Origin of the sequence: Clostridium kluyveri (genome assembly GCF_001902295.1) — a bacterium.
GTDB lineage: Bacteria > Bacillota > Clostridia > Clostridiales > Clostridiaceae > Clostridium_B > Clostridium_B kluyveri_B.
Map to the genome: position 1 here is coordinate 3,344,946 of NZ_CP018335.1, position 57,178 is coordinate 3,402,123.

A 57,178-nucleotide genomic window follows, 5' to 3' on the forward strand; every position below is an offset into this window, starting at 1 on the left:
TCCTATTATAAGGAGAAATTTACTGCTTTCATTTAAAAAAACTTTTTTTATTTCTTCATCCCTATTTTTTTTAATTTCCCTTAGATGTTTTGATAAAGGCATTTCCTCTATTATCTCCTCTGCAGTAGGCATTTTTTTAATAAATTTCATACTCATATTCTTTACTTTCCTTTCTTAAAGTATCTTAATTGGAATTATAATTTCTATTTTAAAGTATAAACTTTTATATATATGAGTCAACAAAAACATTATTTATGCAAAGCTTTAGCCGCAGCCTTTATATCACTTTTGCCTAAGATGGCAGATACAATAGAAATACCATTAATTCCTGTAGACAATACTTCCCTAAAATTATTCTCATTAATCCCTCCAATTGCAACTGCAGGTATATTTATGCTATTATATACACTTCTTAGCCCCTTTATTCCTATGGGAATGTCTATATCCTTCTTAGTACCTGTAAAAAATATCGCTCCTATTCCAACATAATCTGCACCATTTTTCTCTGCTTCCAAAGCTTCCTCTACATTGCCTACAGATATTCCTATTATTTTATTTTTACCCAATATGTTTCTAGCTTCAATTAAGGGCATATCACTTTGTCCAAGATGTACTCCTTCTGCATCTACCGCTTGTGCTATATCTAATCTGTCATTTATTATCAAAGGAACATTATAAGTTTCAGTTATTTTTTTTAATTCTAATGCCTGCTTATAGAATTCTCTTGTAGAAACATCTTTTTCTCTTAACTGCACCAGGGTAACCCCACCTAAAATGGCTTGTTCCACAGCCTCATAAAGAGATTTCCCCTTTAAAATATTTCTATCTGTAACTAGATATAAACTATAATCTAATTCCATATTATTTTACCTCCCTTTTTCAATTTTTCTTCACTTAATTCATATATACAATCTATAAGCTTTACTCTGAAGCTTCCTGGGGCTTTAGCCTCCTTATAGGCTTCTTCACCTGCTATATTCATGGAAAGTATGGCCCCCACAGCAGCCATAAACTTGTCTTCAAAAGCTCCGCAGGCAGCAGCACAAAGCGCTCCAAGCATACATCCTGCTCCTGTTATGTTAGTTAGCATTTCTGTTCCATTTTCAATTATTGCACTATTTTTTCCCTGTACTATAAAATCTTTTTTTCCTGTAGCTGCAACTACACAATTATATTTTTCAGACAAAATCCGAGAACACTCCAAAGCCCCTTCTCCATCCTCTAAAGAATCTACTCCTTTTACATTTGAAGTTTCTCCTGCCAAAAATTTAATTTCTCCTATATTTCCCTTTATCACATCAACTCTTCCAACTTTGAATAGTTTATCTATAAACTGAATCTTCTTTGGTATGGCAGCACAAGCCACCGGATCCAATACTACTGGAATATTGTGTATTTTTGCAGACATAGCTGCCAAAATTGCAGAAGACTCCTGTTCTCTAGTAAAAGTTCCTATATTTATATATAAAGCAGACGATATTTTGACAAAATCAAAAACTTCATCATAGGCTTCGCACATGGCAGGTGAAGCACCATAAGACAGTAAAATATTAGCACAATCATTTATGGTTACATAATTGGTAATGCAGTGTACAAGAGGCACACTTTTCCTAACTTCTTTCAATACCTTTGAAACCTTATCCAATCTTAAATCATTCATTTCTTATTATCCTCCCTCATATTTAAAGATCAAGTATTAATCGATACTGTATTTTATTTTTAATATTTAAAAATCTATACCCGCTTTTTTATAAATTTCAATAAAATGTCCCACAGGACCAACCCCTCTTCCTAAATCAAATGAATTCTCTATAGCTTTGGTTATATACTCTTTTGAAAGAAGTACAGACTTATCAATGCTGTAACCCTTAGCAAGATAAGATGCTATAGCAGAAGATAAAGTGCATCCCGTACCATGAGTATTTTTAGTATTTATTCTATTCCCATTCAATTTTAATATGGTATTATCACAAAATAAGATATCATCTGCATCATTACACCTATGCCCGCCTTTCACAAGTACACTTTTTGCTCCTAATTCCTTTATTCTAAAAGCTGCCCTTTCCATATCTTTTCTACTTTCTATTTTAAGTCCAGTAAGTACTTCCGCTTCTGGAATATTTGGAGTCACAACATCTGCAATTTTCACTATATCTTTTATAGCTTCTGTGGCTTCCTGCTTTAAAAGAAAGTATCCGCTTTTTGATACCATTACAGGATCCAATACTACGTTTTCAGCCTTATATTCCACCAAGAGTTTTTGTATTATAGATACAGTGCGGCTATTTGAAACCATACCAATTTTTACTGCATCTACTTCTATATCATCAAATACAGCTCTTATCTGAGCCTCTACTATTTCCGGATTCACATCCATAACAGCTTGTACCCTAATGGTATTTTGTGCCGTAACAGCAGTAATTACACTCATGCCATATACTCCAAGAGCACTCATAGTTTTTAAATCCGCCTGTATACCAGCCCCTCCTGAACTATCAGAACCTGCAATTGTCAATACCTTTTTCATTTAAAACACCTCCATTTGTAAATTACTCATCCCCATTTTGAAGAAGCTGGGAGTATTATCTGATTCCAGCCTTCAAATAAAAATAAAAAGTGTATGCAGAAAAACATACACTTAAAAATCCTATAAGACTATACAATATTGTTTCCCTCCGCCAGCTTTACCTGGATCAGGTTCAAAGGGTTAGAAATACTTCTTCTCAGCTCTTACAAGCACCCCCACAAAACTATTATATTTTACTTTCATTTTACTACAGTAATAAAAATTTGCAACCTAAATTTTTATATACAAATTTTTCACACTCACCCTTCTATTAGTATTTTACTTTTATCTATTTCGTCTGAAAATATTTCACACAAAATCCTTACTAATATTTTTACGCATTTATTTACATATTATTACAATTAAGGTACAATGATCATATATGCCATTAACTGAATCAAAGGAGGGATTGTTATTAAATCTGTATTAAAAATGGGGGCTATTGTAGCTATAACTTTAACTTTTTCATCATGCTCTTTAATCTCATTTAACCATAATGCTATAAAAGTCAATGAAAGTAATAAGCAGCTAGTACAGGTACAGGCACCTGCAAAAATTCCAACAACTAAAGAAATAGTTGATACTTTAGCTTCAAATGAGTTCGAAGGGAGGTTTATTGGTTCAAAAGGTAATGAGAAAGCGGGACAATATATCTCAAAAATTTTTAAAGATATGGAATTAAAACCTTTGTTTGGAGATACTTATTATGATGGATATTTACAAGAAATTTCGAAACAGTATGGAGATGGACAATTTGAATCTTTTGAGGCCTATAAAGAGAATACTAGAGTTAGCACAGTTAATAATGTCATCGGAGTTATAAAAGGCAAAGATAGTAAAAAAGCTGTTATAGTATCGGCACATTTTGACCATTTAGGCGATGTAGACGGGAAAATTATAAGAGGGGCTTTAGACAATGCCTCTGGTGTATCTGCTTTAATAAAAATAGCTAATACTTTACAGGAGAAGTCTACAGAAAAATCTTTTGATGAAGACATAATTTTTTGTGCCTTTAATGGAGAAGAAGAAGCTTTAGCTGGAAGTCGTGCCTTTGTTGATGAGATTAAATCCAAAAAGTTATATGACAGTATATACAATATTAATATAGACTCTATAGGAGCTAAAGATGGGGGAAATCTTGCTTTGAAGAATATGAGTAAGGTATCCAATAAACTATACGACGCTGTAAAAACTACTTTAAAAAATGATAATATTGGATTTGCAGATACCAGAGTTAAAGGCGCAGGTGACCATCTTAGTTTTGAAAATGCAGGTATATCCAACGTTTTTTTTGTACAAGAAGGTATAGAAAAGTTAGTTCACAAGCCTACGGACACTCCAGATATTTTAGATTATAACCAAATAGATAAAATTGCGAACTCTATAAGTAATTTTATACAAGAAAATAATGGAGTAGTATTTAATGATTAGTTATTAATTCATTTTTTAAACATTATACAATATAATATTCAGAAAAGCACCCTTATTCTAAACCTAAAACTATTATAAAAGATTTTCTGCTAAGTTTTGAAATTCTAGTTGACAAATACCTTAGCACCTGTTATTATTTTATATGTTAACTACAGGAATTAATAGACATTAAAAGTAAATCAAACTGGTTTATATCATGCCGAAGTGGTGGAATTGGCAGACGCAACGGACTCAAAATCCGTCGCTGGCAACAGCATGCGGGTTCAAGTCCCGCCTTCGGCACCAAATATAATATAGGGGTATAGCTCAACTGGTAGAGTAGCGGTCTCCAAAACCGTTGGTTGTGGGTTCGATTCCTACTGCCCCTGCCAAAGAAAAGTCAGTAGAATCAACGGTTCTACTGACTTACAATTTTAGGATGAACATTTTCTTTCAATAACATAGTAGCATGAGAATGTCTAAGGTCATGGAATCTTATTTTCTTAAAATTATGCTTTTTTACTAATTGAGCAAACCTTTTACTTATATAAAGTGGATTAATAGGATTCCCATTTGATGTAGTACAAATATATCCACTTTCTATGTATGCTTTGCCATACAATAATTTATTAAGACGCTGCTGCTGTTTTTGTTTCTTTAAATTTTTAATTGTATTATCAAATAAATTAATTACTCTGAGAGAACTTTTAGTTTTAGTCTTTTTATCACTTAAACTCTTCTTTAAAGCATCATATCCATAATTGCGTTTTACTGTAAGTAGTTTTTTATTTATGTCTATATCCTCCCATTTAAGACCTGTGATTTCCGATTGTCTTAACCCAGTTTCAAATGCTAGAAGTACAGGTAAATATATTAATTCCTCTTTTATTTTATCTATAAAAGAATAAAAGGTTGAATTATCCCATACCTTTGTTTCCGTTTTTTCTACACTGCCATATTTTATATTGGATATAACAGTTCTATCTATAGTTCCATCACGTACAGCATCAGTAAGGGCTTTATGTAGCATCCTATGCACCTTTAGTATAGTCGATCTACTAAGCCCCTTTTTAAAATTTGAATATACTTGAGGTTGTTCAAGATTCTTATAAAATTCTTTTATTTGTAAGCCTGTAAGTTTGCTGATAGGAATTTCTCCAAGATGATTACTTATATGAACACAAAATTCATTATAACGCTTTTGTGTGGAGGGAGAAAGTGAAGAACCTTCGGTTTTAAGCCATCTTTTTAAATAATCTTTCAATAAAATTTTATCCCCCGAAAAATTATGCCCATTTGATGATTTCATAATTACATCTGCAATATACAATTGAGCTTCTTTTTTACTCTTGAAACCTCTTTTCCTTAGTTGATTCCTTGAGCCATCTGGTTTTCTTGGCAAATCAACTATAATATCATACACTGTTTTGCCATTTTTTAATTTCCTACTCTTAATTGAGCCTTCCATTTTAAAACCTCCGTACTACATAAAAATTATTATTTAAGCATGTTTAATAATAAACATACTTAAATAATTTAAAATATTTTAATCAATGGATTTAAGTTTTAATAGTTCTTCAACCGATTTTCCTAAAATAAAACTCTTCAAAGATATTACGGGTATTAATATCTTCTTTCCAACTCTTGTAACTGGTTTGATTTTATCTTGTCTAACTAATTCATATACCTTTGCTGGAGAACATTTTAAAATATTTGAAACTTCTTTCACAGTATATAATGATAGTTCCATTTATAAACTACCTCCTCATTTTTATAATATATAAATAATTTAAATTACTTTATCAAATTTAGAAGCTAATTATTTAACATCCTTCACCAATGTAGATACTTTATCTTTAATTTTTATATTATAATTTAAGTTATAATTCTTAAAAATTTTTCTCATTTTAGTTGCTTTGTAATTGGGTCTATCCTGACGATCTCCCTCTTGCATCCCATAAGCAGCAGTAGTTAAAATCTTAAACTCTTTCTCAAAAGAATCAAGTTCATCATCTAATAATGGAATACCACAGTATTTATCTAAAAAATTTATAAAATTAGCTTTATTTTTATCAGGATCTACATAATTAATATATGAACTAGGATTATATGTTTCCTTTAGCCCTATCCAAGAAAGCTGTTCTAAAATAAAGGCTTCCTTATCTCCTCCATTTAAGCTATCTATAATCCTTTCAAGAAAGGATTTATTATTACATAGTTTTTTTTCTGCCAATTCATTCAGACAAAGTTTTTGGCATTTATTAAAATAAAATAATCCTTTATAGATATCATTGTTAGTGAAATTTTTATTTAAAAATGATACAGGATTAGAATTAAATCCATTTATAAATCCACATTGTTTTTTTATTATTGATAATTTTGCATTTATCTCTTCTACTTTTCCTCTATACAAATAAAGATTAATTTTTTCATCATCTGTTATTCTCTTTCTACCCAACATTTGTAAAAATTCAGTTTTATCATATGAAAAAATAATAATATTTTTTAAAAGAGGATCTTTTAAATTAATTCCATTGTCTAAAACACTTGTACAAACTAATATTTGGGAATTAAATTTTTTCTCATTTACAATTTCAGTATAAATTTTTCCATCAGTATCTTGGGAATCTTTAGATTCAGCAGTAATAAAAACAGCATTATTAGAGCCAATTCTCTCTAGTATTTTCTTTCCGCTAATCTTAGAATTTATAAATATTATAGACTTATATTCTGACCCATCTTTTTTTATTAAATCCAATATTTCTTCCTTTGAATTGAAGTATCTTGTACAAATATAACTGTAATCACGCTTAAAATTGTAATACAAAATTTTTTTGAAATATTGATAAGAGTTAATATTTTGGTATAAGGCATATTCAAGAGTATACATAAGTTTTTTCTCTTCCTCTAAAATCAAAGAAAAAATTTCATCTGGCGTAGATGTCATGTATATTCTTAATGAATTTTGAAAAGTATCTATACTTTTTTTAAATATTTCATTAGTTTTATTATTAAATAAAGCATCACTTATAAAAAAGTGGCATTCATCGAAGACTACTATAGAATACTCATTGGCAGAAAAAGTACTAAGGCTGTTACCTAGCTTTTGGTATGTCATTATGCGAATATTTCCAAATAGTTCAATTTTATCTAATCCTTTAGGTGTATAATCTTCTAAATATACTTCACACCCTGTTACTTTGGCTATTCGTTCTTTTTGCTGACGATTGGATGCAACTCTGTTGCTAATAATCAAAATTCTATAATTATTTTGCAGGGCATCTTCTATAAGAACATTTTCAACAAAGGTATTTTTTCCCATACCGGTTTGTGCTGAGATAAATACTGGATTTCTGGATGTCCAGTATTTAAAATTTTGTCCGATCCCATCAGTAACATACTTTGAGTCTGGTTCAATTATTTCCACCATATCATCATCAAGTGGGTTGTAAGACTTTTTACATAATCTAACTTTTATTTCTTGGTTCATAAAATCATATCTCCTTTAGCATAATTTATTAAAAACAGTTTTATTTTTGGTATAATCAATTTAACACAAGCGTAGAAATAAGTAATTATTTTAACATTTAATGTAAAAAATTGACTATTAATATTATTTTTAATATAATGAAGGGTTGTGAAAATTTATATGAAATTTTATGATATGATTTTAGAAGACATTTATAAGGAATTTAATAACTTTCCATCAGATATCATGGACGAAATTGACAAACATAAATTTAAACTAAAAAATATTAATAATAACTACTTTTTAGATGAAATCTGGAAAATAACTATAGATATATGCAAAAAATATATTGAAGCTGAATGGATTAAAAATTTAGGAATAAAAAAGAGTTTGTTGACTGAAGACATTAAATTCCATAGTATTTTAAATATTTATCTATCTATTATAAATAAAGATTTAAAAGGATGGTCTTTAGATGAATGCGCAGATGATTACTACACAAATATATGCTGCTCTGATAAATACTCTTCTAAAGATCTTGACGATATTATTAAGAATCTTAAGATGAAATTTCCTATGTGGTTTCAGTGTAATAAAAATTGTTCTAATAATTATTCTGATTTCTATAGATGCTTTTACGAAGATATTTTAGAAAAGAATAGAAAAAAGGATACTATTTTGATATATATTTACCCAGAAATTTTTTATACAGTAATAGATCTATGGAGGACATGCCCTTATAATCCTAAAAAGTTACATAAAATAAATTTAAAACAATTAAGTAGCTTTCATGAAAAACTACATATAATAATAACAAAAACAAATAATGAATTTGATAAAATTATCAAATCATATATAATAGAACGTCTTTTTAATATTTCATATATACATACCTTATATGAATATATGATTAAATTATATAAACAAGAAGTTAATGAACTTAATGATTATATCAAGAAGCAAAAAGATGAAATGACAAACTTTTATAAAAAACATTAAAAAACATACTCAAAGAAGAAGAGAAAAAATTAGAGGAAAAATTAAAAGAAACGAATGAAATTAATTTATCCTATAAATTAGAAATATTATCTAATATATCATCTATTCCTATGGTATTTAGTAGAAGTAACTACCTAGATATAATTTATAAAAAGTATAAGGAAATCAACGAAAAGAATAGTAATGATTATTATATAAGTATTAATAAATTAAATTGCAGTTTTATTTATTTGAGACACTATCTTATCCCTTTATTGACAAAAGTATATTACTATCTAATAATTTATTTTTTAGAAGAATGTACTTATAATAATGATAAAGACACATTTACTTATATAAGTACTCTTTTTAAAAAATACATAGAAATAAATCACGAAAAATATGACTATACACAGCTAGTGATAAATAATAAATACGATAAATATAGCGGATTAACCCCCTCGTTTTGGACAGAATCTAATAAATTCTTCATTTCTTTTAAATTTAGACCCTTATTTGAATATTTGTTAGGTTTTCTCCAAAATAAAGGTTATAAAATTCATGTGGAGCCATAAATCTTAAACTTGAATGTAATCTCCTATTATTGTAGAATTCGAGAACGTACCTAGATTTGTGTAAATCAAATCTAGGTACGTTCTTTTTATGTATGTAGAACTGGTAATAGTGGTAATAATAAGTATAAATAATTTTTGAAAGGAGATTAAATATGAATATACTAGAAGTACCAGACATTGATTTAAAAAAGGAATTAAAGAAGTGTAATAGTATGGAAGATTTAGTAGGGAAAAATGGACTTATGCAAAGGCTATTTGGAGGTATAATACAGCAGTTTTTAGAAGCAGAAATGGAAGAACATCTTGGAAGAGAAAAATATGCAAGGCTCTCTGATGAGGATAAAGACTATAGAAATGGATACAGTTCTAAAAACATTAGAACCAGTTTTGGCCCGGTTAAAGTAGACGTACCAAGGGATAGAAAGTCTGAGTTCGAACCTAAGATAGTCAAGAAATATGAAACTGTCTGTAATGAACTTGATAAGAAAGTTATAGGTTTATATGCACGTGGTATGTCTGTAGATGATATAAAATCAGAGATAGATGAACTTTACGGGGTAGATATATCCCCTGCAATGATATCCAAAATTACAGATAAGGTCATGGATACAGCTCTAGCATGGCAAAATAGAGCCCTTGATCCAATGTATCCTATAGTATATATGGATGCTCTATATTTTAAAGTCAGAGATGAACATAGAATTGTAAATAAGGCTGCCTATGTCTGCATGGCACTTGATGTAAAAGGCCATAAAGACATTTTGGGAATATGGGTTGGCGAACAAGAAGGAGCAAAATACTGGTTATCTGTATGCAATGATCTTAAAAACAGGGGTGTTAAAGATATTTTAATAGCCTGTATGGACGGTCTTAAAGGACTTCCAGATGCAATTAAAGTAGTTTTTCCTGAAATTAACATACAAAATTGTATAATACACCAGATAAGGAATTCTATAAAATATATACCATCAAAGAATGTTAAGACTTTTATGAAGGATTTAAAAGAAGTATATAAGGCAGTTAATGAAACAATGGCAAGTAAGTCATTACAATCACTGAATGATAAATGGGGAGATAAGTATCCTATAGTTGTACAGTCGTGGCAAAATAACTGGGAAAATCTATCTACATATTTTGATTTTCCTCAAGATATAAGAAAAATAATATATACAACTAACGCCCTGGAAGGTTTCAACAGGCAGCTTAGGAAATTCACTAAGATAAGGACTGTATTTCCTACAGACGATTCCCTTCTAAAAGCCCTATACCTGGCAACCGAGCAGATAATGCTGAAATGGACGGCACCTTCTCCAAACTGGGCAAATACGCTGGCCCAATTAACCATAATGTTTAAAGATAGAATAGAGCCATATATATAAAGATAAAGCCTGTACTATTTTATATAAAGATGAATAATAATAGTATTATTGCTAACAATACTATTATTAGAAAGCTAAACCACACTATTATTAGTTATTTCCTAAAAAATAAAAATTACTACAGGAATTTAATCCTATAGTAATTTCCAAATAAATTTTATCCCGTCTATTCTATTTACACAAACCTATGGACGTTCCCTAGAATTCCATAAATTCATTTACTATTTTGTATGCTTCCGCATAGCTTTGAAATTCATTAATTTTTAAACACTCATCCTCAAGTATTCTGTGAAATGATTCCACATGTGCGTTTTTATTTGGCGTCTTCACTGGTATTCTCTCATGTTCAGTTTTAAGTCCTTCACAGCATTCATCAAATTTATGACTTATAAACTGAGGCCCGTTGTCTGTTCTTATTACTGGCTTTTTAGAGCCTTCCTCAAACAAGTTTCTTCTTATTAAGCACTTTCTCAGTAGTGCTGTAGCATCTTTAGCCTCACAGTGTAAACCCATGTGGTAATCTATAATGCTCCTATCAAAGATATCAATTAAATTTAGTAAGTAGAAGAACTTATCTTCACCTTCTATGTAGCCATATTTTATATCCATTTCCCATAGTTGATTTGAGCCTGTTATAGTTCTGTTAACTGCAATATTTCTCTTTATTTTAGCTTTAATTATTCTCTGGTCTTTAAGTATTCTGAGCTCTTTGCAAAGCCGATAAACCTTCTTGTGATTAATCACAAGATTATAATATTTTCTTAGATGGTAAGTTATTTTTCTATATCCATAGTTAATAGCATCCCCATCAATGGCCTCCAAAATAAATTCCTTAATCTGATCATCGCATACTTTCTCACCATCTACGTTTATACTGTATCCTTTTGGCTTTCCACCTTTAGGTCTAGCCTTTTCTTTGCCTTCTACGCTTAAATTATAGTAATATGTTGATCTTCCGAGTTTAACTACTTTAAGTACAAATACTGCATTGTATCCTTGATCTATATATTTTTTAGCTATTTCTACTTTTTCTTTAATTGAGGGTTTGATTTTTTTATTAAGTCTCTAAGAATTGCTACTTCTAAATCTTTTTCTCCTAACAATTTTTTTAGATGATCATTCTCTTTTGTTACTTCTGTTAACTCATTTTCAAGTTCTTTTTATCCCTCAACCAAAGCTTTTCTACCAGGCTTAACTTTAATCTCATCCTTAGAATTCTTTATCCACGTAAATATAGTTGATTTTGAGATCCCATGCCTTCTTGATACCAGTGAAACATTTCCTACTTCTTTCACTTCTCTTAATACCTCTTCTTTTAATTCTTTTGTATAACTTTTTCCTTTCATAGTTTGCCTCCAATCACTTTCTACATTATAATAAATATAGATATAATTGTCCAAGTTTATTTAGGGGCTTAAGAGATAGTATACATACTATAAATGAAGCTCTTCAAGTTAACATAATTGAAATGGTTTATAATTATCCTTACTATAATATAAAAAAATGTAAAAGATATAAAGAATATAAAAGATGTAACGAATGTGAAGAATATATAACATGTAAAGATATAAAACAATGTAAAAAAAATAAATATAAATATATTCTTAGAGAGCTAGAAGAATTATACGAAAAAAATATGTTTAAATCATATTCTTCTAACTTTGATGATTATCATAAATATAATTTAAAATTCCCTATTAACGACATATATATTAATTACATACGACAAAAGAATAATATGGATCCTGACATATTGTAAGAATATATTTATTTATGTAAATAAGTTGGTTATATAATTAAACATTTGTAGTATGGGATGGGGGTCTTAGGGGGAAGGGACAAATCGGAAAATCTATAAGATTTTCCGATTCTCTTGTCCCTTCCCCCTAAAAAAGTAAAGGCTACGCCTTTACTTAATATTAAGTATTTATCTATATGTTAATATTGTAAAAAATAAATAATGAATTTTTATTAAATATAATTATAGATACCTATAAACCAGATAGAGTTCATTTTTCTTATATAGCATCATGACAATTCAATTTGTCATGACAAATAAAAAAGCAAAAACTTACTTTATTCTAATATATATTATTCTATTAATACTCCAAATTCTACACAATATTTTAAAAACTTTAATTTTACCAGCATTTAATGTCTTATAAATTAAACTTCTGCTAGTTGCTAATACGTCACAAAACTTTTATAGGCTTAAAATATGCTCGTATAGTAATTATCATTAAATTATAATTATATATTATATATTTGATAGCTATTGCGAATGCATCGCAATTACCTATATAGGGTTATAGAAAATTTTGATTTATATAAATATTCGGAATAGACAAAAAATAAAAGATAGAGTTACTCTCTATCTTTTATTTTTACTTTGAATAAATAGTATTTATCATGATTTGTGGATCAACACTTTGTGTATCCTTTTCACAATCTCCTATATATACCTTGTTGTATTTATACGATGCTGAAATTTGTATATTATAAGTACTACCTTTTCTAGTTCCCTTTACACTTATTAAATAATTGAGGTTTTCAGTATTTTCAGACATATAGCTGTAAGTTGTAGTATCAAAATAACTATCAAATTTATTTCCTATAGTTACATCAGAACCTTGAAGCATACTATTTTTTATGGCATTTATTTTTCCATCTTGTGTATTTGTTGGGCCATCCATATACAAATCTCCATGAGTTGCAACATTTATATCTTGTAGAATATTAGTATCATTACTATCATTTGTAGATTGCAGCGATTCTTCACCTAAAGACTCATAATCTGAACCATTTTTGTTATAATTTATTTCACTTGAAAAATGTGTTTTATAGGCTTCAATAAATTCTTCTTCTGTCATATGGCTAGATCTAATAGATTCAAAATCTTCATCAGTAAAATCAGAACCAGTTAATTCATTAAATTTACTGACACTTAAGGTTCCATCACATATTTTATCATATAGTGCTTTTGCAAATTTACTATTTTCCATCATGGATTCATAATAGTCTTGGTCAATATTTTGCCTGTCAAAATCATCATATATAATCAACAAAAGTTTAAATGCATTTTGTAATTTTTCCATATCTTTCTCTATACTATCAGGATATGGTTTCCCCGTAGTTATGTAATAATCATTCCAAAATACTATGAATGCATAATCTCTATTTACCAATTTTTTATCTTTGTATATCTGAATATAGTTAGCGGGATCTTTTACAAATATTTTTCCGTTTTTTTCATGCATATAAAATTTTATGATTGTTGGCACATTATCAAAAGTTCCTATAAATGAAACTAAGTATTTATCTCCTGATATTTTAGATTGTGCTATTTTTACATCAGGAATAGTTTCTTTAAACAAATCTACAAAATTTAATCCATAAAGTTTCTTTTGCTTTAAATATGTAATAAATCTAGTATTTTCTATAGCTTTTTTTCATAATATCTTTTCTGTGCAATATAAACTCCCCCTAATATAAGCACTAATAATATTAATGCTATAATTGAATAAAATATTTTTTTGTTTTTTTTCATTTATGAACTCCCCTTTTATTATCTTTAGAAAGAAAGCATTATATAAATGCCTTGCCACATTACTTATGTAAAATAAATTTGATTTAATTCCATCTAAACTTATCATCCTAATTTACCCATTAGCTTTGATATGATCCATACAGGAATAACAATCCATCCTAAAAATAGAGCAATAACCAGTTTACTAAAGAAATAATTATTAAATGTACCAAAATAAAAGATACCTAATTTATTCTGTAAAGATGTGAGACAACAATATGCAACAATTATATATGCCAATATGATCATTTATATATCCTCCTTGTGTATTAAATTTAAACATTAATTTTTAGCTATTATCTATATTTAAGGAATAATACTTATTTTTTATATTTACTACTAGGTGTACCAGAGAGAGTATCATTATTATCCTCAAAATCACCAACTACAGACTCATCAAAATGTTTTCCGTATTCATCATAAAGCGTATCTAAAAATGCTTTTGTTGCATAGGCATCCATTCCATAGGAACTTACGGAAGAAGGATCTATAGAAGTACCAGAATCGGTTTTTAAAAATACAATATTAAAAGTATTATCTTTTTCAACAGCAAATTGAATTTTTGCTGTCCTAGTTCTGCCACTGCTAGTATCCTTTAGTATAACTTCAACTATGTTTTTGCCTTTAGATTCAAATGAATCCCATGTAGATTCAGTGAAACTTTTTTCTAATACTTGTCCTATTGAAACTGATTTATAGTTTCCAATGTAACCTGTTTTTACTACATCAACCAAATCAGCCTTTGAAGTATCTGAAGAATCTAAAGCACTTATAACAGCTATAAAAATTATAAATATAATTGCACCTATAGCAAAAGTTTTTAATTTTGATCTTTTATTTTTTGCTCCACAGTGAGGACAGATTTTTGCTGATCTAGCAATCTCTTTTTGACATGTTTTACACAATTTCATTTTAGACATAATAACAACTCCTTAAATTTGTAAAATTTTAATGAATAATTAACCATCTTGTAAAATATTATAACAAAATACAACTATTAGTCAATATAAATAATACATATAGTATATTAAATATATCATCTACTACCACTAAATTATAAGTGGAGGTAGATGAATGAATTATATTGCTTTAGGAAAGAGAATAAGAGAAGAAAGATTAAAATTAAGATTAACTCAGGAAAAACTTGCAGAGGATGTTGATGTAAGTAGTTCTTATGTGGGACAGATAGAAAGAGGAGAAAAAAGTGTCACACTTGATACATTGATCAGAATTACAAAAAGATTGGGTGTAACAGTTGACTATCTCTTAAAGGATTCAGTAAATATGGAAAATGATAATTTTATAGACCAAATTAAACAATTATTACAGGGCAGAAATATAAAGCAAAAACAAATGGCTTTAGATGTATTAAAAGTTATGCTCTCTCATATGGATGATGCATAAAAACTTATTATTTATTGGATATCATCATTAACAAATTTTAGATTATGGACAAATTTTATATCATAAAGTAGTTTATTAATGGCATAAGTAATAAATTGTTCTAAAGACAGTGAAAGTTCTGTACAAGCTACATTAATTTCTAGCATTAGCTCTGTATTTACAATATCTATGTTTATAGTCACACTAGAATTCAATTTTTTCATATAGTACACCTCTAATTTAATTTTTATTTGAATTTAGGTAGGAAACCACTTTCTGCCTAAATCATATTATAAATATTTAAATATTTTATAAAATCACATATTTGTGGTGATGAAAGCTGTTTAATTTGAGATACTTTGTATCTCTTTTTAATAAGTTCTTTTATTTCACTGGTTGGTATATTATTTTCTTTTATAATTGAAATAAGCTCATAATGATATTTTTTATTTTGGAGATACCTTGTTTCCGCTGAACCATTGGTATTATTATTTTGTATTTTAGTAATATATTTATCATCATTACCATTATTTAATGGTAACAAATTATCTTCCATATCTTGAGTAAACAATCCGCTTGAACGGGTGGCAGATAAAACTGCATCTATAAAAGCTCTTTTTTTAGCCATCTTTAATATATTATTTACAATACTGTAACCGTCTTGAGTTTTATATTTTCTTTCCCTGTTATTACAGCTGCCTATTCCCTCTGCTTCAATTAAACCTGTTTTCTTATTAATTAATATGGTTTTTATTTCATAATGAAATAAGGCTTTTTCCCAATCTTCAACCCTGTTCAGGATTTCAATTTTTTTAGAAAAGCCAAAAATATCGCAGAGTTTTTCAGCACCAGATTTAAATAACGAGGGTTTAGAACAACTGGGTATAAAACCATAATCTATATTTATAATCATCATTTCTTTAACAAAACTTTGAAGCAGCTCTACTCTATTCTTGGCATCATTAAGAGTTATAGCAAAATCAGGTACAATAGAAATACTTTTATTATTTTCAGTACTGTTGAGCGTAATTACATTATTAGTGTCCTTTTTAATGGACTCAGCATTATTTATAGGATCATCGGCTTCAATTGTATTTATCTTTTTAGCTAGCTTATATTTAAGATCTGACATTTAATATAACACCTCCATTTCACATTTTTAAATAAAAAGAAATGCTAATTATGAAATTTCACCTCTCATAATTAGCATTATTTTTTCATAATATTTATTTTATATTAAGCCTCCTAAAACTGGATTTAATAGTATATTTCTTGTAAAGTTCAGGTTTTTCTTTCTTCAATTTTTTTGAATCAAGCTTTTCAGAATATACAGGTTTCCATGTAATAATCCAATTTTTAACCACAGCGGTTTCATTATCTCCGATCATAGACTTTAATTTATTTGCCGCTTTATTCTTCATTTCAGAAACTTTCTTTTCCTTTTCTTTATAAAGGTTGTATTGGCTTAAAATATTTAAAGCTTCATCTGGAAGTATAATTTTACTATTTTCCATGCAGCTTGGATAAAGTCTGTTTAAAAGTTCTGTAGAAGCTTCAGAACCATCAATTTTAGGTGGAGCATTTGCACACACATGATTCCAGAAATCATTTTCAATCTTTATTATCATATCAATTAACTCTTCATCTCTTCTTATAAGCTTATATATAAACTGATTACCTCCAATTAAAACAGCAATATAAGCGGCCTTGAAATTTGTTATTGCCATATAGTGCTGGATTTGAAGCATATATTCTTCTGGTATACTTTTCTCCCACTGACTTTGTTTAAAAGCTGAAGCTGTTTTTGCTTCAAATATACAGTTACCAAACTTAGTATCATAGACAATGCCATCTATGTTAGCAAGCATAAAATCATATTTCTCATGTTTTAATATGGAATTTACAATATTTACTTTAAGATTAGTTCTAGTAGTAAATTCCTCACGTATTATAGGTTCCATCTTTGTACCCCAGTAGGCAGCTTCTCCACTTTCTTTAGGCTTAATTTGTCCTGTTTTCTCCATCCAAAGTTCAACTGATGACTTGTATTTATTTATGCCACATAAAGCTGCAACATCACTGCCACCAATACCTTTATTTCTAAAGTTTAACCAATCCTCTCTTGAAATGTTCTTAGTACCTATAAGTAGTTTAGTCATAACAAAAACCCCTTTTCCCATACAAATAATAAGAGACTTCATTAGATAAAAATAGAAAGTACTGATATTTATACAATACTTTCTACAAGTTCATAGGCTCTGTCTATAAGGGGATTGCCATCAATAGTCTTAGAAAACAAATTTTCTTTATAATTTTTAGTTTTACGCAAAGGATTAATATGAGTTGCAAAATCAGATACAGCATTTATAAATCTCCAAGATGTTTTAGGTAGCTCTATCAGATCAGGAGCATCAAAATACCTTAATTTCATATCATCCCTTAATAGATTTATATTTTTTTCTTGAGTTTTACTTGCATTGTCAGGTAAAGGCAAAAGTAATTCTATAAATTCCAATACCTTTTTATCACTTATAGTTTTTCTGCTTAGATAGTGAGCTTCATAATCAAGGTTTTCCATGTAACTTTCCGCAAGAAGTAATGTTTTCATAGCTTCATTAAGTTTACTGCTAATATTCCCTGTGTGAATAGTTGACCATATTCTCTTGGCATTTGAAAGAGCTAGATTCAAAGTATTATTACATACAACTCTAATAGGAGTCATTGCAACTTTAATAGCACCAGTGCCATCATGACTGTTTGAAAATACCATGTAAGGGGTTACCTCATCATCAAGAATTTTATACTTATCTGGCAGTTTGGCAAGAAGCCATACCTTTCTGCCATGTTGTAGACTCCCTGCCGTTTCATATTTACAACCTTCACCAATTAAGCTATCTGTAAAAGAAAAGGCTTCTTTATTCTGAACTATTTTATATCTGTCAGTTACAACACCTAAAACTTTGTCATCACTTTCTCTAATATTAGCTTTGTAATTGGAGATAAGAATATTGTCACTGGTATAAATAGGTTTTTGAATTACATTCCAATTAAGTCCTGACAATTCCAAGGCTTTCTGGGAAGATAGAGCTTCCCCTACTTTTGTTCCTAACCTATGCCAAGGGGTTTCTCTTACATAAAACATAGTTTCTACATTTGCTGACATAATAATCAACTTCCTTTCAAATATATATTTATTGTTATTCATAGATATAATATATATTTGGATTTTTAATAAAAAACACTGCTTTAATATACGATAATCTTAATCTCAATTATAATAAGAGAAAGCCTATTTATTGTGAAATTTTAAATATTATAGATGAATAAAAATAATTTATATAATCTACTACAAATTTATTAAAAAATTAACAACTTATTACAAAATAAAACAAATAAGAAGGAAATTCGAACTAAATATAGAATATGTTATGTAATAAATTTATTAAATTTGGAGGAAATTATCATGGGACAATCATTAGATAAATTTACATTATATGCTATAAGAGCAAATGACATCTTTCCAACTGTATCGAAAGTAATAAGTGGAGATCTGAGTACTAATTTAAGTAAAACTAAAGATATAGGTGCACTTTCAAGTCTAATTAAAATTATAAAAAATGTAAAGGCTGTTATACCTAAGGAAAAGTTTTTATATTTGGCTTCTAATATAGGCATAGACCAATATGCATTTGAATACTATTTAAAGGAACTTCAAGATATCGGATTTATAAATGTAACCAATACAAATAATGTTGAAAATACAGTGCCACTTTTTTCATTAGATATATATAATATGCTAGGAAAAAAATTAAAGTCTTATAATCCTTCTGAAATAGAACTTAAGCATTTTGAAATTATTAACAATGTAGCTGAGCTTCCCACAAAAATTACAGACTTAAATGACATTTTAGATGTGTCAGCTAATGAAATGAAATTATTTAAACGAATTGGAAGCAATTGTGGATATTTGGATACATATGTTTCACCTGTTGACGGAAAAGACGTTCTTTATTCTCCAATATATTGGGATGAAAATCCTGAAAAACTTTTTGAATTAGTTGATAAATATAGTCATCAAGAAGTATTTAATAAAATATCAGCTATTAGAAGTTCTCAAGGAAAGCCTGTTAGTAGTATTGGAAAAGATTTAATATTATCAGAGGCAGTTGCCGCAGGTTGCTTACCTACCAATTCAGTTGAGTCAGCTGGTGGTAGGCAATTCTTTGTATTTACACCAACTATCGGTGTAAAAAAATATGAAAAGGATATAATAAAAAAGGCAAGACAAATAGTTGCGTGTGTTAGATATGGACAAGAGTTTGCACAAATAACAAGGATTAAAAACATAATGAATGTACTAAATAGCCTATTAAGAAAGGGGTATATAGGAGATCATAGCGAAAATATTTATCAGTATGGAATTTTAATAACTATGGGACTTGTTTATCCAGTAAAGGCTTATTATGGACATAAAATTTATTTAAATGATACTCAAGAAAATAGAAAAATATTTCAAATAGCTATAGAAATGCTTCGGAGTGGAATTATTACTAATAATGATATTAATATTGATGCTGACGATTTACAAAGGATATTTAAAAGTGATAAAGTATTTAGTGAAGAACTTTCAACTATTAGCAGTTTTAAAAAGGAAATACCTAATGATTCTAATACCTTACAAAAAATAGGTGATATTCTTAGAGGAGTTGATGAAGATGTCTTCAAATAATAATAGAAGCAAGATAACAGAACAAGGACATAACGCCACTAGTAAAGATAGTACAAGTAGAGATAGTACAAAAAGATCCAAAAACGCCTTAAGTACACAGTCTGAAACTACTGAGATCAATCAAAAAGAAGTTAACGTTAATAAAAAAGAAGTCAATTTAAATAGTGAAGAAATTATTATTGAAAATATTAAACACAATGCCATTAATAAATCTCAAGAAGATCTTACTAACAAGGTAGATGAAGACACTTCATCTACTACGCTAAATAAAGATAAAGTCAATAAAATAAAAGACGGCATTGAGAGCAACTATAACAATTTAACGTTCTCATTAAATAAATCAAAAGAAACTATAAACGAACAAGTAAAGAAAGGTATAGATATGCAACCTCAGAAAATTATTAAAAAAAAGGATGATATAAATACCAATAGTTCAGATGAACTTGATTCAAAGGATTCAAAATATTATATAAATAAAATTTTTTTAGATGAGAGAAAAAGAGATGCTTTAATAAAGTCATTAAAAACAATAAATAAAGATATTGATTTAAAAATTTTAGGGAAATTACTTTACAATAAAAAAAAGTATTATTGTGAAATTGAATGTAAGCTCTTTGATAGTTCATATTACGGTAAATATAAGAAGGAAGAAATATCTGATATAGATGTATATGCTATAAAATTTGATGAAAGCTTAAGTTGTCATAAGGCTGGTTTCGAATGTAAGAGTACTACTAATAACGGTGTAGATGAAATTTTAAAAATCAAAGGCATTCAAGTTTATAACAATCTTGATAAAGTAGGCTTATTCAAAAAAAAGATAGCTAATAATGTTAGGCTAATTGCTAAAAAAATAGATGTAGAACTTTATGACGAAAAAGAATTAAACGATATGGTATCTATAATAATACCTGAATATAAAAAAAGAGCTGAATCAGAAAAGCTTCTTTATGTAATAAGCACTAGTATTGAATACGAGCTTAAGCAACAGTTACGCGGCATAGTTTCCTTTACTAAAGGAGCCTATTGGACTAATAGTCCTGACCAAAACTTTCATACAATAGTTAGAGCACTAGAGCATATAAAAGAAATAAAAACTTTGATGGATTATCAGAGAATGTATATAGTATTGAGATTAAGTTTATTATTATCACTTTCTATCCTTCAAATAGCATCGTTCATAATTAAAACAAATTTTTCGAATATACAGAATTGTGCACTTGATGAGATTTTTGGTGGAACTGTTGAGAGATGGGAAAAGTTTAGAACTTATGACCTAATAAGTCAGGAATTAAGAAAAAAGGTTTCTCCCTATCCTTATTATATAAAAGATTATTTAAATATAATATCATGGATAGTTTCCTCTATGAATGAAGCTTCACGATTACCTTTACTAATTGAACAATATATTAGATGTTATTTATTAAAGTTGGACTATAATTTTTTAACTAACTTTTATTCAGATACTACATTAAAGTTATCCAAAGATATATTGAGATTTTCATGTAAAATTTTACAAGATGATAAAATATTTGAACATATATTTAAAATTTAATTATTTTATTGAATAGTTAAATATATACCTTATATAAACTTCTATATGTATTCTAAAGATTATATTAAAAATTGCTACTTTTACTATAATTAAATGAGTTATTATTAAAGTCTTTAAAGATTTATAGATACCTACTTGACTTTATTAGATTCTCATTTTGTTGAATTCACCTATTAGGTATGACACACAAAAACATTTAATATAACGTTTATAATAATTTTGGACACAGAGTTTTGAGTTCTCTAGATATATAGCTCTTAAGTACAGAAAACAACTGTTTATAGCTTGTTGAATAACTATTTTCTCAACATATAAATACTGATTCTAGCCCTAAAAAAGATATTCTGATGTAATTTAAATATTTGTAAATCATTGATATCTATCCACCTTTCATGTTCCAAATTTAATTATTCAACAACCTCTAGTTTAATTTTATTCTATATTTATATTGATATTATTTATTGGATATTGAAAAAAGCATTTTTATGCCTAGTCCATCGGTAAATGACTTAATGCTTTTAGCTTTACAAATATTCTATACATCAGGGATTACTATCCAACGTACCCATTACTTAAGCTTTATACAAATAAAGCTTAGGTAGCCAATTATTAATCCTAAAAATATGACGTCTGTACCTCTGTTACAGTAAAATATTTTTAGTTAAAATTCATTATACATTTGGGGTATAATAGAAAAAAATATAATATTATATAAATATACTATAATTCATTAAATAATTAAATTTAGAAATTTAAAAAATGACTAATTTATAAATAACTACAAACAATTTAAATTGTATCAAAATAAATTTTGATTTTAGAAACAATATTTCTACATTCAGGAAAACAGTTATTTAACATCTTAAAATACGGTTAGAAGGTGAATTTATGGATGAAAAAAAATTGGAGTTTACTATATTCTGTATTGAAAGTTTAGCAGAAAAATTAGGAATAAGTTCAAAAGAAGTATATAAAATGATTAAGAATACAAATACTTTAGATAACTACATTATTCCATGTTATGAACCATTACACTCTCAAAGCAAAAAATATATAGTAGAGGATTTAATAGAGGTGTTAAGAGAAAGGGGAGCATTGAATTGATAGTATATCATGGTTCTTATTGCATCATAGATACTCCCCATGTATCTTTCTCCAGAGATGCATTAGACTTCGGAAAGGGTTTTTATGTAACGAAATTTAAATCTCAGGCAATTAATTGGACAAATAAATTCAAAAAAAGAGGAAAGAGTGGATATCTGAATATATATAATTTAGAAATGGATAAAATTAACGAATCTTGTAAAATCAAAAAGTTTTTAAGCTATGACATAGAATGGCTGGACTTTATACTTGAGTGTAGAGCAGGAAATAATATTTATTTAGAATATGACATAATTATAGGTGGTATAGCTGATGACAGAGTTTACAATACAATAGAATTATATCAAGCCAATTTAATTGGAAAAGGTGAAACCTTAAAAAGATTAAAGTACTATAAACCTAATCAACAAATATGTATTGTTAACCAAGAAATTATTAGTAAATATCTAAAATATGAAAAAAGTAAGGAAGTATAAAATATGGAAGCTAATAAAATATTACTGCAATCTTTATATAAAAATATAATTTTAGAATTCTCAAAAAAAACTGGCAAAGGATTAGATGAAAGTATGGACTATTTCTATAAATCCGAAACTTATGAATTAATAAGCCAAGGTATAGGAGATTTGCACTGCAAAGGAGTTAAATACCTTACTGATGAACTAATGCTGGAATATGGAATAATTGAACATAAAAGTTATCCAACAGACTTTGTCCATTATAAAAATTGATATAAATTTGGTCACAAAATGGTCACAAAAAGCACTACATCATGGTAGATATAATTATACATTATTATAAATTAATTTTAATAAGTTCTGTATTTTCAATACTTTATACTATATAATTATTTATTGTTATATAAGGTTAAAAATATATGTACGTTCTCCAAAACCGTTGGTTGTGGGTTCGATTCCTACTACCCCTGCCATGGCAAAAGCCTGTAATATCAACGTATTACAGGCTTTTGTCACGTTCATTTATTTAGTCGATTTTTTCAATTTGGTTGTCTTTTGGTTGTCTAATTTTTAGGTGTATATTAAGATTCCGTTATATTCATATCTAAAATAGAGCGTTTTAACTCTTTAATTATTGATTTAAGTTTTATATTCTCCTCCGTTAAAATTTCGTTCTCATCTTTTAATTTTTCTGCACATAATACTTTTTCATTTATCACCCATAGTTCCCCCTTTGCAGAATTCCAGAACATCCATTCTAATAAACTATTATAATAATGCCATAAAATTGCTAATATATCCACATCATTCTAGTGCATTCTTTTTTCTTAAAGTTTTATCTAGCATCCACAATCCCCCTTATCCTTAATATTTAAACGGTGCACCTTTTATTGCTTTATATAATAGCACAAATAATATTCATAGAAGTTAATTTACTTTGTTTTTTATTTTTATCTTTATTATTCCTTATTTTCCTTCCGTTCTCTTTACAACATTTTGGTATTTACCTAATTAAAAATAGCATTTTGTGAAGTGTTATTTATGAATGAAGAAACTGCTATATAAATGACTGTATTATTTTCGAAAGCATTGACAATGTGTATAATAGTGAATAAATGTAGGATGGGAGAGAATGAGTAATGAAATATGAATACATATTATTTGACCTTGATGGTACACTGACGGACTCTGCAATAGGCATAACAAATTCAGTTATATATGCTCTTAAAAAATACGATATAAAGGTAGATAACAGAAATGAATTGAATAAATTTGTTGGACCTCCTTTGAGTGATTCTTTTGAAAGTTATTATGGATTTTCACAAGAAGAAGCTAAAACTGCTGTAGAATACTATCGTGAGTATTATAGAGAAAAGGGCATGTTTGAAAATTCGGTTTATGATGGAATTGAATATTTACTTAAAACATTGAAATACAATAACAAGACACTCGTTGTTGCAACATCTAAACCTCAAGTATTTGCACAACAAATATTAGAGAAGTTTAATATTGCGAGATATTTCGCGTATATTGCTGGAAGTAATCTTGATGGTACAAGGGTTAAAAAAGATGAGGTTATTCAATATGCGTTAGAAAGCTGTAATATTACCAATTTACCAAAAGTAATAATGATAGGGGACAGAGAACATGACATTAATGGTGCAAAAAAGGTAGGAATAGATTCAATTGGTGTTCTGTACGGATATGGTGATAGAGATGAACTCGAGAAAGCAGGTGCAGATTTCATTGTCAATACTATATCAGACATTGAGAAAATGTTAATCTAGTAGTGGACAAGGTTTACTATAAAGTTAGTTCGCAATCTTCTCTTTATACTCATCTAACAGTCATATACTATCCTCCAATTTAAGATATAATACAGGGTAAATTTTAGCATAAGAATTGTAGAAATTATAAGTATTACGTGGAATTAGTCGGGTTTACACGTTGTGAGTATATTTAGGTAACTATGAGCAAAAAAATAAAGCCTGCATCTTGGAGGTACAGGCTTATTATCATACTTTATTATAAATTATCATATGTATGATGTATAACTTTTTCTTTGGTTATCGTATAATACAATAACTTATTTAAGGATAGATTCCTAAAATATTTCTAGAGATTCTATAAAACTATTACATTCTTACCATTTTTGTACATTCATCTACACACATTCTACAAGTTTCTGCACAAGTTTGACAGTGCTGCTCCTTGAACATATCACATTCAGAAGCACACCTGTCACAAATAGTAGCACAAAGATTACATATATCCTTTTCATTTCCACTTTCTCTGGACATATAACATGCTGCTGTTGAACAAATTTCAGCACAGTCTTGAAGAGTTTTTATACAACTTATCCTTGCTTTTACATCAGCTTCTTGCAAACAGAGATTAAAACACTCCTGGCATATTTGAGCACATTTTGCACATGCATCTATGCAAGATTGATTTGGATGTCCCCCTGGCATAAGTGATACTGCTGGCATATTCATTGTTGATGGCATAATTTCCCCTCCTATAATTAATATTGTTTTTACAGAGTTTATTATCTCCTTTATGCTCTGAATTATTATGATAATTTACAACAACACCTATATCCCTATAAAAAAATACTCTAGGTAACTGGATGAATACATGGAAGATAAAATATAAAACATGATAAATTGGGTATAATACTAATGCATAATTAAAGTTCTTCTAATACCTTACTGGCTATGTTTTTAATACGCCTTATAATAAAAGCTCTGGGGTTGGTTCAGAGCTTTTATTATATTTAATCAAAATATATTTATAAATACGCATTGATATAGTGATTTACTAATAATAATTTATAAATTAGCTTGTTCAACAAATCGTACTCCCATATTAAATGCATTTTGGCAGTCTTGAGGAAATTGTTATTCTTTAATTTTTCTTTTCTTCTCTTCATCAAATAAAGGTGCACCATATTTTGAATAATCATCAAATTGGTATGTGTCATTGACAACTAAGGACTCAAAGGAGCCAAAGGTTTTTTCTATACATAATTGTAGAGATTTAAGTTCATCTTCATATTCAGCTTTAAATTGCTCACTGGTTACATTCATTGTATGAATAGTTTTGAAGATAAATATGGCTCTTGTGGAATGCGTTATACAATGTCTATAGTTGAGGGAGAATGGAAGTGGATTATATTATGGAAAATATATGAAGCTAAAGTAATAAGATATAATAAATTAAAGAATAGTTTAGAACCCATTGCTCATAAGACATTAAGTGCACAACTGAAAGGACTTGAAATCAGCAATCTAATCCATAGAGAACAATATAATGAAGTTCCACCTAAAGTTGAATATTCCTTAACAGAAGAAGGAATGACATTAATACCAATTCTTGAACTTATGAACAAATGGGGCAATGAACATATTAAAAAATAGATTTATTTTGAAAACTAAATATTATTCTAGTTACATCGCATATATTAAAGCTAATATAAAAAAGAGGATAAAAAGAAACTAACTGATTTCATATAGCTAAACAGATTAGCTACGATTTTATGTGAAATATGACATCACATGAGAGCTTTGGCTCTCTTTTTTATTGGAAAACTTTGTAAAAAATTTTAATACACTACGTGTTATGGTTCAACCCATTAAGTACGGAACTTATAAAATTTAAATACAATTCTTGTTGAGGTTCAACTATGTAGAAAATGTACTAAGATATTATGCTTTTCCGTTACAGTTCACATTATAATCATAATATCACAGAAGTTGTAGGAAATAAATATAAAATGTTTAAAGTTGGGTATAATGGTTAATACCATAGAAATATCTTAATATCACTTAATTGTCTCACTTTACGAAAGCCCTGGGTTTGGTCCTGGGACTTTTATTTTAATTATAATAATCTTTTTTAGAAATTCGAGTCGAGATAGTAGTCTTATAACCATCCCCAATCAGCTCTAATTTGGCTTGCAATCTTGTTGGCTGGATCATTTTCTTTAATATTATAAAACTTAATATTTTTGATATTTGTTTTAATCTGTGCTTCAACTTGAGATGGTGGTTTATTTCCTAAAAAAATAATTTGTCGTATAGTCCACCCTTCATTAAAAAATTCCTTAATATAATCGTCCCATGACGGATATGTAATGTCATTAGATTTCTTTTCTTTAATCCTCAGGGGAAACAATAAGCTATTATACCCCCTACCTCAATAAATTTTAATTTATCTTTTATTTACTTCTATTTTCATAGAATTTCATTATTTATAAACAAGTGGTTAAATTTAAATATGTGAGTATATTGAATATATAGGTAATACTGGATGGAGAAGGTTGAACGTGTGCATAAGAGTGTAAGTGATATTCCAATATTTTGAAGGAAACACACCTATATAGCTCTAATGCTTACCCTACCATGTCTCACGGAGTACATATCTATGTCTCTACATTCCTTCGTTCTGCATTTTAGAGCAGGTGCTAGCATTAATCCTCGTATACTGGGTCAATTAAGCCCTTATGGGGGTTTGAACGCGCTTTACCTTACTCTTAAAGAACTATAAATTTCAATATACCTATGCATATATTAAATTAAGCTGCTTGTTGATAACTTGTCAACCCATGAACTTTGTCATGTGTATATGTTGTTTTTTTCTTGCATAAAGTGTACATAACTTTTATAAGTCTTACACTTAGTGCAACTATTGCTTGTTTTCCGGTTAATTGATTTTCCTGTCTTTTCGTTAAATGGGTATATATTTCTTTAAATGCAGCATTCTTAGCTACCATAACAGTTGCTGCCTGATATAGAATATTTCTTAAATTTGAACGACCTCTTTTACTAATTTTAGTTTTACCTTTTTTCATGCCAGAGCTGGTTTCTTTCAAGTTAAGTCCTGCCACTTTCTGTATTTGCTTATAGCTGTCATATTTTGATATGTCTCCAATTTCAGCTAGAAAACCCGCAGCTGTTACTATGCCTACACCTTTTATGCTAAGTAAATATTCTGAATAACCTGTCTGCAAAAGATATTCTTCCATGAGCTTTTCCACATCATCTAGTTCCTTTTGTAAAGCTTCTAATTGCCTTAAAATAAGCCTTAATCTATATCTGGCCCCTTCAAGCCCTACAGGCACTCCTATTGAAGTTTTAGCTGCATTAAAAACCAGCTCTGCTTTCTTAAATCCAACACGATTATGTGTAGCATCTAGAAGCTTTTGAGTAAGCTCAGAAACTCCTATATTCACTATATCTTGTGGGAAAGGACATGTTTTCAGTATACATAAAGCGGACTTTCCTAAGATATCTGAAAACATCTTTTTAAATTCTGGAAAGTATTCATCTAATAGCGCTATTAGTCTTACTTTTTCTGAGATAAACTGTTTTTTTAGCTCTTGCCTATTGTTGCTGCATAATCGAAGATTTACGTAGAGTTCTTCCTCAAACATGCAGTTTAGGTATTGACCTTGATATATAAGTTTAGAAATAATCTTGGCATCTTTTTTGTCATTCTTAGTTGGACTATTATCTTCAAGCTCCTTAATTTTATTAACATGATATGGATTGACCAAGCATAGCTCTATCCCTTGACTTTTTAAGTAGTAAGCAAGATTCTTCCAATAGTGACCTGTTGGCTCCATTCCTACTAATACATAATCTAAGTTATATTTCGCCTTTAATTGTCTGATTGAATCTAATAGACATTCGAAAGATTCTCTGGTATTCTTTATAAGGAACGGCTTTTTTATATATTCACCATTTACTACAAATTGACCATAGTGATTTTCCTTTGCTATGTCTATCCCTAATATTAATGTGTTAGGAACTATAATTCGATTATTCATATTGTTTTCCTCCTGATATAGATTGTTGTTGTCTTCTTGCAAGTGACACAATATATTTATATCAGGTTTTTTTATTTCATTCAAAGTCTAAAACTCTTTATTACAGGAATACTCTTTACACTATCATTTTTTACATAATTAATAAAATCTTTTGGAAGCGTTCCTGTCATTTTTGCTGAGGATTCTGATTTTTGTTTCAAGCTATATGTCTCCTGAAGTGATGATATTCTGATAAATAGTTTTATAAGAGACTTATTTGTAGTTGATATATCATAACACTATTGCTCAATCCACATCCCTTTAAAGCCCTAATAGTTGCCGATTTTCTTGACTTAGCATTACTTATAATAATATAAGCATTCATCAAATACACCTCTACACTAAAATTATAATACCATACTTTGATTATTTCTCCACAAACTTCTATATTCCTGCTTAATTTAACAAAAAATAAAAATAGACTCAGTATATTTTCAACTAAGTCTGTGTCCCTGCTTTTATATACCATTTAATTTTATTTAATTCGCAAAACTCAATTGTTTGCTTAGATAAATCATTATAATAATTATTTTTATCTCTATATTTAGTAGCTTTAGGGTTATAATTTAATTTTTCAAATATAATTCTATCAACAAAGTTAATTGAATTAAGTATTTGTTGAAAATTTTGTTCTATAATATTAGGAGTTGGGTAAGGTTCAATACTTACCCATGTTTTAAACCCTTTATTATGAAGATATTTTAGATTGTCAATTCTATCACTATATGGAGCTGAACCTGGTTCATACTCTTTTCTAAAATCTTCATTTAACGATACAAGAGTTATTCCGTATTTATTATTTTTAGACAAATTGGAAAGTTCTCTGGGTAATAGTCCTTTTGTTAACACAATACATTTTATATAATTATAATTTAATTTTTGTATAATTTTAATACTTAGATCAGATATCTCTTTATACCCAAACATAAATGGATCAGTACTAAAACACAACTGGACTGATTTAATTTTCGATTTATATTTTGGAATTTCTTTTTCTAATAAACCAAGTACATTCTCAACAATTTTGGGCTTACACCATTCTTCATAGCTTTTTACACGTCCAAAACGTTTTGCTATCATCATGGCATAGCAAGGATATTTACATCCATGAGAACATCCCTGTACATGATTTATAGTATAATCTCCATATTCTACACCTGTTTTATATAATAAACTTTTTCTTAATATGTATTGCATATATACACCTTGTATAATGAACATATAGTAAAAATTCATTATACTTTTCCTTTCTTAGAGATTTTTACTATAATTATCATAAGACGCTGTGGATTAGTTTTATCACCTATAGCTGGACTATTTTAATTGAGGATCTAACCACTGTCTTATGCTTATCTGTTAATTAGTTAGATAACGCATGACGTTTTATATATAGCAAGGATACATTTGCATGAGATTTGTGGAACATGGCGTATAATACTATAAAGGAGTTGTTCTTATGATTTATATTGGTATAGATATAGCAAAAAACAAACATGATTGCTGTATTATAGATTCAGATGGTGTTGTTTATAATGATTCTTTACGTATATCCAATTCCCGTCAAGGGTTTGAATTACTTTATTCTTCAATACTTTCCATTCTGCCTGACAAGGATATTTCCAACGTAAAAATAGGACTTGAATCAACAGGTCATTACAGCACCAATCTCCAAAACTTTTTGTATGCTAAAGGCTTCAAGCTCTCCATTCTCAACCCTTTAGCTACAAATCTCTTCCGTAAAGCCCAGTCTCTTAGAAAAACTAAGACTGATAAAACGGATGCATTGGTTATTGCTAAAATGCTCTTTTCTGATGATACAAAATCCTATTCTCCTGTATCATACCAGATTCAAGAGCTAAAGTCATTAACCAGGCATAGATATCGCTTAATTGGATATAGGTCTAAGTTGAAAACATCTGTCAATAGATTGGTAGATATTATGTTCCCCGAGCTGCCCGATCTTTTTTGGTCAATTCATCAATCTTCTTCCTATGCCCTTTTATCCATACTTCCAAGCCCAAAAGATATAGCTGCCTGCCACCTGACCAAGCTAACAAACATACTAAATACAGCTTCCAAGGGCAAGTATGGAAAAGATAAAGCTATTTCTCTAAAGGAGTCTGCTGCAAATTCTATTGGCACTAACTCAAGGTCTCTAAGTTTTGAACTCAAGCAAACCATTAGGTTAATACAGTCAGTACAACACGAGATTGATTCCTTAGAGCTTCTCATAAAAGAAATCGTTGTTGAGATCAATTCCCCACTTATTAGTATTCCAGGAATTTCATATACCCTGGCAGCTATAATATTGGCAGAAATCGGCGATATTAAAAGATTCACCACTCCCTGTAAACTCCTGGCCTTTGCCGGATTAGATCCCTCCACCTATCAATCTGGAAAGTACACTGCATCCCATACACCCATGGTCAAACGGGGTTCTGCCTACCTTAGATGGGCCATACTTATGGCTGGGAGAACTGTTTCAATGAGAGATGCCACTTTCTCTGCATATTTGTCGAAGAAACGCTCTGAAGGCAAGCACTATTATGTTGCCATGAGCCATGTTGCTAAAAAATTGATACGTATAATATTTCATCTTCTAAAGACCAATGCAACTTTTGCTCCACAAATATAAACTTATCCATAAAAATTAATATTTTTCAAAAAGCAATTTTCCATTGCTCTTTTTGTCATGCTTTCTTTTTTCAATTAAATAACTATAAAAATCTTTTGATTTTTAACTTGACTTCATATAGTTAGTCTCTATAATTAGTAATATAATAAGTATATATCAAACATACGTTCTAATCAAGATTTAATTAACTTTCAACTAATAAAAAGTTATACTTACATTATTACCCATAGATTTTTTGCCTCTATAATTTCGTCTTTCATCATACGGAGGTCTTGTAATTATTTTATTCTCCATTTCCAGCTGTAATAAAACATCTTTATAATTCTTTAAAACATATGGTGTATTAATATTATCTAAATCATATATCTGTTTTACAGTAAATGTTTTACCACTAAATTTTACTAATAACTTATTTTTTAAGTCTTCTAAAGGTCTTGAAAGAGAGTATAAAAAATTTAATTGTCTATTCCTTGTAGATATATAAGAAAAAGAACCAATACCACAATCATATTCAGAACTAATATTATACATAATATCCTTCATTATTTCGTATCCTAATAGGTGTTTTGAAACAAAAATAAGATAATGACTTGTGGCGTTTCTTTTAGTACTAATGAATTTAAAAGGTAAAACAAAATTCTCATTATCGTTTGAGAGCACGCTACTGATTTTATCTATGATTAATTCTTCGCGTTCTACAGCATTTAATTGAGTAACTTCATTTCTAATCAAATTTGCTACACTTTCTCCAAATATAGCATTTACTAATGATGTTACTTTAGAATTATTTATAGCTGCATTAATTCTATTAAAATTAAAAAAAAATATACAATCTGAACCCCAATCTTTAACTAAGGCATTAATCAATTTAGCACTTATACCTTTATACCCAAACGGATCAATAAAAAAAAGCATGGTATTATATTCATATTTTCAAATTGTTTTGCAGTTTCATCGTCTATTTCAACATTACTTACCTCTGGCTTATTATCTAAAGCTTCTATTCCAAGTAAATTATCGATTGAATTCTGTAATTTCTCTGCTATTTCACTATTGGAGTCATTAAAAATTGTAACAATTTTATTATGCAATTCAGGATTTGCTATGCACATTTCTAGTATTCTAATCGGTGTCGATTTATCACCATTCTCGTAATAACCAGGTCCTGAATATAAATCTATATATCCTAGTTTTTCAACTCTATTGGACATAATTTTAGACCAAGCTCCAAAATACTTTGACACAATTAAAGATTTTATTTTAGATTGTTCTTCCATTTCATTAAAAAAACCGCCATACACCATCACTCCTAGTATACAAATATTTTTAAATATATTTTACGTTTATTGTATAGCTTTTCACCAAAAAGGACAAGTCTTGACAATAAAAATAAACCCTGCCAGAAAATCCAGCAGGTTTAAAGTAAATAATCATACTATTTGGAGTGTTGATTTAAAAAAATTAAACTTATTTTAGGTTGTGAAAAATTAATTAAGGGGGCTAGCCTTATAAGTATATGATATATGATTTTACAAGGCGTGTAAATGGTTTCAAGAAAAATATGATAATTAATTTATATAGATTAATTATTCACCTCTGAATGATTACTTATAATTAACCCCCTCATACCATTCTCTGGCTTTGTATGAGTATTTATAGTTAATAAAAAGTCTTTTTAATATCTATTCGCCTATTTTATAAAATATCCTCGAAATTACTCATATGATAAAAATATACTTTTATCCCAAATAAAAGAGGAATTTCATTCTTTTCATAGAATATATAATATATAGCAATGTACAAAAATAACATATAAAGGAGATTTTTAAAATGAATAAAAAAGTAAAATTTTTATCATCCACATTATCAGCTTTATTATTAACGTCAGGTATAGCACTAACTAATGTACAAGCTCAAGGTACAGAGGCCAACTATTCAACAAAATCAATTTCTACTGTTAACTCCGTACAAAGTGCTGATTTTACAAGTTATTGTTACTTAAGTGATAGTCAAGTTAATCAAATATATACTTTTCTTCATTCAACAGATGGCCACGGTTTTGTAGATTTTCTTGTCAATAATAATATAACTTCAAGAACAGTTGCTAACACCATAGGCCCAAGTTTATTTATTTTTGGAGTTGGCACTATACTAATAAGAGCAAATGAAGGAAATGGAGTAATATTCCTAAGATCATCTCAGAACAGTAGTGAATTTACAGTAGTACCAAATAATAATGAAGATTTTAATTTTGATACTTATTGTGCACTCTCATCTGAATATGTTAGTGAAATACTGGATTATATAAATACATCTCATCCAACGAACAGTTACCAATTAGCAGATTTCATGATGTTAAATGATATAATTTCCAATTCATCACGTGCAAACAATGTTGCTGCCGCAATATTAGGGAATACAGCTAGATTTGAAGCTGATGATATGGGAGATGGAATATTAATTCTACAATCAATTACCTCTAGCACAAAATATGTTGCTACTCCTGCATTTTAATAACAAAATAGCTAAACTTAAAAATCATCCCTACTAAAATTTATAGGGATGATTTTTAATTCAATTTAAATTTTTTATTTTATCTCTATCAACACAAAAGTTAAGATTACAAAAATATAGTGACCTGTTAAGGCCACTAATAGATTAATTCTGTGCTGTTTGTACAGTGTCTTGAATAGTAGATATTTGTCGTTGAAGTTGTGCATTTTGAGCTTCCAACTGACTTTTCTCTGTAGCAAGTTGGCTTATCTGTACCTGAAGCTGAGATATCTGCTAAATCTAATATGTCAGTGGCCTTGCTTACTTTATTGCTTAAAGTAAATAAGAAACCTACGGAGCCACATACCCCTATAATAACAACTATAGTTATAATTATTTGATAGATATTCATTACACATTCCTCCTATTTTTTTATGTTAAAAAAAGAACACTTTAATGCTCTCTAATTTGTTAAAAATATGTCCCAAGTAGAAACATTCAATTGTCCCGATGTGGATTTACCCCATGCTTTTTGTAGTTCAGTTACAGCTTGAAAAGTTGGTTCATCATACAACATTTGAGTATAGGAATTTTCTTTTAAATATCCATATTGTTCTAATTTCTGTTGAATCCATAGGACTACGTAGGACTTATGACCCTTTATAATGATATCCTGAATTCCTTTAAGTGCTGTAAGTGTATTTTTACCTACTATTCCATCTACAATTAACTTTGCATTATAATCAATGTTCAAGTTATATTGTAGGGATTTAATTTGCTCTATAAGTGGATCTGGTTTTACTGGTTCATTTGTACCAATGCTGTTATAGAATTCTCCAGACATATAATTTAAATCAAGATATCCACTTATTCCTGCTATCTGCCCTTTTTCTGTATATTGCCACATTGCATAATCAGGCCATAATACAGTACTTGGACTACTAACCCCATAATGAGCTACCCAAAGAGGATACTTTGTTATCCTAGAATTTAAATATGCTTTTATATAGCTTGGATTACAATAAATAAGTGCAGGTGCTATAGTGGCTACTATTTCTAGGAAAACCAGACATGCTTCTGTCATATCTCCGGAACACTGTTGCTCAAAATCCAATACTACAAAATCAGGACTGGCATCTGCTGCAATGGACTTGAAAAAGTTCGCTTCATGGATGGCCTTATCTTTTGTCGTAAATCTAGCAAAATGATAAGCCCCGTTTACAAGTCCCAAGGCTTTAGCTTTAGCAATATTATTATTGTAATATTTATCTATAAAGGTACTTCCCTCTGTAGCCTTGGCTATTAAAAAATTGTGGCCGGTATCTTTAATTGTGTCTATGCTGATTGAACCATTTCCATGGTTGACCATTATCTTTATCCCTCTTAGCCCAACTTTTTATAGTTCCCTGGCTCATATTAAATTTATCTGCCAGCTGCTTAAAAGTATACTTTCCAGTTTCATACTCTTTTCTTACGGTTTCCTTATCTGCCATCTCTACATTGTCACCACCTGCCTATTCGTTTTGTTTTGGATATAAGAAAAGAGCCCTGCATAAGGCTCATAGATTTAATCATTCTGCCTATCTACTTCAAGTATTTCTCCAGTATTAGCATCTATTGTAACTTCATATATCATTCCACTAGCAGTTCTAATGTAAATTTCGTATACCAATAAACTATCTTCAGTATCTACTTCAACTCTTAGTACCTGTCCCGGTACTCTTTGCAATGCAGTTTGTATAGCTGTTTCAGCATTAATACGATATTGTCTCCAGTAACCATCCCATAAATTACAGAAAGGACATATCATTATTTAATCATCCCATTTTATTATTTACTTAATTATTATATTCAAATATAAAGTATTGGTGTATTTTATGTAAGTTATTCAAACCCATACCCACAAATAGTATTCTTACATCTGCAGGTGAACACCCTTTCCATTCTCTGTTAGGGAATTGATAGATTATGCATTATAAATACTCCTCTCTATGTTCTAACTTTTCCAAAATTTCTCTAAGTAAATCATTACTTTTATCAATCTTCCAAGGCAAGGTAATCCACTGCCATAAAAAATCTAAAATAAGAATTATTAATATAACTGCTGCAATTCCCTGTATTATTTTCATTCCTACCTCACCCTTCTAACAGCACCCTTTACCCTTCTGTAACACTCATGCCGCATCAATTTTTCTATATCAGAAAAGGAGAGGTATTCGCCTCTCCTTGGTTTATCTTTATTTAATTTTTTATCCTCCTTAAGCTTTTCTTTCAGGATTTCTCTTATCTTCATACCTCTCACCTTCTTTGACCTGCAAACTAAATTTTTATTCCATTTTTTCAATTATTTATATTTTTTGCTTGACACGTCTAATCAGACGTGTCATACTGTAATTGCAGGGAGGGAAATGAATGAAATCTTACTCATCAAGGGAAGTAATCAAGATACTTGAATCACATGGATGGTATTTAAAAAGAGTTGTTGGCGACCATCACCAATATACAGACGGTCATAAACTAGCAACAGTAAGGCATCCAGTTAAAGACTTAGGAATAAAAAACATAAAGAGTATTGAAAAACAAACAGGGATTAAATTTTCTTAATCCCTCCCTTTTCCCTTGAAAGTTTAATATATAAAATTTCCATAGGAGGTTGCCATGAAAAAAGATATTTATATTTATCCATCTATAATAACTCAATACAAAGATAATGTAGGTATTACATTTCCTGATTTACCAGGTTGTGTATCTAATGCAAGTACTATAGATGAAGCTATCAAAAATGCTAAAGAAGTTTTAGCTCTGCACTTATTCGGTATGGAGGAAGATGATATAGAAATCCCTTCTCCTTCACCAATTAATAAAATCAAGCTTGATAAGAATGAAATACTTTTATTGGTTGATGTTTATATGCCACTATATCGTGAAGCCATACAAAATACTTCTGTTAAAACAACTGTGACTATGCCACAATGGTTAAAATCTTTAGCTGAAAAAAATAACATTAACTTCTCTCAAGTCATACAGACTGCAATTAAAGAAAAACTTAATATTAATGGTTGAATTTAAGAGATGTGTAAAAGACCTACGCATCTCTTTCCAATAAAACAAAAATAAGCACCCTAGATGACGAGTGCTTATTTCTTATATTGGGCTTAGAGTGGTGGTTGCATTTAAATTTAAAGTGCCCTGCAACCACAGACACCGGGTTAAATCTTCATGTGGGGAACTAATTTATAATCTGTTATGATATTTATTATATACGGTATTTGTTACAATCCAATGTCCTTTGTAATAACTATTTGTAAATAATATAAAAATAAGCACCCTAAATAACGAGTGCTTATTTTAATAATATTTTTTTAAGGATAGAATCTTGATATATCGATTTCTAACGGTTGCATCTATATTTAACGTGCCCTGCAACCACAGGCACTGGCTTAAATATATATATTTGGGTTATTGATTACAAGCTATTTATTTAATACTAAGGTTTATCTATTAAAGGTAATTATAATTAATGTTTGTTACAGCTTAATGACATAATAGTTAACTATTTATGAATAAAATAGACACCGACTTAACAGTGCCTATCTCTTACATACACATATGAACGACGTAATCCATATAAGAATTCATTTACAGAACACTTAGAACAATTAGCTTTATTTTCATCAATCAATGCCCAATCTTCGGCCAATATCACAGCAAGTGCTTATATGTTCTATTTATTTAGTTGCCTTTAAGTATGCTACATCATATGTATTTTGAATAGTAACTTTCTCAACCTTATCAAATTTATCTTTTAATTCTTTAACATCTTTTGAGGTGTCTTTAACTGCCAATTCTATTACGCTAATCTTTTCACCTAAAGGTTTGATGATTTCATTATGTGCCTTTTCATTCTGTTCTTTATGTGCCGTTTGCACCTCTGCTATTATATCAATCTTCTTTTCTATACTCTCCAGCTTAATTGAGTTCTTCTGAACTTCACTTGTAAGCTTTTCCTGTCCTTCTAACAGTTTTGTAAGTATGCTTTTCATTTCTTCATCCAACAGCTTCACTCCTCCTTACATACCATATACTTATATTTATTATATCATATTTTATTACCTAAATTATACAGCTGTTTTTGTATTTTCTTTTGAAGCTTAAATTATAATATCAAAGAAATACATTATAAAATCTTTAATTTTTATAGGCAAACATATAAGTTCATCTTCAGATATGGTTGGTATTCCCAGTGGTCTTATTTTACCATTTACCTGCTGATTCCATCCAACTACATCTAGTACAATATTGCGTAGCCAACGAAAACTCCATTTAACTGATTCCTTAAAAAACGAGATTTCATTTATTTGAGTTTTGTTAGTTTTTATTATTTTTTTAAATACTCTTGTTTATTCTCAGGTGGAGCCGAACGACAATGTTATACTTGAAAATCCCTCAAAATCGTATTCTTGCGTTAGAAAGTTTTCTAAATTAGTTCAAATTAAAAATTACAGATCATCCTACGTATAGCTTTTGGATAACTAATTATCATTGTTAATATAAAAGGAAGTAACATTGCAGTGGCTATAATAGCCCATATTATTTTTATAACTACCTTTTTCAATATAGATCCCTTCTTCTCAATTTTATATGTTATAAACTTATAATATATTGTAACTATTTATAATATATGAACTTAATGGAAATTTTTTATTATTTTTTATGTTTCACCTCACCCTCAATCCTCCTGTAGTAGTCATGATGCATAAACTTTTAATAATCAGAAAAGGAGAGGTGTTGACCTCTCCAAGGGGATAATTACAAGCAAATGTTTTAATTTTCTCTAAGGCTATTTCCTTAGAATACTTATAATTATATAGGGTATTTGTTACGGTCTAATGTCATATATAACAACTATTTGTAAACAATATAAAAAATAAGCACCCTAGATGACGAGTGCCTATTTTCAATGTTCTTTTATTTTAAAGGTGTGGTAAATATATGAATTTATGCTAATCGCATTTAAATTTATAGTACCCTGCAATCACGGACACTGGCCTAAATATCCTCAATGCCTAATAATATATTATACATGTTTTATTATGTATTATATACATCAATTGTTACTATATTATTTTGTACAGGTTAAATAAATATTTACACATATCAAAAAGCACCTGAACTTAATCAAGTGTTACGCACAATATATAGTATAATTTTTATTTACGCCCTCAATATTATTATATCCTATTTTAGCAATATTCTAATAACTATCTAATAAGCAGTTGATAAGCTAAAACTTATCTGGCAGCTAATAGAGTTTTCTTCCATCTCGGCTTCATAACTCAGTACCATTAAAGCTGCTCTCGTACATAATTCAGACAATTTTTTGAGATTTTAATATCCATTTTCTATGCTCCTTTTATTGTCTTAAAACAGGTTCCTACAGGAACCCCCTCTAAAATAGAATAAATATAATCAGGATAAGTACCGTTGATAATGAACATTTCGCAGCTGTGAAGAGTGACCAACTCTGCCGCACGGTTTTGTAATCATGCCGTCAGTCCCTCTGGGAGTTCCGCTCCCTCCTGCCAATTTTTTAATATGTTCATCAATACAGGATACTTGCTGGATTAACTGTGCATTTTGGGTTTCATGCGGGTCTTGTTCATAAAGTCCATCTATATCCGAAAGCAAAATCAATTTATCGGCGCCGTACAAGAGCGCAACATGCGCCGATAGCATATCATTATCGCCAACAGCTTGTCGGCCGATTCTGCGTGAACTGCTTCGTTTAGAGAAGGATTTTTTCCAAACTGTTTTTGAAATTAACGGATTGAATATAGGAACCATTCGAATTGGGAGTTATTCCAGTATTGCGGTGCATTGGCTGTCCTTCCATTGAATCATCCCTTAGCAAAAGGAAAATCATATTTCTCTTGGCATAACCGTGCCTAATGCAGATAAACTTTCACCAGCAACCAAAAAATTCATAACATATTCTGAAAAAGAATTTTTATAGATCTTTAAGGGATAGTAAGCTCGATTTTCCCTTGCTGTTTGACAATCCGTAAAACAACAGGCAAGGCAAGTGTATTGACACTTGCACATTTTTAATATTTCCCTTTTGGCCAAATCCTAAAAATTGCTTATTAGGTCAAGCCGCTCCAAATGATCCGGCACGTCCAGCATACACATTTCTTTTAAAATCGCTTCACCCTCATGGGCTAATGCCGCCGCTTCCTCAGTGATTATTTCCAGGATCGGAGTTACGTAAAAAATTATTTATTCAACAACTTAAAAAATTATATAAATAGCTGTCAAAGAAAGATGAGAATACTAAACTCCCCTTTTTGTTATCTTGTTTATTTTATGTAATAAATCCTCATCCAACAAAACCACATTCTCCACTAGTTCCTCTCCCGCATCCACTATCTGGTATACTTCAATATCCTTGCCATTATTTAAGAAAGCTGTTAACATCATATTTCCATCTTTCAGGTCTTTATATTCCACATAAATCATTTTTTTATTTGTAAGAGTCAATATCTCGTTTAATTTATCCTCCAGCCTTTCCTTAGGTCTAATATTCTTATTGTATTTAACTATTGTTTTAAAATGGCTTTCAATGCATTTTGCACCAGTTATATCCATAATTTCACTGCAACCATTACATGGGTATTTTCCTCCATCTAAATCTTTAAATATGCACTCTTTGCACCTTGTAGCCATATGATCATCCTCCAATTTAACGTATTACTAAGATAAATTCTAGCACAGAAATTGTAGAAGACACAAAAATTTTAGCGAATTACATGATTCTACGCCTTATGTATAAATATCGGTACTTATGAGTAAAAATGAAGCCTACACCCTTGTCCAAAGGCATGAAGTGACTATTTAAAAAAAATCAAACGTTAGTCCTTATTGGCCAAATTGTACTTATCCGCCTTAAATGGCATAGTACGATCAATCTCCACATCAGATAAAATCTGTGATAGAAGCTTTCCTGCAGGATATTCTGATTCAAATTTTTCTTTATAGCAACACTCTTCTAACTTCATACTTTAAGTATAACAAAAAGATCCTATAAAGTAGAATCAATTAATTTGAGATAGAATATCTCTTTTTATTAATTGTCTACTTTATAGGATCCATTTTATTTTTCCAAAACTCTTTTTTCTTATCTAGCAATCATAATCTCTGTATCCATGTCCGGAACATAATAACAATAGTATTATTATTGGTATTACATTTCTATTGCCACGACCTCTATAAGATCGGCATGACATAAAAATTCCTCCTTGCTATTTATCATCCTTTGTTTATGTACTCTTATAATATTAGCAATATAAATAAATGTTACTAATTTTCTGTTTTTTATTAATTAATATTTAATAATAAAAATAATGATATAATTCATATTCACCCTATGATTCTATACTAGACCTATACTACAAAATCCCTTTACTTCTGACTAAATAATAAAAACCGTAAGCTGAAATATATGCTACTAAATATGAAATAAGTGTCCAGAACATATTCCATCCGTTCCCGTATACTCCTCTTCCTAAAATTAACATTAGTAGTTCAATTACAGTTGTTACTAATGAAAAAATCACTACAAGATAGTATAGTTTACTTATTCCTTTATACAAAAGAAATACAAAATAGGTACCAATAATCGGATATATCCCTAAATTTAATGGTAATGAAGCAAAAACATCATATTCATAAGGTTTTATCCTCCAAAACTTATAATAAAATCCTATCATGTTAATTGTGTAAGTTACTGCACATCCAAAAGGATATATAACAAGAAAAAGTCTTTTTTCCTTGATGTAAATATATACACCTAATATCCATGGAATTAAGAAACCGATAATAATATTAAACGCCATCAATATACCTCTTTTATACGATTTTTATGTTACTATTTTTCCCTATAAATGAGTAAGTATCAGCATTGTTCTTAGTTTAATAAATATCCAAATAAAAGGATTCATTTTTTTATATTTTATATAAAGTGCAATGATGCATATGTCTTTAGCCCCTTTTGCAGTAATTAATATACATTTAGATGCCTGGATAAAACACACTGGATTTAGTTTTATCAACCTTTTACAAAATAAGGCTGCACAAAACATTTTTTAAATGTTTTTAATAACCCTACATGGATTTCCTGCCGCGATTACATTATCTGGTATATTTTTGGTTACTACACTACCTGCTCCTATAGTTACATTATCTCCAATTTTTACTCCCGGACATATTATCGCTCCACCACCAATCCAAACATTATTTCCTATAACAATCGGCTTAGCATATTCTATACCAGTGAGTCTTTCGACAGAATCAATCGGGTGAGCAGCAGTATAAATTTGAACATTTGGTGCTAAAAGTACATTATCTCCTATTTTAACTTTACTCACATCTAGTATTATACAATTATAATTAGCATAAAAATTTTCACCAATTTCAATATTATAGCCATAATCACAATAAAAAGGTGCTTCAATATAAAACGAATCTTTTGCAGTAATAAGTTTCTTTAAAATCCCCTGTCTCTTATCTTTTTCACTTGGTTTTGAATGATTAAACTCAAAAGTTAAATTTCTTGCATACTCTCTTTCTTTAGTTAACTCTTCATCACCTGCATAATAAAGATCACCTGCTAACATTTTTTCCTTTTCACTTTTCACTATTCTTCATCCTCCATTTAATCCAATACTAATATTGTTTTTCCAATATTAGTAATTAAGACAAATAAACTGTAATTTTATTATAGACAAATTATTATGCTACAACTTATAATAAGTTTCTTATTCATTGTTTATAGTTCGGATTTTATGAGGTACTTATGCATTCTATCTGCTTAACATCGATTTAATGAGAAATGTTAGTACATAATTTATATTCTTATACCTAATTCCTTTGCTTTCTTTAATGCATCGGTATTTTTAATGTCACCTTTATCAATTACACCAGGAACAATCAACTTTCCTACATCATTCCACTCCCTATTAATGGCAATAAACTCATAGGATTTAATAATTCCATCAAATTTTTTCTTATCCTTTTCCTCACCACATACCAATAGCATACACTCTTTTATTTTCAAAGGCCTTTGACCTACAATGAAAGAATACAATTTATCAATAACAGCTTTTATTTGTGTAGGAAATGTGTACCAGTAAAGTGGCGTTGCAAACACGATTAAGTCAGCTTTTTCCAATAAGGGCACCAGTTCACCAAAATCATCTTTAAATGAACAGGCCACGCCCTTGCTAAAACAAGTATCACAGGCTTTACATCCGATGATATTTTTTTCAGCAGTTTCAAATTTCACAACTTGGTGTCCTGCCTCTCTGGCACCTTCTATAAAAGCATCTGCCATTAAATCGCTATTTCCACCTTTTCTAGGGCTCCCTGTTAAAACCAAAACATTCTTTTTCATAATTTACCCCCTAAATTTTATACGGTATTGTCAAAAATTTTAATATAATTTCTGACGTAACCCTTTTATTTTCAACAATTTTATATAAATAACTTGCTCCCCCCAAACTTTTAGGGTAAATTAGTGATTTGCAAAGTCATAATTTCCAGCAAAGAAGAAAGGAGCAAGCTACAAGCATGATTAACGAGTTTCTTGTTAAATACATTATTTACCTACACAATATGATTAACCTATTATTTATTCTTTTAGTTGGCAAACCCATGTTTACCCCTGCCTCTGACGAACCAGTAAAAAAGGAATATAGAAAGCTTCAGGTAGACAAAATACCTATATTTGAAATACCTGAAAAGCTTGATTATAAAGTTCTTCTACATAACTATTTTGAAAGTCACAAGAAAGAACTTACACCTGTTAAGCCACGTAAGAATAAAACTATCATTCCTAAAGAAGTTAAGTGTCCTAAATGTGGTGCTCCCCACCAGTATCTTTACGATAATAATGGTGGCAGAGGTCAATACCTTTGTAAGGTATGCAACACAGTATTTAACCCTAAAAATTATTTTCAAAAGTCCGTTATTTTAAAATGTCCTTACTGTGGTAAAACACTTGAAAAAATCAAAACTCGCAAGGACTTTTATGTGCATAAATGTAAGAATGATGAGTGTGATTTTTATAAAACCAATTTAGCTTCAATGACTAAAAAAGAAAGAGAAGACTTTAAAAATAACCCTCACAACTATAAAGTTAGATATATAACTAGGGAATTTACTTTTGACTATAAGCCTTTTAGCAGTAAAAGCCCTGTTAAATCTAAAATTAGTCTGCCTAAAATAATGGTTTCGTCTCATACTTTAGGATTAATTATGTCTTACTACGTAAACTACCATATGTCTTCAAGACAGACGGCTTCAATAATGAGGGATATTCACGGTATTAAAATATCTCATCAAACAGTTTTAAACTACGCTGATGCTGTATCCCATGTGGTAAAGCCCTTTGTTGATAACTACAATTATGAGTTATCTAATTCTTTTTGTGGTGATGAAACATACATAAAAGTTAACGGTAAATGGCAGTATATCTTCTTTTTCTTTGACTCTGTTAAGAAAATTATTCTTTCTTATAGAGTTTCACCAAATAGAGATACTCTTTCAGCAGTTAAAGCTTTAGACGACGTTTTATCAAAGCTTAAGGATATACCTAAAAAACTAAATTTCATTGTTGATGGTAATCCAATCTACTTGTTGGCACAACATTTTTTCGCAAGCGAAGACATTAACTTCGATATTACTCAAGTCATAGGTCTTACAAACAATGATGACGTTTCAAAGGAATACAGACCTTTAAAACAGATAATTGAACGTCTTAATAGAACCTTTAAAGGCAGTTATAGGACAACCTGTGGTTTTAATAGTTCAGATGGTTCTATAGCATTTGTAACATTATTTGCTGCATATTTTAATTTTCTAAGAACTCATTCAACACTTAATCATAAGGTTCCAGTTCAAATACCTGTACTTCAAAGTCTTCAAACCATGCCAGCTCGTTGGTGTAAGCTTGTTGAACTAGCTCAAGACTATTGTATATCACAGGCTACCTCCTAAGATTTTATATCTATTTAGCTGAGCCCTAAAGCAGCTGTTGCCGTCAGCGAACCCTTGACAAACCGAATTAGACAAATTTTAAAATTGGTTTTCAGAGGGCTTTTTGTCATGTCTTTATATCTTTTCCCTTCGCCCTCTTCAAGGTAAAACAAAATTTGGATAATGTTTGTCAAGGGCAACTGCGGTTATTTGTAACAAACTTACATTTATGGGTGCCCTAAAAATTTATTATTTTATAGTTTTTCATAAACTTTTTACACTACCTTTTATATTTTAAATTCCATTGAATTTCACTAAATTATATAATACAATAGATAAAAAATGAAGTACGCACATTTTGGTTATATACTAACATAAAGGAGAGTGTCATATGTCAATAGAAGATTGTAGTCCTACTGGAATTGATATCAAAGATACAGATTTTGGTTATACCTTATCACTGATTGGGGGCAAGTACAAGATGATTATTCTATATTGGCTTGCTGAATATAAGCCAGCAATTCGATATAACGAATTAAAAAGATGTATTGGTACAATTTCACACAAAACTCTAAGCATCAATTTAAAAGAGTTGGAATCAGATAAGTTAATCGTACGAACTGAATATCCTCAAATTCCTCCAAAGGTTGAATATTCTTTATCTAACAGAGGAAAGTCACTAATTCCTGTCCTCAATATGATGTGTGAATGGGGTGGAAAAAATAGAATATAATTTTTCATTCTCATCCAAATAAATATATTTTGTATCTAAATAAAATTTCCTATTCATCTAATTATTAGATTTTTAAAATTTTGAGAATTTATTTGATATATTTTACTGAAAGCCAAATCGAACATATATGTTGACTGATAGTTTTCATAGGAGTATAATGTAGTTGTCACAACAACCAAGGTGGTGATATAAGTGGAATTTAATTTAGACGATTCATTGGGGTTTATTCTAAACAAATTGAATACAAAATTAAAAAATGAATTACTCCAACGATTAAAGGAATATGACGTTACACCAGAGCAATGGTCTGTACTTAACCGTTTATGGGTACAAGAAGGTGTTACTCCTAGAGAGTTATCAGATATCATCTTTAAAGATAAGCCAAATACAAACCGTATTCTTGAAAAATTGCAAGTGAAAAAATTGATTGTTAGAAAACCTCATCCAGTAGATAAAAGAGCTTTCCAAATCTTTTTAACCGAACGCGGCTGGACATTAAAGGATAAATTAATTCCTATAGTTACGCAATTATTAGAGGAAACAACGATAGGAATAAGCAAAAGTAAAATCCTGGATATCAAAAAGCTATTAAATCAAATGTATGATAATCTTAAGTAGTTTTTTATCACTTTAATTATCATGATAAATAAGAATTCTTATGATAATTAAATGATAAATTTATATATAAAATTATATTAAAACGAAAGTGAGGAAAATACTATGGAAAGCTGTTTAGTTAAAAGTTTAGGTTTACATTATGAACCAGTAGCTGTTTTGCTTAGCAGTGAAAAACCTGAAGGGGCACTTCAGAGTAAAGAAGGAAAGTGGAGCTGTATAATTCCGTTATTTATTGCTGCAGCAAAAGGTAGAATATCAGTTTTTGAACGTAAAACAACAGGATGTTCTGGTGGTAAAGTAGGACTAGGGTTTGGGCAGTTTCCTAATTATCCGAATGGAATTGAGTATTTTTTGACAGTTGGTAAAGAAGGTAAATTTGAAGGGGAAGGATATATGAAAAATTCAGAACTAGGTGACGACTTTGTTAAGTGTTTACCAATAACTGATATTCCATATGAGTATGTTATATTTAAGCCCTTGTCACAAGTTGATATTACCAAAGAAAAACCTGAAATAATTGTATTTTACGTCAATACCAATCAGTTATCAGCACTTACAGTACTTGCAAACTATTATAGGTCAGGAAACGAAAATGTAATGATACCTTTTGCCTCAGGATGTCAATCTATTTTTCTTCTTCCTTATGCCGAGTCACAAAAAGAAAATCCGAAAGCAGTTGTAGGCTTGACTGACATTACAGTGCGCCCTATGGTTGAAACTGACATGCTGTCATTTTCTGTTCCTTACAAGATGTTTCTTGACATGGAGGAAAGTGTAGAAGGAAGTTTTTTGAAGAAACCCTTATGGCATAGGGTAATAGCGAAAATGGGAAAAGTAAATAAAGTATAGCTTTTTAAAAATATAATTATGCAATCAATTTTGTGATTGTTGACATGATGATATCCCTTTATATAGCAATTTTTAATGCTGCATTTAAAGTTTGTACATTTCTATAAAAATACTTCAGGTAATTGGATAGAATATGTGTAAGATAAATATAAAACATGATAAATTGGGCATAATGATTAATGCCCATAAGAATACTCATATTGGTTCCTCAATATGTTTTAACTGATAAAAGCTCTGGGTTGACCAGGGCTTTTTGGGTTCTTTTTCAACTATTTTTTATTAACCTTCTCCGATTTCATCAATTAACCAAGATGATTTGTTGTCTTTTCTAATAAGTGCACACCACTTTTGATGCGTTCCACTTTCTTCGGCCACAATTGCTCCCTTTTTATATTTCACATCATATTCAATTTTATATAACCCCCATAAATATCTCATAATAATTTTCATTACAACTTAATTTTATCATATTACCATCATTTGGAGCAAAGTAAAAAGAGCCTTACATTATCTTCTAAAGGTTTTAGCATTGTTTTGTTGAATTATCACCATGAAAGGTGGCGATATTATGAATAATATTTTTCTAAAAAAACGTATTTTTGGTTTTTGTCCTAAATATAATACGAAAATTTCAATTAGCGTAAAATATCAAGATGTAACTACATGTGATGAGCTTACAACTCATTATCAAAAAATTGGCTATCATTGTGATAAAAACGCTTGCGGAGGATGTAATGTTAAGCCCTGTCCTATTTATGAAAACTGTTCAGAAATTATTTGACTTCACTTACAAATTCTTTAATTGTGACATTCTCTCGAATATTTACAGGTTTCACAGACAGATGTGGAACCTGATTTTTTTCTTCTTTAATGAGTTCTTCCTGTCATTCCATACTTCCATCGCCCCACACCACAGAAAGAAAATCTTAAAAATTTCAATTTCATTTTGTCCTAAAAATTAATTATAGAATACAACTGTTACCTCACCTTCACCTAATTTTTGATTATCAGAGGAACGCGTTATGATAATTTTATACTTTCCTGCTGTACTAATGTTTAGTGGTATAGCCAAAGCAGTATAATCTTGCTCAACATCCTGCTCTTCAGTATAAAATACACTTTGAGAACCGCCATTCATTGTATAAATAGTTACTTTTAATTTTGAAGTTTTAAATGGAGCTTTATTGTCAAACTTAGTATAGAATTGACTGTCTACACTAAAAGTATCACCAACATTTGTAGGATTAAGGTCATTATCTATACTTTCGCAAAATATTATTTTTCTGACAGTTTGAGTACTTTTGTTTTCTACATTAGATATATTGATATTAGCTGTATTCGTACCAGAATTAAGTAAAGTTGCCGTTGTACCTTTATAAGAGACAGCTCCATTTACTACAATCTCAAACAACCCCACTACACATAAAAAAATGCCAGCAGTTGCTAATTTTTTATGTGTAGTGCTATGACCCTTTATACCCAAAACCAGACCAGCAATAGTCACAAATGCCCCGATTATGGGCAATGCCCCTGCTATAAGTCCAATGATTCCTAAAACAAATGATACAATTCCTATTTTACTTTTAGTTTTTTCTACAGTTTCCACTATGAATTCCTCCCCCTTTATTAACAATATTATAGCGTATTTTGCTAAAAAGGGGGAATTTATATTTTTTCAGTTGTTTCAATTTCTCACCTCACATTTTTGTGAAACGAAGTAAAATAAATATATTCCTTATTTTCCCCAGCAGCTCCCTGAACTAACGCCTACTTAATTTTTATAAAAATAACCCCAATCTCTTCTAGGACATAATTATTCTATATAATTCAAAAATCCCTTAGATACATCTAAGGGATAAAATATTCATTAATTAAATAACAGTAATATTTTCTGCTTGTGGTCCTTTTTGTCCTTTCACTTTGTCAAAGGAAACTTTCTGACCTTCATCAAGTGATTTGTATCCTTCTGAATTTATTTGAGAAAAGTGTGCAAAAACATCCTTTCCATCTTCTCCTGTAATAAATCCAAATCCTTTGGTTTCATTAAACCATTTAACCGTACCTGTCATATTATAAGTACCTCCAAAATTTTATTTCTTAAACTCTTTGTAATAACCATAATACACTAAATAAAATTTCGATAATAATAAATGCATATATTATTAAGTACTTAATGAAATATACCTGTGTTTAAATTAATTACGATTCATTTAAGGTGTTTGTTAAGTATACCACACACTATTAAAGAAAACAAACTATTTCTATTTAAATTACCAACTTCCAATACTGCTAACATTACATTTCTATTTATAAAATGTATATGTCTCTTTATATCCATTAATTAGTAAACTGTCCTTATGCAATATACTACATTAATGTTTCTCCGAAAAAAGAAAAAATTCCTCCTTTTAAAGAGAAATATTTAATAATTATTTAATGCACTTTTATATTTTCATTAAACTTGCATAATTTATTATCCCATTCGGATATTGTAAAATAATCAAGAGAATTATCATAGAAAAACCATTTAGATATAGTGTGCTTTAATTCGAATGCTTCATTATACTTTTGAAGCATATCATTAAATTTATCATCAGGATGAAGATGAGGATTATTTTTATCCAGTTCTATACTATATCTATATCGAAAAAAATTACTGCCATCATCATTTTCAAGAAACATCTCAGGATTAGTAGTCAAAAATAATACTTTTTTGCCTGTAATATTCTCTTTTCCAAATCGCCTTTTTTCTCCTATCTTTGGAACCAGTTTGATATGTTTTTCATTTGAGAAATGATAAAGTATCATTCTTTTACACCTCGTTTCACTTATAATATTATCACTACTTAGTATATATGCATAATACAAATAATGTATATTTAATATCACTTATAATCCGGATTCTACAGTTTTGTAAATAACCCTACCCTAAATCAACTAATGTATTCATAAAACAAAAATAAGCACCCTACATGACGAGTGCCTATTTATATAATATTATTTTTTAAGGATGCAATTTTGATATATCAACTTCTGGCAGTTGCATTTGGGTTTAAAGTGCCCTGCAACCACAGACACTGTTTTAAATTTACATTTGGGGCATTGCTCACAATCTATCTATTTAATACTAGAGTTTATTTACTAAAGACACTTATAATTATAAGTAGTATTTGTTACAACTTAATGGCATAATAATTAACTATTTGTGAACAAATTTATTTCGGCATAGATAAAGGGTACATTCATTAATTACTGTGTACAATCTTCATAAGATCTTCATATCTCCTTGGTATTATTAATAAAACATTTATTGTGGAGGTAAAACTAATGAATATGACACATTATATGTCTTTATTAATGGATAACCAGCCCTGGAATTTAATTATTTTTATGGCTATACCTGTAATATGTGCCGAACTCCTTACTATTACAGAATTCTTTATAATCCATAATAAAATTGAAAGAGGGGGTATAAAAACTTTAAATAAAATCATTGGAATATTTGATGGTATTTATTTTACAGGAATATTTATATATCTTTTTATAAATGTAATAATTCCTCTTACAACTAATAATGGATGGCACACATGGGTAGATGTGATTGCAGTGCTGTCTTATTTAAGCGGTGTGGTATTTCTAGTACCAATAGCATTAATGGAACTAGGAATAATATTCAAGACTAAATCATCTAATGACAAATTAAAAATTCATTTTATACTTATAAGTGGATTTTTAATAGTTGCACATATTGCAATGATTTTTGGTATGGTCAATCCTCAAATAATAAGCAATATGCCAGGAATGAAAATGTAATATGCCTATTTTTTAATATCAAGTGATTCTTGGGTTCAGATGAAGTTTTCTTATAAGGGATACTTTCTCTGAATCTTATTAACAGTATTCTTAGTGTCTTTAGCACTTAGAATACGTTATCCTTTAGGAGAATCGCTTATCCAAAGACGCAGCAGTGTTTATACCCCATTTAAAAAAATTAGGAATATACTATCTCATGGCAGTTGCATTTAAATTTAAAGTGCCCTGCAACTACAGACACCAGTTTGGTAATTACCATTACTTTCTTTATATATGTAAACATACATTATTTTTTATTTTCTCTAAGGTACTTCCTTAGGACACTTATAATCATACATGGTATTTATTACAGTTTAATGTCATATTAATTAACTATTTGTAACAAACTTCATTATTGTATGAATAAAATAGAAATAAGTATTGATTTAACAGTGCTTATCTTTAACATACACTCATTCCCATATAGGCCACATAAAAAAGACAAATGGCTTTTCTACCTATTCTTCACATTTTTTTAATAAAATTTCCCAACGCCTATCTATCTCTTCCTGTAATTCAGCAATCATGTATTCATTGCCTTTTTTAAATAAGTGCTTAAATCTTCCCTGCGGTCTTAAGAAGTCTTCTATTGGAAGCTTATTTTTTGGCTTATAATTTAATCTCCACTTTCCATCTTCAACCTCAAAAATAGGCCAGAAGCATGTATCCACCGCCAATTTACATATATTCATCAAATCAGGGGTCTCATATCTCCAACCTCTTGGGCATGGAGATAACACATTTAGAAACGCTGGTCCCTTTTTGTATATTGCCCTATGGGCCTTTTCATGTATATCTTTAAAATTCCCCAAAAATGTTGTCTGAGCCACATATGGTATATTATGGCTTACCATTATTTCTGTCAGGTTCTTTCTAAACTGTGGTTTACCTGATGATACAGCTCCGACTGGTGTTGTTGTAGTATCTGCATACTTAGGGGTTGCTGATGATCTTTGGATTCCTGTATTCATATATGCTCCGTTATCATAGCATACATATACCATGTCATGGCCTCTCTCCATAGCACCAGACAATGATTGAAATCCTATGTCATATGTTCCTCCATCTCCCCCGAAAGTTATGAATTTATAATCCTCCTTAATCTTTCCTCTCTTTTTTAAAGCATTATATGCTCTCTCTACACCACCCATAGTTGCTCCCGCACATTCAAAAGCACTATGTACAAAAGAATCCTTCCAAGATGTATATGGATACATAAATGTAGAAACCTCCAAACATCCTGTTGCAGAACCTATTACTGCCTTATCTTTTTCGCCTAGGGCCCTAAGTACACTTCTCACCGCAATAGGAGCACCACATCCAGCACACATTCTATGACCGCCCACTAATCTTTCTGGTTTATTCATTTCCTCTTTAAATTTATATTCCATTATACTCCACCTCCTACTCTCTAACCCCTAAAAATCTATATGTTTCACCACAAGTTCCAGATTCAGCTACTTCACTTAAATCATTATAAACTTTTTCTACATCATTTATGGCAATATCTCTTCCTCCCAATCCATAAACATAGTTTATTATCTTAGGAGTATTTTCCACATCAAACATTGCGGATCTTACCTCAGCAAAAACAGGGCCTCCGCAGGCTGAAAATCCTTCTGCTCTGTCCATTACAGCTATTACCTTTGTATTTTTTAATGCTTCTGCAATTTTTTTTGCTGGAAATGGCCTAAATACTCTTATTTTAAGTAATCCAACCTTTTTTCCTGCTTGTCTCATTTTATTTACAGCTGCTTTTGCTGTTCCTGCAGTTGAGTTAATTACTACAATTGCATACTCTGCATCTTCAAGCTCATATTCTTCAAAAAATCCATATTTTCTTCCTGTCATTTCTTCAAATTCCTCAGCTACCTCTAAAATTACCTTCTTCGCATTTATCATAGCCTGTGCTTGAAGCCTTTTATGTTCCATATAATACGCAGATATATCATATGGACCTACAGCCATGGTTTCATTTGGATTCATGAGATAATGTTCTGGATTATATTCTCCCACAAATTCCTTTACTTTTTCATCTTCTATTAATTCAATATTTTCAACTGCATGGCTTGTTATAAATCCGTCCTGACAAACCATTACTGGTAACTGTACATCTTTATGTGCACCAATTCTCACAGCCTGTATGAAATTATCATATGCCTCTTGATTATTTTCTGAATATATCTGTATCCAGCCTGAATCCCTTGCTCCCATGGTATCAGAGTGATCTGCATTTATATTTATAGGACCAGATAATGCTCTGTTTACTACTGCCATAGTTATTGGTAACCTGCTGGATGCAGCAACATACAGAAGCTCCCACATTAAAGCAAGTCCACATGATGAAGTTGCTGTTACTGTCCTGGCACCTGCCGCCTGAGCACCAATAGCTGCACCCATTGAACTATGTTCGCTTTCCACTGGTATAAATTCTGTCCTTACTTTTCCATCCGCTACATACTTTGTGAAATATTGAGGAATTTCCGTAGAAGGCGTTATTGGAAAAGCAGGCATTACATCCGGTTCTATTTGTTTTATAGCTATTGCTATGGCTTCATTTCCTGATAGTCTTTCTTTTATACTCATATTTTCCCCTCCTATTTTTCATCCTTTACCATGTTAATTGCTTCAAATGAACAGGCCTTTGCGCATATTCCACAGCCTTTGCAGTGGTCATAATCGAAATCTAATCTCTTACCTTCCTTAACGGGTATAGAACTGTCCGGACAGACTGGTGCACATAATAAACATTGCTTACATTTTTCCTGTACAAATATAGGCTTGTCTACTCTCCAGCTGCCAGTAATAAATTCTTTTGAATTACCACTTAAATATATACTTCCCCCATCAGTCATTTCTCTCCATTTAGTTGTTTCATTTATCTTTGTTTTACCCATTATTTCCTTACCTCCTCCAAAGACCTCTCTAAGGCCTTCATATTGCCTTCTATTACCTCAGGTTTTGAGGAAAATTTATGTTTGAAAGAATCTCTCATTTGTTCAATAAATGTGTTCTCATCCATTACTTTACTTACCTTAACTACTGCTGCAAGCATAGGAGTATTAGGAAAATACTTACCTAAACAGGCTTCCGATATTTCTCTAGCATTAATTATGTACACGTTACCAGAATATCCCTTGAGATGTTCTTTTACTTCTTCCTGACTCTTTTCTGTGTTTATTATAATTGCACCCTCTTTTTTAAGTCCCTTTGTAACATCAACTACGTCCAAAAGGCTATCATCTACTACAACAACATAATCAGGTTCATAAATATTGGAATGCACAAGTATTTTTTCTCCACTAATCCTGTTGTATGCAGTTATTGGTGCTCCCATTCTTTCTGGTCCATACTCTGGAAAGCCTTGTACATATTTTCCTATACTAAATGCAACATCCGCCAACAGCAGGGAAGCTGTTTTAGCACCTTGTCCTCCTCGACCATGCCATCTTATTTCTGTTAGTTGTGTCATGTTCTATACCTCCATTATTTAGATTTTAATATAAATAAAAAATCTCCCATCCTTATAAGTATGATTTTATTTTATACTCATAAGGACGGGAGATACATTTCCGCGGTACCACCTTATTTACAATTAGATATACCAATTGTCACTCATTATCAGGTCGACTTTGAACAATAATTAAATTCATCTTCATAGTGAACCCTAACCATATATCGCTGGTAAACGTCCTTGTTTACTTGGCAAAAACCTTTCAACTTGGAGGCTCCAGAGTGATCATTATATATCCATATCAATGCCAACTTACACCTAACATTAGCTCTCTGTAATTGATATATTGAATATTTTTATCTCCGTCACAGCCTTTGCTTTATTAAATTATTAAAGTTTTTATTAAGTATATTATTTTTTAGTCAAATTGTCAATATATTTTCTACAGATTACGGACAAACGCATGAAAACTTACAACTACATAAGTAAGATTACAAGTCGATTATATTTCCATAATTTTACTTATATATTCATCAGGTTTACAATTGATTGAAAATCTTTTTAATTTTAAACTCATTTTTTTTCCCATATCCAATAATTTCAATATAGATAATGCCCATTTTCTTATTATATTCATATTTTTATTTGCTGTTTCCTCAACTGTTTTAATGCTATCCTCTTTAAATGTAACATCTAAATGCCAATGCATTATTTCTATTCCCCAATGGCCTCTTACAGCCTTTTCAAATAAGTTTATTTCAGGGGCCAAACTACTTATGTAATAACGGATTTCTCTACTTTCTTTATCTTTTCTCTTTATAGTTTTTTCTACAATTCCAATACTTTTGAGATTCTTCCATTTTTCTCTATTAGTTAGCCACTTAATGTCCTCTGTTTGATAATATTCCCGTACCTCAATTTGGCCATGTGACTTTTCAACTGTTTTTTTATAATTTCCTTCTTTAATTATTTTTTCCCTAAAATCATCATCTTCGAAATAGATTATTAAATCATCATGCAGTATTTGTTGGTTCCCTTTTACTGCTAACACGTAATCAGCTTTTTTCTTTATTATTTTCTCAGCAATTTTACTTTGTGTTCCCATTGCATCTATTGTTACTATATATCCTTTTATTTGTAATGTATCTAGCAATTCAGGAATTGCTAAAATCTCATTTTCTTTTTCTTTTACTGTAGTTTGTCCAAAACAAACTCCATCTTCATCACACCAGGCTGACACTATGTGTAGTGCGTTTTTATATTCAGTCTTACTTCCTCTCATAGCTTTTCCATCTATGTTAAGTATCTTTTTTATGTTCTCACCATCATTTTTGGATATATATTCATTCCAGGTAGATTGAAGCTGTTGAATTACATTGGGTTCTATCATTCCTATTACTCTTTGGAAAGTATCATGTGATGGAACACCATTTTCTAACTTAAAATACCTTTTTAAAAGTGTTTCATGTAATTTACAAAACACCTCTATCTCAGTCCACTCATTTCCATTTCCTAAAGATGCAATTAAAACCATTCCCACAACTTCATTCATGGGGTATCTTACTTTCTTAAATTGTCTTGGATCATCTATATCTTTCAATGACTCCAAAAAATCATACATATCATAAATATTCTTCATAACTTTAAAACCTCCACTTTTATGATTTTATCAAAAAAAGTGGACATTTTAAATGAAATTTATTTCATGCGTTTGTCCTGTACAGATTATAAGTTGTATTATTAAAGCTATAATTCCTGTATTAAATATCGTTATAGACAAAATCTTCATTGTTTTTAAATGTATATAGCAAATGCCTGTGAAATAAAAAAATTAAAGAGCAATATCATACAAGAATAATATTGCAACTTGTGATAGACTAAGTATCAGATATCTAAGAAGAGAGGAAAAGTTTATAGAAAAAGAAGCATCTATATACAGAAAGGATTTTTATGGACAGGAAAAAGGAAATTACAGGACATTTATTTGCTTTTATTACTATTTTTATTTGGGGAACAACCTTCATATCAACAAAGATACTTTTAGAGGCTATTTCGCCAATAGAGATATTGTTCTTGAGATTTACAACAGGCTTTATTGCACTATTGCTCGTATACCCTCATAAACTCAAAATCAAAGAAAGAAAACAGGAATTGTATTTTGCAGCAGCAGGCTTATGTGGTGTTACACTTTATTTTTTGTTGGAAAATATCGCTCTAACCTATACCTTTGCTTCAAATGTTGGTGTTATTATTTCCATATCTCCATTTTTTACCGCAATTTTTGCACATCTATTTTTAACTAGCGAAAAATGGAATTTAAAATTTTTTATAGGATTTACCGTTGCAGTTATTGGAATCTTTCTCATCAGTTTTAATGGAAACAACATCTTAAAGCTAAATCCGTTAGGTGATATATTGGCTGTTTTGGCTGCTATCATATGGGCTGCCTATT

Annotated in this window: 70 protein-coding genes, 2 tRNA genes, 1 pseudogene, 1 riboswitch and 1 other annotated feature (2 of these 75 only partly in view); of the genes and pseudogenes, 25 read left to right on the plus strand and 48 right to left on the minus strand. The window is 29.8% G+C overall.

The window, feature by feature from the left end; all coding sequences use genetic code 11:
* The 4 genes from BS101_RS16135 to thiD form a co-directional block, all read right to left on the minus strand.
* On the minus strand, positions 1-156 hold the beginning of the coding sequence (locus BS101_RS16135; protein ID WP_073539765.1) for a 3-deoxy-7-phosphoheptulonate synthase. Its footprint begins 873 nt before the window's first position; the window shows 156 of its 1,029 coding nt (coding positions 1-156); it begins with the start codon at positions 154-156; the stop codon falls past the left edge of the window.
* A gap of 92 nt (positions 157-248) precedes the next feature.
* Positions 249-860: a thiamine phosphate synthase gene (gene thiE, locus BS101_RS16140; protein WP_073539766.1), complete on the minus strand. Its 612-nt coding sequence runs from the start codon at positions 858-860 to the stop codon at positions 249-251.
* Entirely contained in the window at positions 851-1,660 is an 810-nt protein-coding gene (gene thiM, locus BS101_RS16145; protein WP_073539767.1) for a hydroxyethylthiazole kinase, read from the minus strand. The genes thiE and thiM overlap by 10 nt, the downstream gene beginning before the upstream one ends.
* Before the next feature lie 66 nt (positions 1,661-1,726).
* Positions 1,727-2,527, minus strand: a complete 801-nt coding sequence (gene thiD, locus BS101_RS16150; RefSeq protein WP_073539768.1) for a bifunctional hydroxymethylpyrimidine kinase/phosphomethylpyrimidine kinase — start codon at positions 2,525-2,527, stop codon at positions 1,727-1,729.
* Between the two features lie 125 nt (positions 2,528-2,652).
* Positions 2,653-2,754, minus strand: a riboswitch (TPP riboswitch).
* A 244-nt stretch (positions 2,755-2,998) separates the two neighbouring features.
* Between thiD and BS101_RS16155 the strand changes: the two genes are divergently transcribed.
* The 3 genes from BS101_RS16155 (at position 2,999) to BS101_RS16165 (ending at position 4,368) form a co-directional block, all read left to right on the plus strand.
* A complete protein-coding gene (locus BS101_RS16155) occupies positions 2,999-3,997 on the plus strand; it encodes a M28 family peptidase (RefSeq protein ID WP_073539769.1) in 999 nt (332 codons plus the stop codon).
* A 198-nt stretch (positions 3,998-4,195) separates the two neighbouring features.
* Positions 4,196-4,282: transfer RNA gene (locus BS101_RS16160), tRNA-Leu, on the plus strand.
* A gap of 10 nt (positions 4,283-4,292) precedes the next feature.
* Positions 4,293-4,368 (plus strand) — tRNA-Trp (locus BS101_RS16165).
* Positions 4,369-4,394: 26 nt separating this feature from the next.
* Here BS101_RS16165 and BS101_RS16170 read toward each other — a convergent pair.
* The 3 genes from BS101_RS16170 to BS101_RS16180 all read right to left on the minus strand — a co-directional run bounded on the left by BS101_RS16170 (position 4,395) and on the right by BS101_RS16180 (position 7,466).
* Entirely contained in the window at positions 4,395-5,444 is a 1,050-nt protein-coding gene (locus BS101_RS16170; RefSeq protein ID WP_242951306.1) for a site-specific integrase, read from the minus strand.
* A 78-nt stretch (positions 5,445-5,522) separates the two neighbouring features.
* Positions 5,523-5,726, minus strand: coding sequence for a helix-turn-helix domain-containing protein (locus BS101_RS16175; RefSeq protein ID WP_073539770.1), 204 nt, complete (start codon positions 5,724-5,726; stop codon positions 5,523-5,525).
* A gap of 69 nt (positions 5,727-5,795) precedes the next feature.
* Positions 5,796-7,466 carry a DEAD/DEAH box helicase gene (locus tag BS101_RS16180; RefSeq protein WP_073539771.1) on the minus strand — a complete coding sequence of 557 codons (1,671 nt, stop codon included), beginning with the start codon at positions 7,464-7,466 and terminating at the stop codon, positions 5,796-5,798.
* Between the two features lie 174 nt (positions 7,467-7,640).
* On the opposite strand from BS101_RS16180, the gene BS101_RS16185 reads away from it, so the two are divergent.
* Positions 7,641-8,444: a hypothetical protein gene (locus BS101_RS16185; protein ID WP_207649435.1), complete on the plus strand. Its 804-nt coding sequence runs from the start codon at positions 7,641-7,643 to the stop codon at positions 8,442-8,444.
* A gap of 706 nt (positions 8,445-9,150) precedes the next feature.
* Positions 9,151-10,377, plus strand: coding sequence for an IS256 family transposase (locus BS101_RS16190; RefSeq protein WP_073538466.1), 1,227 nt, complete (start codon positions 9,151-9,153; stop codon positions 10,375-10,377).
* Between the two features lie 198 nt (positions 10,378-10,575).
* Here BS101_RS16190 and BS101_RS16195 read toward each other — a convergent pair whose 3' ends face one another.
* Positions 10,576-11,427 carry a DDE-type integrase/transposase/recombinase gene (locus BS101_RS16195; protein ID WP_347472945.1) on the minus strand — a complete coding sequence of 284 codons (852 nt, stop codon included), beginning with the start codon at positions 11,425-11,427 and terminating at the stop codon, positions 10,576-10,578.
* A 110-nt stretch (positions 11,428-11,537) separates the two neighbouring features.
* On the minus strand, positions 11,538-11,723 hold the full coding sequence (locus BS101_RS22910) for a transposase (RefSeq protein WP_073539773.1): 186 nt from the start codon (positions 11,721-11,723) through the stop codon (positions 11,538-11,540).
* Between the two features lie 122 nt (positions 11,724-11,845).
* On the opposite strand from BS101_RS22910, the gene BS101_RS23440 reads away from it, so the two are divergent.
* Positions 11,846-12,136, plus strand: coding sequence for a hypothetical protein (locus BS101_RS23440; protein ID WP_073539774.1), 291 nt, complete (start codon positions 11,846-11,848; stop codon positions 12,134-12,136).
* A 625-nt stretch (positions 12,137-12,761) separates the two neighbouring features.
* Here the strand turns inward: BS101_RS23440 and BS101_RS16210 are convergent.
* The 3 genes from BS101_RS16210 to BS101_RS16220 all read right to left on the minus strand — a co-directional run bounded on the left by BS101_RS16210 (position 12,762) and on the right by BS101_RS16220 (position 14,883).
* Positions 12,762-13,751, minus strand: a complete 990-nt coding sequence (locus tag BS101_RS16210; protein ID WP_073539775.1) for a hypothetical protein — start codon at positions 13,749-13,751, stop codon at positions 12,762-12,764.
* A 275-nt stretch (positions 13,752-14,026) separates the two neighbouring features.
* The gene (locus tag BS101_RS16215) at positions 14,027-14,212 is read right to left on the minus strand and encodes a hypothetical protein (protein ID WP_041700836.1); all 186 of its coding nucleotides are present in this window, start codon (positions 14,210-14,212) and stop codon (positions 14,027-14,029) included.
* Positions 14,213-14,283: 71 nt separating this feature from the next.
* Entirely contained in the window at positions 14,284-14,883 is a 600-nt protein-coding gene (locus BS101_RS16220) for a hypothetical protein (RefSeq protein WP_073539776.1), read from the minus strand.
* A gap of 154 nt (positions 14,884-15,037) precedes the next feature.
* Here BS101_RS16220 and BS101_RS16225 point away from each other — a divergent pair, with 154 nt between their 5' ends.
* Positions 15,038-15,367 (plus strand): helix-turn-helix domain-containing protein, encoded by a 330-nt coding sequence (locus BS101_RS16225; protein ID WP_012103271.1) that lies wholly within the window; start codon positions 15,038-15,040, stop codon positions 15,365-15,367.
* An 11-nt stretch (positions 15,368-15,378) separates the two neighbouring features.
* Here the strand turns inward: BS101_RS16225 and BS101_RS16230 are convergent, their stop codons facing one another.
* The 4 genes from BS101_RS16230 to BS101_RS16245 form a co-directional block, all read right to left on the minus strand.
* Positions 15,379-15,549, minus strand: a complete 171-nt coding sequence (locus tag BS101_RS16230) for a hypothetical protein (protein WP_198039498.1) — start codon at positions 15,547-15,549, stop codon at positions 15,379-15,381.
* A 77-nt stretch (positions 15,550-15,626) separates the two neighbouring features.
* Positions 15,627-16,478 (minus strand): hypothetical protein, encoded by an 852-nt coding sequence (locus BS101_RS16235; protein ID WP_073539778.1) that lies wholly within the window; start codon positions 16,476-16,478, stop codon positions 15,627-15,629.
* Positions 16,479-16,572: 94 nt separating this feature from the next.
* Positions 16,573-17,505, minus strand: a complete 933-nt coding sequence (locus tag BS101_RS16240; RefSeq protein ID WP_073539779.1) for a YqaJ viral recombinase family protein — start codon at positions 17,503-17,505, stop codon at positions 16,573-16,575.
* Positions 17,506-17,573: 68 nt separating this feature from the next.
* A complete protein-coding gene (locus tag BS101_RS16245; protein WP_073539780.1) occupies positions 17,574-18,509 on the minus strand; it encodes a DUF932 domain-containing protein in 936 nt (311 codons plus the stop codon).
* A 300-nt stretch (positions 18,510-18,809) separates the two neighbouring features.
* On the opposite strand from BS101_RS16245, the gene BS101_RS16250 reads away from it, so the two are divergent.
* The 5 genes from BS101_RS16250 to BS101_RS16270 all read left to right on the plus strand — a co-directional run bounded on the left by BS101_RS16250 (position 18,810) and on the right by BS101_RS16270 (position 23,465).
* Positions 18,810-20,075 (plus strand): hypothetical protein, encoded by a 1,266-nt coding sequence (locus BS101_RS16250; protein ID WP_073539781.1) that lies wholly within the window; start codon positions 18,810-18,812, stop codon positions 20,073-20,075.
* Positions 20,062-21,630, plus strand: a complete 1,569-nt coding sequence (locus BS101_RS16255) for a hypothetical protein (RefSeq protein WP_073539782.1) — start codon at positions 20,062-20,064, stop codon at positions 21,628-21,630. The genes BS101_RS16250 and BS101_RS16255 overlap by 14 nt, the downstream gene beginning before the upstream one ends.
* Positions 21,631-22,518: 888 nt before the next feature.
* Complete coding sequence (locus tag BS101_RS16260; RefSeq protein WP_073539783.1) at positions 22,519-22,734, plus strand: DUF3791 domain-containing protein; 216 nt, start codon at positions 22,519-22,521, stop codon at positions 22,732-22,734.
* A complete protein-coding gene (locus tag BS101_RS16265; RefSeq protein WP_073539784.1) occupies positions 22,731-23,210 on the plus strand; it encodes a DUF3990 domain-containing protein in 480 nt (159 codons plus the stop codon). The genes BS101_RS16260 and BS101_RS16265 overlap by 4 nt, the downstream gene beginning before the upstream one ends.
* Before the next feature lie 3 nt (positions 23,211-23,213).
* Positions 23,214-23,465 carry a hypothetical protein gene (locus tag BS101_RS16270; RefSeq protein WP_073539785.1) on the plus strand — a complete coding sequence of 84 codons (252 nt, stop codon included), beginning with the start codon at positions 23,214-23,216 and terminating at the stop codon, positions 23,463-23,465.
* 126 nt (positions 23,466-23,591) lie between these two features.
* Here the strand turns inward: BS101_RS16270 and BS101_RS24285 are convergent, their stop codons facing one another.
* Together BS101_RS24285 and BS101_RS22915 are read right to left on the minus strand one after the other, a co-directional pair.
* Positions 23,592-23,714, minus strand: coding sequence for a hypothetical protein (locus tag BS101_RS24285; protein ID WP_278335241.1), 123 nt, complete (start codon positions 23,712-23,714; stop codon positions 23,592-23,594).
* A gap of 59 nt (positions 23,715-23,773) precedes the next feature.
* Complete coding sequence (locus tag BS101_RS22915) at positions 23,774-23,911, minus strand: hypothetical protein (protein WP_156876069.1); 138 nt, start codon at positions 23,909-23,911, stop codon at positions 23,774-23,776.
* A gap of 420 nt (positions 23,912-24,331) precedes the next feature.
* On the opposite strand from BS101_RS22915, the gene BS101_RS16275 reads away from it, so the two are divergent.
* Positions 24,332-24,979, plus strand: coding sequence for an HAD family hydrolase (locus BS101_RS16275; RefSeq protein WP_073539786.1), 648 nt, complete (start codon positions 24,332-24,334; stop codon positions 24,977-24,979).
* Positions 24,980-25,327: 348 nt separating this feature from the next.
* On the opposite strand, the gene BS101_RS16280 is transcribed toward BS101_RS16275, so the two are convergent.
* Both BS101_RS16280 and BS101_RS16285 read right to left on the minus strand, forming a co-directional pair.
* Positions 25,328-25,699 (minus strand): four-helix bundle copper-binding protein, encoded by a 372-nt coding sequence (locus BS101_RS16280; protein WP_073539787.1) that lies wholly within the window; start codon positions 25,697-25,699, stop codon positions 25,328-25,330.
* Positions 25,700-26,092: 393 nt separating this feature from the next.
* Positions 26,093-26,281 (minus strand): hypothetical protein, encoded by a 189-nt coding sequence (locus BS101_RS16285; protein ID WP_073539788.1) that lies wholly within the window; start codon positions 26,279-26,281, stop codon positions 26,093-26,095.
* Positions 26,282-26,284: 3 nt separating this feature from the next.
* Between BS101_RS16285 and BS101_RS16290 the strand changes: the two genes are divergently transcribed.
* Positions 26,285-26,611 (plus strand): winged helix-turn-helix transcriptional regulator, encoded by a 327-nt coding sequence (locus BS101_RS16290; RefSeq protein WP_073539789.1) that lies wholly within the window; start codon positions 26,285-26,287, stop codon positions 26,609-26,611.
* Between the two features lie 505 nt (positions 26,612-27,116).
* Here the strand turns inward: BS101_RS16290 and BS101_RS16295 are convergent.
* From BS101_RS16295 to BS101_RS16305, 3 genes are all read right to left on the minus strand, one after another.
* Complete coding sequence (locus BS101_RS16295) at positions 27,117-27,368, minus strand: hypothetical protein (RefSeq protein WP_073539790.1); 252 nt, start codon at positions 27,366-27,368, stop codon at positions 27,117-27,119.
* Positions 27,369-27,768: 400 nt separating this feature from the next.
* Entirely contained in the window at positions 27,769-29,022 is a 1,254-nt protein-coding gene (locus tag BS101_RS16300; RefSeq protein ID WP_073537418.1) for an IS110 family transposase, read from the minus strand.
* Positions 29,023-29,499: 477 nt separating this feature from the next.
* Positions 29,500-30,258 carry a radical SAM protein gene (locus BS101_RS16305; protein ID WP_073541360.1) on the minus strand — a complete coding sequence of 253 codons (759 nt, stop codon included), beginning with the start codon at positions 30,256-30,258 and terminating at the stop codon, positions 29,500-29,502.
* A 259-nt stretch (positions 30,259-30,517) separates the two neighbouring features.
* Between BS101_RS16305 and BS101_RS16310 the strand changes: the two genes are divergently transcribed.
* Positions 30,518-31,696, plus strand: coding sequence for an IS110 family transposase (locus BS101_RS16310; RefSeq protein WP_073538976.1), 1,179 nt, complete (start codon positions 30,518-30,520; stop codon positions 31,694-31,696).
* A gap of 195 nt (positions 31,697-31,891) precedes the next feature.
* Here BS101_RS16310 and BS101_RS24635 read toward each other — a convergent pair whose 3' ends face one another.
* Positions 31,892-32,239 carry a hypothetical protein gene (locus BS101_RS24635; protein ID WP_431732554.1) on the minus strand — a complete coding sequence of 116 codons (348 nt, stop codon included), beginning with the start codon at positions 32,237-32,239 and terminating at the stop codon, positions 31,892-31,894.
* Between the two features lie 39 nt (positions 32,240-32,278).
* A pseudogene (gene tcmP / locus BS101_RS24640) lies at positions 32,279-33,000 on the minus strand (three-Cys-motif partner protein TcmP); the annotation flags it as partial.
* A gap of 526 nt (positions 33,001-33,526) precedes the next feature.
* Here tcmP and BS101_RS16320 point away from each other — a divergent pair.
* Positions 33,527-34,210, plus strand: a complete 684-nt coding sequence (locus BS101_RS16320) for a hypothetical protein (RefSeq protein WP_073539791.1) — start codon at positions 33,527-33,529, stop codon at positions 34,208-34,210.
* 136 nt (positions 34,211-34,346) lie between these two features.
* Here the strand turns inward: BS101_RS16320 and BS101_RS16325 are convergent, their stop codons facing one another.
* From BS101_RS16325 to BS101_RS23445, 6 genes are all read right to left on the minus strand, one after another.
* Positions 34,347-34,601 (minus strand): hypothetical protein, encoded by a 255-nt coding sequence (locus BS101_RS16325; RefSeq protein WP_073539792.1) that lies wholly within the window; start codon positions 34,599-34,601, stop codon positions 34,347-34,349.
* Positions 34,602-34,652: 51 nt separating this feature from the next.
* The gene (locus BS101_RS16330; protein ID WP_073539793.1) at positions 34,653-35,558 is read right to left on the minus strand and encodes a GH25 family lysozyme; all 906 of its coding nucleotides are present in this window, start codon (positions 35,556-35,558) and stop codon (positions 34,653-34,655) included.
* Entirely contained in the window at positions 35,515-35,682 is a 168-nt protein-coding gene (locus tag BS101_RS22920) for a DUF1804 family protein (protein ID WP_242951307.1), read from the minus strand. Before BS101_RS22920 ends, BS101_RS16330 begins: the two co-directional genes overlap by 44 nt.
* A 74-nt stretch (positions 35,683-35,756) precedes the next feature.
* Positions 35,757-35,999 (minus strand): PepSY domain-containing protein, encoded by a 243-nt coding sequence (locus BS101_RS16340; RefSeq protein ID WP_073539794.1) that lies wholly within the window; start codon positions 35,997-35,999, stop codon positions 35,757-35,759.
* A 163-nt stretch (positions 36,000-36,162) separates the two neighbouring features.
* Entirely contained in the window at positions 36,163-36,318 is a 156-nt protein-coding gene (locus BS101_RS22925) for a hypothetical protein (RefSeq protein WP_156876070.1), read from the minus strand.
* Positions 36,319-36,320: 2 nt separating this feature from the next.
* On the minus strand, positions 36,321-36,482 hold the full coding sequence (locus BS101_RS23445; protein WP_198039500.1) for a hypothetical protein: 162 nt from the start codon (positions 36,480-36,482) through the stop codon (positions 36,321-36,323).
* A 119-nt stretch (positions 36,483-36,601) separates the two neighbouring features.
* Here BS101_RS23445 and BS101_RS16345 point away from each other — a divergent pair, with 119 nt between their 5' ends.
* Both BS101_RS16345 and BS101_RS16350 read left to right on the plus strand, forming a co-directional pair.
* Positions 36,602-36,793 carry a type II toxin-antitoxin system HicA family toxin gene (locus BS101_RS16345; RefSeq protein WP_012103621.1) on the plus strand — a complete coding sequence of 64 codons (192 nt, stop codon included), beginning with the start codon at positions 36,602-36,604 and terminating at the stop codon, positions 36,791-36,793.
* A gap of 54 nt (positions 36,794-36,847) precedes the next feature.
* A complete protein-coding gene (locus tag BS101_RS16350; protein WP_073539795.1) occupies positions 36,848-37,252 on the plus strand; it encodes a type II toxin-antitoxin system HicB family antitoxin in 405 nt (134 codons plus the stop codon).
* A gap of 665 nt (positions 37,253-37,917) precedes the next feature.
* Here BS101_RS16350 and BS101_RS16355 read toward each other — a convergent pair.
* The 8 genes from BS101_RS16355 to BS101_RS16385 all read right to left on the minus strand — a co-directional run bounded on the left by BS101_RS16355 (position 37,918) and on the right by BS101_RS16385 (position 43,637).
* Positions 37,918-38,253: a hypothetical protein gene (locus tag BS101_RS16355; RefSeq protein ID WP_242951308.1), complete on the minus strand. Its 336-nt coding sequence runs from the start codon at positions 38,251-38,253 to the stop codon at positions 37,918-37,920.
* A gap of 1,405 nt (positions 38,254-39,658) precedes the next feature.
* Positions 39,659-40,033: a hypothetical protein gene (locus BS101_RS16360; RefSeq protein WP_242951309.1), complete on the minus strand. Its 375-nt coding sequence runs from the start codon at positions 40,031-40,033 to the stop codon at positions 39,659-39,661.
* 75 nt (positions 40,034-40,108) lie between these two features.
* Positions 40,109-40,291, minus strand: coding sequence for a hypothetical protein (locus BS101_RS23450; protein ID WP_073539796.1), 183 nt, complete (start codon positions 40,289-40,291; stop codon positions 40,109-40,111).
* A 228-nt stretch (positions 40,292-40,519) separates the two neighbouring features.
* The gene (locus tag BS101_RS16370) at positions 40,520-40,912 is read right to left on the minus strand and encodes a hypothetical protein (RefSeq protein WP_073539797.1); all 393 of its coding nucleotides are present in this window, start codon (positions 40,910-40,912) and stop codon (positions 40,520-40,522) included.
* A gap of 185 nt (positions 40,913-41,097) precedes the next feature.
* Entirely contained in the window at positions 41,098-41,244 is a 147-nt protein-coding gene (locus BS101_RS23455; RefSeq protein ID WP_198039501.1) for a hypothetical protein, read from the minus strand.
* A 390-nt stretch (positions 41,245-41,634) separates the two neighbouring features.
* Complete coding sequence (locus tag BS101_RS16375; RefSeq protein WP_073539798.1) at positions 41,635-42,081, minus strand: CBO0543 family protein; 447 nt, start codon at positions 42,079-42,081, stop codon at positions 41,635-41,637.
* Positions 42,082-42,330: 249 nt separating this feature from the next.
* On the minus strand, positions 42,331-42,882 hold the full coding sequence (locus BS101_RS16380; protein ID WP_073539799.1) for a sugar O-acetyltransferase: 552 nt from the start codon (positions 42,880-42,882) through the stop codon (positions 42,331-42,333).
* A 209-nt stretch (positions 42,883-43,091) separates the two neighbouring features.
* Positions 43,092-43,637: a flavodoxin family protein gene (locus BS101_RS16385; protein WP_073539800.1), complete on the minus strand. Its 546-nt coding sequence runs from the start codon at positions 43,635-43,637 to the stop codon at positions 43,092-43,094.
* A 221-nt stretch (positions 43,638-43,858) separates the two neighbouring features.
* On the opposite strand from BS101_RS16385, the gene BS101_RS16390 reads away from it, so the two are divergent.
* From BS101_RS16390 to BS101_RS16405, 4 genes are all read left to right on the plus strand, one after another.
* On the plus strand, positions 43,859-45,241 hold the full coding sequence (locus BS101_RS16390) for a DDE-type integrase/transposase/recombinase (RefSeq protein WP_207649431.1): 1,383 nt from the start codon (positions 43,859-43,861) through the stop codon (positions 45,239-45,241).
* Between the two features lie 370 nt (positions 45,242-45,611).
* Entirely contained in the window at positions 45,612-45,953 is a 342-nt protein-coding gene (locus tag BS101_RS16395; protein ID WP_073539801.1) for a winged helix-turn-helix transcriptional regulator, read from the plus strand.
* Between the two features lie 192 nt (positions 45,954-46,145).
* Positions 46,146-46,571 carry a MarR family winged helix-turn-helix transcriptional regulator gene (locus BS101_RS16400; protein WP_073539802.1) on the plus strand — a complete coding sequence of 142 codons (426 nt, stop codon included), beginning with the start codon at positions 46,146-46,148 and terminating at the stop codon, positions 46,569-46,571.
* Positions 46,572-46,673: 102 nt separating this feature from the next.
* On the plus strand, positions 46,674-47,420 hold the full coding sequence (locus BS101_RS16405) for a DUF169 domain-containing protein (protein WP_073539803.1): 747 nt from the start codon (positions 46,674-46,676) through the stop codon (positions 47,418-47,420).
* 279 nt (positions 47,421-47,699) lie between these two features.
* Here BS101_RS16405 and BS101_RS16410 read toward each other — a convergent pair whose 3' ends face one another.
* Positions 47,700-47,858 carry a DUF4829 domain-containing protein gene (locus BS101_RS16410; RefSeq protein ID WP_198039502.1) on the minus strand — a complete coding sequence of 53 codons (159 nt, stop codon included), beginning with the start codon at positions 47,856-47,858 and terminating at the stop codon, positions 47,700-47,702.
* Between the two features lie 130 nt (positions 47,859-47,988).
* On the opposite strand from BS101_RS16410, the gene BS101_RS16415 reads away from it, so the two are divergent.
* Positions 47,989-48,201 (plus strand): hypothetical protein, encoded by a 213-nt coding sequence (locus tag BS101_RS16415; protein WP_073539804.1) that lies wholly within the window; start codon positions 47,989-47,991, stop codon positions 48,199-48,201.
* Positions 48,202-48,378: 177 nt separating this feature from the next.
* Here the strand turns inward: BS101_RS16415 and BS101_RS16420 are convergent, their stop codons facing one another.
* The 3 genes from BS101_RS16420 to BS101_RS16430 form a co-directional block, all read right to left on the minus strand.
* On the minus strand, positions 48,379-49,026 hold the full coding sequence (locus tag BS101_RS16420; protein WP_073539805.1) for a DUF4190 domain-containing protein: 648 nt from the start codon (positions 49,024-49,026) through the stop codon (positions 48,379-48,381).
* 265 nt (positions 49,027-49,291) lie between these two features.
* Positions 49,292-49,489, minus strand: coding sequence for a cold-shock protein (locus BS101_RS16425; RefSeq protein ID WP_073539806.1), 198 nt, complete (start codon positions 49,487-49,489; stop codon positions 49,292-49,294).
* A 364-nt stretch (positions 49,490-49,853) separates the two neighbouring features.
* Positions 49,854-50,228: a hypothetical protein gene (locus BS101_RS16430; protein WP_073539807.1), complete on the minus strand. Its 375-nt coding sequence runs from the start codon at positions 50,226-50,228 to the stop codon at positions 49,854-49,856.
* 519 nt (positions 50,229-50,747) lie between these two features.
* Between BS101_RS16430 and BS101_RS16435 the strand changes: the two genes are divergently transcribed.
* Positions 50,748-51,233: a DUF6803 family protein gene (locus BS101_RS16435; RefSeq protein ID WP_073539808.1), complete on the plus strand. Its 486-nt coding sequence runs from the start codon at positions 50,748-50,750 to the stop codon at positions 51,231-51,233.
* Positions 51,234-51,730: 497 nt separating this feature from the next.
* Here the strand turns inward: BS101_RS16435 and BS101_RS16440 are convergent, their stop codons facing one another.
* The 5 genes from BS101_RS16440 to BS101_RS16460 form a co-directional block, all read right to left on the minus strand.
* Positions 51,731-52,663, minus strand: a complete 933-nt coding sequence (locus BS101_RS16440; RefSeq protein WP_073539809.1) for a thiamine pyrophosphate-dependent enzyme — start codon at positions 52,661-52,663, stop codon at positions 51,731-51,733.
* 13 nt (positions 52,664-52,676) lie between these two features.
* Entirely contained in the window at positions 52,677-53,858 is a 1,182-nt protein-coding gene (porA, locus tag BS101_RS16445; protein ID WP_073539810.1) for a pyruvate ferredoxin oxidoreductase, read from the minus strand.
* Between the two features lie 11 nt (positions 53,859-53,869).
* The gene (locus BS101_RS16450) at positions 53,870-54,169 is read right to left on the minus strand and encodes a 4Fe-4S binding protein (protein ID WP_073539811.1); all 300 of its coding nucleotides are present in this window, start codon (positions 54,167-54,169) and stop codon (positions 53,870-53,872) included.
* On the minus strand, positions 54,169-54,744 hold the full coding sequence (locus BS101_RS16455) for a 2-oxoacid:acceptor oxidoreductase family protein (RefSeq protein ID WP_073539812.1): 576 nt from the start codon (positions 54,742-54,744) through the stop codon (positions 54,169-54,171). The genes BS101_RS16450 and BS101_RS16455 overlap by 1 nt, the downstream gene beginning before the upstream one ends.
* Before the next feature lie 78 nt (positions 54,745-54,822).
* Positions 54,823-55,104 (minus strand) — a binding site (T-box leader).
* A gap of 124 nt (positions 55,105-55,228) precedes the next feature.
* On the minus strand, positions 55,229-56,365 hold the full coding sequence (locus BS101_RS16460; protein ID WP_242951310.1) for an ISAs1 family transposase: 1,137 nt from the start codon (positions 56,363-56,365) through the stop codon (positions 55,229-55,231).
* Positions 56,366-56,676: 311 nt separating this feature from the next.
* On the opposite strand from BS101_RS16460, the gene BS101_RS16465 reads away from it, so the two are divergent.
* A protein-coding gene (locus BS101_RS16465) for a DMT family transporter (RefSeq protein WP_073539813.1) crosses the window boundary here: on the plus strand, positions 56,677-57,178 show its 5' portion. It continues 416 nt past the right edge of the window; the window shows 502 of its 918 coding nt (coding positions 1-502); the start codon lies at positions 56,677-56,679; the stop codon falls past the right edge of the window.

Coding starts and splice junctions, on each gene's coding strand:
- thiE (WP_073539766.1), bottom strand. CDS start 860: ATGGAATTAGATTATAGTTTATATCTAGTTACAGATAGAAATATTTTA.
- thiM (WP_073539767.1), bottom strand. CDS start 1,660: ATGAATGATTTAAGATTGGATAAGGTTTCAAAGGTATTGAAAGAAGTT.
- thiD (WP_073539768.1), bottom strand. CDS start 2,527: ATGAAAAAGGTATTGACAATTGCAGGTTCTGATAGTTCAGGAGGGGCT.
- BS101_RS16155 (WP_073539769.1), top strand. CDS start 2,999: ATGGGGGCTATTGTAGCTATAACTTTAACTTTTTCATCATGCTCTTTA.
- BS101_RS16170 (WP_242951306.1), bottom strand. CDS start 5,444: ATGGAAGGCTCAATTAAGAGTAGGAAATTAAAAAATGGCAAAACAGTG.
- BS101_RS16175 (WP_073539770.1), bottom strand. CDS start 5,726: ATGGAACTATCATTATATACTGTGAAAGAAGTTTCAAATATTTTAAAA.
- BS101_RS16180 (WP_073539771.1), bottom strand. CDS start 7,466: ATGAACCAAGAAATAAAAGTTAGATTATGTAAAAAGTCTTACAACCCA.
- BS101_RS16185 (WP_207649435.1), top strand. CDS start 7,641: ATGATTTTAGAAGACATTTATAAGGAATTTAATAACTTTCCATCAGAT.
- BS101_RS16190 (WP_073538466.1), top strand. CDS start 9,151: ATGAATATACTAGAAGTACCAGACATTGATTTAAAAAAGGAATTAAAG.
- BS101_RS22910 (WP_073539773.1), bottom strand. CDS start 11,723: ATGAAAGGAAAAAGTTATACAAAAGAATTAAAAGAAGAGGTATTAAGA.
- BS101_RS23440 (WP_073539774.1), top strand. CDS start 11,846: ATGGTTTATAATTATCCTTACTATAATATAAAAAAATGTAAAAGATAT.
- BS101_RS16215 (WP_041700836.1), bottom strand. CDS start 14,212: ATGATCATATTGGCATATATAATTGTTGCATATTGTTGTCTCACATCT.
- BS101_RS16220 (WP_073539776.1), bottom strand. CDS start 14,883: ATGTCTAAAATGAAATTGTGTAAAACATGTCAAAAAGAGATTGCTAGA.
- BS101_RS16225 (WP_012103271.1), top strand. CDS start 15,038: ATGAATTATATTGCTTTAGGAAAGAGAATAAGAGAAGAAAGATTAAAA.
- BS101_RS16235 (WP_073539778.1), bottom strand. CDS start 16,478: ATGTCAGATCTTAAATATAAGCTAGCTAAAAAGATAAATACAATTGAA.
- BS101_RS16240 (WP_073539779.1), bottom strand. CDS start 17,505: ATGACTAAACTACTTATAGGTACTAAGAACATTTCAAGAGAGGATTGG.
- BS101_RS16245 (WP_073539780.1), bottom strand. CDS start 18,509: ATGTCAGCAAATGTAGAAACTATGTTTTATGTAAGAGAAACCCCTTGG.
- BS101_RS16250 (WP_073539781.1), top strand. CDS start 18,810: ATGGGACAATCATTAGATAAATTTACATTATATGCTATAAGAGCAAAT.
- BS101_RS16255 (WP_073539782.1), top strand. CDS start 20,062: ATGTCTTCAAATAATAATAGAAGCAAGATAACAGAACAAGGACATAAC.
- BS101_RS16260 (WP_073539783.1), top strand. CDS start 22,519: ATGGATGAAAAAAAATTGGAGTTTACTATATTCTGTATTGAAAGTTTA.
- BS101_RS16270 (WP_073539785.1), top strand. CDS start 23,214: ATGGAAGCTAATAAAATATTACTGCAATCTTTATATAAAAATATAATT.
- BS101_RS24285 (WP_278335241.1), bottom strand. CDS start 23,714: ATGAACGTGACAAAAGCCTGTAATACGTTGATATTACAGGCTTTTGCC.
- BS101_RS16275 (WP_073539786.1), top strand. CDS start 24,332: ATGAAATATGAATACATATTATTTGACCTTGATGGTACACTGACGGAC.
- BS101_RS16280 (WP_073539787.1), bottom strand. CDS start 25,699: ATGCCATCAACAATGAATATGCCAGCAGTATCACTTATGCCAGGGGGA.
- BS101_RS16285 (WP_073539788.1), bottom strand. CDS start 26,281: ATGAATGTAACCAGTGAGCAATTTAAAGCTGAATATGAAGATGAACTT.
- BS101_RS16290 (WP_073539789.1), top strand. CDS start 26,285: ATGAATAGTTTTGAAGATAAATATGGCTCTTGTGGAATGCGTTATACA.
- BS101_RS16300 (WP_073537418.1), bottom strand. CDS start 29,022: ATGAATAATCGAATTATAGTTCCTAACACATTAATATTAGGGATAGAC.
- BS101_RS16305 (WP_073541360.1), bottom strand. CDS start 30,258: ATGCAATACATATTAAGAAAAAGTTTATTATATAAAACAGGTGTAGAA.
- BS101_RS16310 (WP_073538976.1), top strand. CDS start 30,518: ATGATTTATATTGGTATAGATATAGCAAAAAACAAACATGATTGCTGT.
- BS101_RS24635 (WP_431732554.1), bottom strand. CDS start 32,239: ATGAAGGATATTATGTATAATATTAGTTCTGAATATGATTGTGGTATT.
- BS101_RS16320 (WP_073539791.1), top strand. CDS start 33,527: ATGAATAAAAAAGTAAAATTTTTATCATCCACATTATCAGCTTTATTA.
- BS101_RS16325 (WP_073539792.1), bottom strand. CDS start 34,601: ATGAATATCTATCAAATAATTATAACTATAGTTGTTATTATAGGGGTA.
- BS101_RS16330 (WP_073539793.1), bottom strand. CDS start 35,558: ATGGTCAACCATGGAAATGGTTCAATCAGCATAGACACAATTAAAGAT.
- BS101_RS22920 (WP_242951307.1), bottom strand. CDS start 35,682: ATGGCAGATAAGGAAACCGTAAGAAAAGAGTATGAAACTGGAAAGTAT.
- BS101_RS16340 (WP_073539794.1), bottom strand. CDS start 35,999: ATGATATGTCCTTTCTGTAATTTATGGGATGGTTACTGGAGACAATAT.
- BS101_RS22925 (WP_156876070.1), bottom strand. CDS start 36,318: ATGAAAATAATACAGGGAATTGCAGCAGTTATATTAATAATTCTTATT.
- BS101_RS23445 (WP_198039500.1), bottom strand. CDS start 36,482: ATGAAGATAAGAGAAATCCTGAAAGAAAAGCTTAAGGAGGATAAAAAA.
- BS101_RS16345 (WP_012103621.1), top strand. CDS start 36,602: ATGAAATCTTACTCATCAAGGGAAGTAATCAAGATACTTGAATCACAT.
- BS101_RS16350 (WP_073539795.1), top strand. CDS start 36,848: ATGAAAAAAGATATTTATATTTATCCATCTATAATAACTCAATACAAA.
- BS101_RS16360 (WP_242951309.1), bottom strand. CDS start 40,033: ATGGTTCCTATATTCAATCCGTTAATTTCAAAAACAGTTTGGAAAAAA.
- BS101_RS23450 (WP_073539796.1), bottom strand. CDS start 40,291: ATGTGCAAGTGTCAATACACTTGCCTTGCCTGTTGTTTTACGGATTGT.
- BS101_RS16370 (WP_073539797.1), bottom strand. CDS start 40,912: ATGGCTACAAGGTGCAAAGAGTGCATATTTAAAGATTTAGATGGAGGA.
- BS101_RS23455 (WP_198039501.1), bottom strand. CDS start 41,244: ATGAAGTTAGAAGAGTGTTGCTATAAAGAAAAATTTGAATCAGAATAT.
- BS101_RS16375 (WP_073539798.1), bottom strand. CDS start 42,081: ATGGCGTTTAATATTATTATCGGTTTCTTAATTCCATGGATATTAGGT.
- BS101_RS16385 (WP_073539800.1), bottom strand. CDS start 43,637: ATGAAAAAGAATGTTTTGGTTTTAACAGGGAGCCCTAGAAAAGGTGGA.
- BS101_RS16390 (WP_207649431.1), top strand. CDS start 43,859: ATGATTAACCTATTATTTATTCTTTTAGTTGGCAAACCCATGTTTACC.
- BS101_RS16395 (WP_073539801.1), top strand. CDS start 45,612: ATGTCAATAGAAGATTGTAGTCCTACTGGAATTGATATCAAAGATACA.
- BS101_RS16405 (WP_073539803.1), top strand. CDS start 46,674: ATGGAAAGCTGTTTAGTTAAAAGTTTAGGTTTACATTATGAACCAGTA.
- BS101_RS16410 (WP_198039502.1), bottom strand. CDS start 47,858: ATGAGATATTTATGGGGGTTATATAAAATTGAATATGATGTGAAATAT.
- BS101_RS16415 (WP_073539804.1), top strand. CDS start 47,989: ATGAATAATATTTTTCTAAAAAAACGTATTTTTGGTTTTTGTCCTAAA.
- BS101_RS16425 (WP_073539806.1), bottom strand. CDS start 49,489: ATGACAGGTACGGTTAAATGGTTTAATGAAACCAAAGGATTTGGATTT.
- BS101_RS16430 (WP_073539807.1), bottom strand. CDS start 50,228: ATGATACTTTATCATTTCTCAAATGAAAAACATATCAAACTGGTTCCA.
- BS101_RS16435 (WP_073539808.1), top strand. CDS start 50,748: ATGAATATGACACATTATATGTCTTTATTAATGGATAACCAGCCCTGG.
- BS101_RS16440 (WP_073539809.1), bottom strand. CDS start 52,663: ATGGAATATAAATTTAAAGAGGAAATGAATAAACCAGAAAGATTAGTG.
- porA (WP_073539810.1), bottom strand. CDS start 53,858: ATGAGTATAAAAGAAAGACTATCAGGAAATGAAGCCATAGCAATAGCT.
- BS101_RS16450 (WP_073539811.1), bottom strand. CDS start 54,169: ATGGGTAAAACAAAGATAAATGAAACAACTAAATGGAGAGAAATGACT.
- BS101_RS16455 (WP_073539812.1), bottom strand. CDS start 54,744: ATGACACAACTAACAGAAATAAGATGGCATGGTCGAGGAGGACAAGGT.
- BS101_RS16460 (WP_242951310.1), bottom strand. CDS start 56,365: ATGAAGAATATTTATGATATGTATGATTTTTTGGAGTCATTGAAAGAT.